Origin of the sequence: Ruegeria sediminis (assembly GCF_005938215.1) — a bacterium.
GTDB lineage: Bacteria > Pseudomonadota > Alphaproteobacteria > Rhodobacterales > Rhodobacteraceae > Ruegeria > Ruegeria sediminis.
On record NZ_VCPD01000001.1, the window covers coordinates 721554 to 776540 of the forward strand.

The 54987-nt window shown below is 63.0% G+C and carries 59 protein-coding genes (2 of these 59 running past the window's edge); 31 read left to right on the forward strand and 28 right to left on the reverse strand.

Annotated features, from left to right (window positions below):
• The 4 genes from FGK63_RS03695 to FGK63_RS03710 form a co-directional block, all read left to right on the forward strand.
• Nucleotides 1-2677, forward strand: the 3' portion of a protein-coding gene (locus FGK63_RS03695) for a [protein-PII] uridylyltransferase (RefSeq protein ID WP_138840233.1). 143 nt of this gene lie to the left of the window's left edge; 2677 of the gene's 2820 nt are visible here — the last part of the coding sequence; its start codon lies off the left edge, out of view; it ends in the stop codon at nt 2675-2677.
• A complete protein-coding gene (murJ, locus tag FGK63_RS03700) occupies nt 2674-4215 on the forward strand; it encodes a murein biosynthesis integral membrane protein MurJ (RefSeq protein ID WP_138840234.1) in 1542 nt (513 codons plus the stop codon). The genes FGK63_RS03695 and murJ overlap by 4 nt, the downstream gene beginning before the upstream one ends.
• Complete coding sequence (locus tag FGK63_RS03705) at nt 4212-4796, forward strand: Crp/Fnr family transcriptional regulator (protein ID WP_138840235.1); 585 nt, start codon at nt 4212-4214, stop codon at nt 4794-4796. The genes murJ and FGK63_RS03705 overlap by 4 nt, the downstream gene beginning before the upstream one ends.
• A gap of 82 nt (nt 4797-4878) precedes the next feature.
• Nucleotides 4879-5070, forward strand: a complete 192-nt coding sequence (locus tag FGK63_RS03710) for a YgaP family membrane protein (RefSeq protein ID WP_138840236.1) — start codon at nt 4879-4881, stop codon at nt 5068-5070.
• 26 nt (nt 5071-5096) lie between these two features.
• Here FGK63_RS03710 and FGK63_RS03715 read toward each other — a convergent pair whose 3' ends face one another.
• Nucleotides 5097-5783 carry a rhomboid family intramembrane serine protease gene (locus FGK63_RS03715; protein WP_138840237.1) on the reverse strand — a complete coding sequence of 229 codons (687 nt, stop codon included), beginning with the start codon at nt 5781-5783 and terminating at the stop codon, nt 5097-5099.
• A gap of 85 nt (nt 5784-5868) precedes the next feature.
• Here FGK63_RS03715 and trpS point away from each other — a divergent pair, with 85 nt between their 5' ends.
• Nucleotides 5869-6897: a tryptophan--tRNA ligase gene (gene trpS, locus FGK63_RS03720; RefSeq protein ID WP_138840238.1), complete on the forward strand. Its 1029-nt coding sequence runs from the start codon at nt 5869-5871 to the stop codon at nt 6895-6897.
• Nucleotides 6898-6962: 65 nt separating this feature from the next.
• On the opposite strand, the gene FGK63_RS03725 is transcribed toward trpS, so the two are convergent.
• Nucleotides 6963-8012 carry a Glu/Leu/Phe/Val family dehydrogenase gene (locus tag FGK63_RS03725; RefSeq protein ID WP_138840239.1) on the reverse strand — a complete coding sequence of 350 codons (1050 nt, stop codon included), beginning with the start codon at nt 8010-8012 and terminating at the stop codon, nt 6963-6965.
• Between the two features lie 129 nt (nt 8013-8141).
• Between FGK63_RS03725 and FGK63_RS03730 the strand changes: the two genes are divergently transcribed.
• The 12 genes from FGK63_RS03730 to FGK63_RS03785 all read left to right on the forward strand — a co-directional run bounded on the left by FGK63_RS03730 (nt 8142) and on the right by FGK63_RS03785 (nt 18461).
• A complete protein-coding gene (locus FGK63_RS03730; RefSeq protein WP_138840240.1) occupies nt 8142-8600 on the forward strand; it encodes an Lrp/AsnC family transcriptional regulator in 459 nt (152 codons plus the stop codon).
• Between the two features lie 62 nt (nt 8601-8662).
• Nucleotides 8663-9526, forward strand: a complete 864-nt coding sequence (locus tag FGK63_RS03735) for a branched-chain amino acid aminotransferase (protein WP_138840241.1) — start codon at nt 8663-8665, stop codon at nt 9524-9526.
• Between the two features lie 73 nt (nt 9527-9599).
• Entirely contained in the window at nt 9600-10055 is a 456-nt protein-coding gene (locus FGK63_RS03740; RefSeq protein WP_138840242.1) for a universal stress protein, read from the forward strand.
• Nucleotides 10056-10139: 84 nt separating this feature from the next.
• Nucleotides 10140-10703, forward strand: a complete 564-nt coding sequence (locus FGK63_RS03745) for a NifU family protein (protein WP_138840243.1) — start codon at nt 10140-10142, stop codon at nt 10701-10703.
• Nucleotides 10693-11280 (forward strand): tRNA (adenosine(37)-N6)-threonylcarbamoyltransferase complex dimerization subunit type 1 TsaB, encoded by a 588-nt coding sequence (gene tsaB / locus FGK63_RS03750; protein ID WP_138840244.1) that lies wholly within the window; start codon nt 10693-10695, stop codon nt 11278-11280. The genes FGK63_RS03745 and tsaB overlap by 11 nt, the downstream gene beginning before the upstream one ends.
• Nucleotides 11280-11693 carry a GNAT family N-acetyltransferase gene (locus FGK63_RS03755; protein ID WP_138840245.1) on the forward strand — a complete coding sequence of 138 codons (414 nt, stop codon included), beginning with the start codon at nt 11280-11282 and terminating at the stop codon, nt 11691-11693. The genes tsaB and FGK63_RS03755 overlap by 1 nt, the downstream gene beginning before the upstream one ends.
• 159 nt (nt 11694-11852) lie before the next feature.
• Nucleotides 11853-12851, forward strand: coding sequence for a BMP family lipoprotein (locus FGK63_RS03760; RefSeq protein ID WP_138840246.1), 999 nt, complete (start codon nt 11853-11855; stop codon nt 12849-12851).
• A 130-nt stretch (nt 12852-12981) separates the two neighbouring features.
• The gene (locus FGK63_RS03765) at nt 12982-14511 is read left to right on the forward strand and encodes an ABC transporter ATP-binding protein (protein WP_138840247.1); all 1530 of its coding nucleotides are present in this window, start codon (nt 12982-12984) and stop codon (nt 14509-14511) included.
• A gap of 1 nt (nt 14512) precedes the next feature.
• The gene (locus FGK63_RS03770) at nt 14513-15661 is read left to right on the forward strand and encodes an ABC transporter permease (protein ID WP_138840248.1); all 1149 of its coding nucleotides are present in this window, start codon (nt 14513-14515) and stop codon (nt 15659-15661) included.
• 10 nt (nt 15662-15671) lie between these two features.
• Entirely contained in the window at nt 15672-16679 is a 1008-nt protein-coding gene (locus tag FGK63_RS03775) for an ABC transporter permease (protein WP_138840249.1), read from the forward strand.
• Between the two features lie 91 nt (nt 16680-16770).
• Nucleotides 16771-17694 carry a sulfite exporter TauE/SafE family protein gene (locus FGK63_RS03780; protein WP_138840250.1) on the forward strand — a complete coding sequence of 308 codons (924 nt, stop codon included), beginning with the start codon at nt 16771-16773 and terminating at the stop codon, nt 17692-17694.
• A 2-nt stretch (nt 17695-17696) separates the two neighbouring features.
• Nucleotides 17697-18461 carry a TIGR02186 family protein gene (locus FGK63_RS03785; protein ID WP_138840251.1) on the forward strand — a complete coding sequence of 255 codons (765 nt, stop codon included), beginning with the start codon at nt 17697-17699 and terminating at the stop codon, nt 18459-18461.
• A gap of 4 nt (nt 18462-18465) precedes the next feature.
• Here FGK63_RS03785 and FGK63_RS03790 read toward each other — a convergent pair whose 3' ends face one another.
• From FGK63_RS03790 to FGK63_RS03820, 7 genes are all read right to left on the reverse strand, one after another.
• Nucleotides 18466-19194: an SDR family oxidoreductase gene (locus tag FGK63_RS03790; protein ID WP_138840252.1), complete on the reverse strand. Its 729-nt coding sequence runs from the start codon at nt 19192-19194 to the stop codon at nt 18466-18468.
• Nucleotides 19191-20723: an ATP-dependent DNA helicase gene (locus tag FGK63_RS03795; RefSeq protein WP_138840253.1), complete on the reverse strand. Its 1533-nt coding sequence runs from the start codon at nt 20721-20723 to the stop codon at nt 19191-19193. Before FGK63_RS03795 ends, FGK63_RS03790 begins: the two co-directional genes overlap by 4 nt.
• A gap of 60 nt (nt 20724-20783) precedes the next feature.
• Nucleotides 20784-21422 carry an acyl-homoserine-lactone synthase gene (locus tag FGK63_RS03800; protein ID WP_138840254.1) on the reverse strand — a complete coding sequence of 213 codons (639 nt, stop codon included), beginning with the start codon at nt 21420-21422 and terminating at the stop codon, nt 20784-20786.
• Nucleotides 21423-21505: 83 nt separating this feature from the next.
• The gene (locus tag FGK63_RS03805; protein WP_138840255.1) at nt 21506-22225 is read right to left on the reverse strand and encodes a helix-turn-helix transcriptional regulator; all 720 of its coding nucleotides are present in this window, start codon (nt 22223-22225) and stop codon (nt 21506-21508) included.
• The gene (locus tag FGK63_RS03810; protein WP_138840256.1) at nt 22164-22382 is read right to left on the reverse strand and encodes a hypothetical protein; all 219 of its coding nucleotides are present in this window, start codon (nt 22380-22382) and stop codon (nt 22164-22166) included. Before FGK63_RS03810 ends, FGK63_RS03805 begins: the two co-directional genes overlap by 62 nt.
• Before the next feature lie 208 nt (nt 22383-22590).
• Nucleotides 22591-23877: a crotonyl-CoA carboxylase/reductase gene (gene ccrA, locus FGK63_RS03815; RefSeq protein WP_138840257.1), complete on the reverse strand. Its 1287-nt coding sequence runs from the start codon at nt 23875-23877 to the stop codon at nt 22591-22593.
• A 114-nt stretch (nt 23878-23991) separates the two neighbouring features.
• Nucleotides 23992-25389: a 1-acyl-sn-glycerol-3-phosphate acyltransferase gene (locus FGK63_RS03820; protein WP_138840258.1), complete on the reverse strand. Its 1398-nt coding sequence runs from the start codon at nt 25387-25389 to the stop codon at nt 23992-23994.
• A 144-nt stretch (nt 25390-25533) separates the two neighbouring features.
• On the opposite strand from FGK63_RS03820, the gene FGK63_RS03825 reads away from it, so the two are divergent.
• The 3 genes from FGK63_RS03825 (at nt 25534) to deoD (ending at nt 28660) form a co-directional block, all read left to right on the forward strand.
• On the forward strand, nt 25534-27501 hold the full coding sequence (locus FGK63_RS03825) for a protein meaA (RefSeq protein ID WP_138840259.1): 1968 nt from the start codon (nt 25534-25536) through the stop codon (nt 27499-27501).
• A 109-nt stretch (nt 27502-27610) separates the two neighbouring features.
• Complete coding sequence (locus FGK63_RS03830; protein WP_138840453.1) at nt 27611-27928, forward strand: H-NS histone family protein; 318 nt, start codon at nt 27611-27613, stop codon at nt 27926-27928.
• 18 nt (nt 27929-27946) lie between these two features.
• Entirely contained in the window at nt 27947-28660 is a 714-nt protein-coding gene (gene deoD / locus FGK63_RS03835) for a purine-nucleoside phosphorylase (protein ID WP_138840260.1), read from the forward strand.
• Nucleotides 28661-28741: 81 nt separating this feature from the next.
• Here the strand turns inward: deoD and FGK63_RS03840 are convergent, their stop codons facing one another.
• The 13 genes from FGK63_RS03840 to FGK63_RS03895 form a co-directional block, all read right to left on the reverse strand.
• Nucleotides 28742-29593, reverse strand: coding sequence for an urea carboxylase-associated family protein (locus tag FGK63_RS03840; RefSeq protein ID WP_171052561.1), 852 nt, complete (start codon nt 29591-29593; stop codon nt 28742-28744).
• Between the two features lie 115 nt (nt 29594-29708).
• Nucleotides 29709-29903, reverse strand: a complete 195-nt coding sequence (locus FGK63_RS03845; protein ID WP_138840261.1) for a hypothetical protein — start codon at nt 29901-29903, stop codon at nt 29709-29711.
• Nucleotides 29904-30009: 106 nt separating this feature from the next.
• On the reverse strand, nt 30010-30156 hold the full coding sequence (locus tag FGK63_RS20665; RefSeq protein ID WP_171052562.1) for a hypothetical protein: 147 nt from the start codon (nt 30154-30156) through the stop codon (nt 30010-30012).
• A gap of 140 nt (nt 30157-30296) precedes the next feature.
• Complete coding sequence (locus FGK63_RS03850; protein WP_138840262.1) at nt 30297-31076, reverse strand: succinate dehydrogenase iron-sulfur subunit; 780 nt, start codon at nt 31074-31076, stop codon at nt 30297-30299.
• A gap of 12 nt (nt 31077-31088) precedes the next feature.
• The gene (gene sdhA, locus FGK63_RS03855) at nt 31089-32894 is read right to left on the reverse strand and encodes a succinate dehydrogenase flavoprotein subunit (protein WP_138840263.1); all 1806 of its coding nucleotides are present in this window, start codon (nt 32892-32894) and stop codon (nt 31089-31091) included.
• Between the two features lie 19 nt (nt 32895-32913).
• The gene (gene sdhD, locus FGK63_RS03860) at nt 32914-33285 is read right to left on the reverse strand and encodes a succinate dehydrogenase, hydrophobic membrane anchor protein (RefSeq protein ID WP_138840264.1); all 372 of its coding nucleotides are present in this window, start codon (nt 33283-33285) and stop codon (nt 32914-32916) included.
• A gap of 12 nt (nt 33286-33297) precedes the next feature.
• Nucleotides 33298-33684, reverse strand: coding sequence for a succinate dehydrogenase, cytochrome b556 subunit (sdhC, locus tag FGK63_RS03865; RefSeq protein ID WP_138840265.1), 387 nt, complete (start codon nt 33682-33684; stop codon nt 33298-33300).
• Between the two features lie 215 nt (nt 33685-33899).
• Nucleotides 33900-34562, reverse strand: coding sequence for a DUF1194 domain-containing protein (locus tag FGK63_RS03870; protein ID WP_138840266.1), 663 nt, complete (start codon nt 34560-34562; stop codon nt 33900-33902).
• 86 nt (nt 34563-34648) lie between these two features.
• Nucleotides 34649-35677, reverse strand: coding sequence for a MaoC family dehydratase (locus FGK63_RS03875; protein WP_138840267.1), 1029 nt, complete (start codon nt 35675-35677; stop codon nt 34649-34651).
• Entirely contained in the window at nt 35677-35883 is a 207-nt protein-coding gene (locus FGK63_RS03880) for a DUF1737 domain-containing protein (RefSeq protein ID WP_138840268.1), read from the reverse strand. Before FGK63_RS03880 ends, FGK63_RS03875 begins: the two co-directional genes overlap by 1 nt.
• A gap of 12 nt (nt 35884-35895) precedes the next feature.
• Nucleotides 35896-36450 (reverse strand): NnrU family protein, encoded by a 555-nt coding sequence (locus FGK63_RS03885; protein WP_138840269.1) that lies wholly within the window; start codon nt 36448-36450, stop codon nt 35896-35898.
• Nucleotides 36451-36457: 7 nt separating this feature from the next.
• Nucleotides 36458-37315: an HpcH/HpaI aldolase/citrate lyase family protein gene (locus FGK63_RS03890; RefSeq protein WP_138840270.1), complete on the reverse strand. Its 858-nt coding sequence runs from the start codon at nt 37313-37315 to the stop codon at nt 36458-36460.
• Nucleotides 37316-37413: 98 nt separating this feature from the next.
• On the reverse strand, nt 37414-38169 hold the full coding sequence (locus FGK63_RS03895) for a sulfite exporter TauE/SafE family protein (RefSeq protein ID WP_138840271.1): 756 nt from the start codon (nt 38167-38169) through the stop codon (nt 37414-37416).
• A gap of 160 nt (nt 38170-38329) precedes the next feature.
• Here FGK63_RS03895 and mdh point away from each other — a divergent pair, with 160 nt between their 5' ends.
• Nucleotides 38330-39292 carry a malate dehydrogenase gene (mdh, locus tag FGK63_RS03900; RefSeq protein ID WP_138840272.1) on the forward strand — a complete coding sequence of 321 codons (963 nt, stop codon included), beginning with the start codon at nt 38330-38332 and terminating at the stop codon, nt 39290-39292.
• A 95-nt stretch (nt 39293-39387) separates the two neighbouring features.
• Here the strand turns inward: mdh and FGK63_RS03905 are convergent, their stop codons facing one another.
• Nucleotides 39388-39768, reverse strand: coding sequence for a YybH family protein (locus FGK63_RS03905; RefSeq protein WP_138840273.1), 381 nt, complete (start codon nt 39766-39768; stop codon nt 39388-39390).
• Nucleotides 39769-40169: 401 nt separating this feature from the next.
• Here FGK63_RS03905 and sucC point away from each other — a divergent pair, with 401 nt between their 5' ends.
• From sucC to lpdA, 9 genes are all read left to right on the forward strand, one after another.
• Entirely contained in the window at nt 40170-41363 is a 1194-nt protein-coding gene (gene sucC, locus FGK63_RS03910; RefSeq protein ID WP_138840274.1) for an ADP-forming succinate--CoA ligase subunit beta, read from the forward strand.
• 82 nt (nt 41364-41445) lie between these two features.
• Nucleotides 41446-42327, forward strand: coding sequence for a succinate--CoA ligase subunit alpha (gene sucD, locus FGK63_RS03915; RefSeq protein WP_138840275.1), 882 nt, complete (start codon nt 41446-41448; stop codon nt 42325-42327).
• Between the two features lie 3 nt (nt 42328-42330).
• A complete protein-coding gene (locus FGK63_RS03920; protein WP_138840276.1) occupies nt 42331-43032 on the forward strand; it encodes a hypothetical protein in 702 nt (233 codons plus the stop codon).
• 34 nt (nt 43033-43066) lie between these two features.
• Nucleotides 43067-43609, forward strand: a complete 543-nt coding sequence (locus FGK63_RS03925) for a DUF805 domain-containing protein (protein WP_138840277.1) — start codon at nt 43067-43069, stop codon at nt 43607-43609.
• On the forward strand, nt 43606-46569 hold the full coding sequence (locus FGK63_RS03930) for a 2-oxoglutarate dehydrogenase E1 component (RefSeq protein WP_138840278.1): 2964 nt from the start codon (nt 43606-43608) through the stop codon (nt 46567-46569). The genes FGK63_RS03925 and FGK63_RS03930 overlap by 4 nt, the downstream gene beginning before the upstream one ends.
• Nucleotides 46566-48086, forward strand: a complete 1521-nt coding sequence (odhB, locus tag FGK63_RS03935) for a 2-oxoglutarate dehydrogenase complex dihydrolipoyllysine-residue succinyltransferase (protein WP_138840279.1) — start codon at nt 46566-46568, stop codon at nt 48084-48086. The genes FGK63_RS03930 and odhB overlap by 4 nt, the downstream gene beginning before the upstream one ends.
• Nucleotide 48087: 1 nt before the next feature.
• The gene (locus tag FGK63_RS03940; RefSeq protein ID WP_138840280.1) at nt 48088-48357 is read left to right on the forward strand and encodes a hypothetical protein; all 270 of its coding nucleotides are present in this window, start codon (nt 48088-48090) and stop codon (nt 48355-48357) included.
• A 60-nt stretch (nt 48358-48417) separates the two neighbouring features.
• Nucleotides 48418-48918: a hypothetical protein gene (locus FGK63_RS03945; protein WP_138840281.1), complete on the forward strand. Its 501-nt coding sequence runs from the start codon at nt 48418-48420 to the stop codon at nt 48916-48918.
• Nucleotides 48919-48971: 53 nt separating this feature from the next.
• Nucleotides 48972-50360 carry a dihydrolipoyl dehydrogenase gene (lpdA, locus tag FGK63_RS03950; RefSeq protein WP_138840282.1) on the forward strand — a complete coding sequence of 463 codons (1389 nt, stop codon included), beginning with the start codon at nt 48972-48974 and terminating at the stop codon, nt 50358-50360.
• A 64-nt stretch (nt 50361-50424) separates the two neighbouring features.
• Here the strand turns inward: lpdA and FGK63_RS03955 are convergent, their stop codons facing one another.
• The 5 genes from FGK63_RS03955 to FGK63_RS03975 all read right to left on the reverse strand — a co-directional run bounded on the left by FGK63_RS03955 (nt 50425) and on the right by FGK63_RS03975 (nt 54484).
• Nucleotides 50425-51474: a sterol desaturase family protein gene (locus FGK63_RS03955; RefSeq protein WP_138840283.1), complete on the reverse strand. Its 1050-nt coding sequence runs from the start codon at nt 51472-51474 to the stop codon at nt 50425-50427.
• A 104-nt stretch (nt 51475-51578) separates the two neighbouring features.
• Nucleotides 51579-52184, reverse strand: coding sequence for a pyridoxamine 5'-phosphate oxidase family protein (locus FGK63_RS03960; protein ID WP_138840284.1), 606 nt, complete (start codon nt 52182-52184; stop codon nt 51579-51581).
• Nucleotides 52171-52911, reverse strand: a complete 741-nt coding sequence (locus FGK63_RS03965; RefSeq protein WP_138840285.1) for a lysophospholipid acyltransferase family protein — start codon at nt 52909-52911, stop codon at nt 52171-52173. The genes FGK63_RS03960 and FGK63_RS03965 overlap by 14 nt, the downstream gene beginning before the upstream one ends.
• On the reverse strand, nt 52911-53810 hold the full coding sequence (locus tag FGK63_RS03970) for a cell division protein FtsX (protein ID WP_138840286.1): 900 nt from the start codon (nt 53808-53810) through the stop codon (nt 52911-52913). Before FGK63_RS03970 ends, FGK63_RS03965 begins: the two co-directional genes overlap by 1 nt.
• Complete coding sequence (locus FGK63_RS03975) at nt 53807-54484, reverse strand: cell division ATP-binding protein FtsE (RefSeq protein ID WP_138840287.1); 678 nt, start codon at nt 54482-54484, stop codon at nt 53807-53809. Before FGK63_RS03975 ends, FGK63_RS03970 begins: the two co-directional genes overlap by 4 nt.
• Nucleotides 54485-54667: 183 nt before the next feature.
• Here FGK63_RS03975 and FGK63_RS03980 point away from each other — a divergent pair, with 183 nt between their 5' ends.
• Nucleotides 54668-54987: the 5' end (the start) of a zinc-ribbon domain-containing protein gene (locus FGK63_RS03980; protein ID WP_138840288.1), read on the forward strand. The gene runs 505 nt beyond the window's last position; the window shows 320 of its 825 coding nt (coding positions 1-320); the start codon lies at nt 54668-54670; its stop codon lies off the right edge, out of view.

Sequence of the window (54987 nt, forward strand, 5' to 3'; positions counted from 1 at the left end):
AGCCAACGACGACAACATGGCATTGCGCGCCGAAGTGGTCCGAATCCTGCGGGATGCCCAGAAGACCGGACGCGCAGCCATCGCTGAAGCCTTCGTTGCAAAGCCGTTCGCGGCCCGTCCCCTCACGCGGGCCTATACCTATCTGACCGACGGGCTGGTTCGGACGGCGCTTCACGTCGCGAGCGAGATCCTGCACCCGCGGCCCAATCCGACCCAGGGCGAACGGATCGCGGTTCTGGCCGTCGGCGGCTATGGCCGCGGCGAGATGGCGCCGTTTTCGGATGTCGATCTGCTGTTTCTTACACCCTACAAGATCACCGCCTGGGCCGAGAGCGTCATCGAGTCGATGCTTTACATCCTGTGGGATCTGCGCCTGAAGGTCGGGCATTCCTCGCGCACCATCAAGGATTGCCTGCGGCTGGGCGCCGACGATTTCACCATCCGGACCGCGATGCTGGAACAGCGTTTCCTGGCCGGTCACCGACCGCTGGCCGACGACCTGAATACGCGCTTGCGAAACGACCTGTTCAAGGGAACGGGCCGGGAGTTCATCGAGGCCAAGCTGCAGGAGCGCGACGAACGCCACGAGAAGCAGGGCCAGCGCTACATGGTCGAGCCCAACGTCAAGGAGGGCAAGGGCGGCCTGCGCGATTTGCAGTCGCTCTACTGGATCGCGAAATACATCTACGGGGTTCGCGACGTCGCCGAACTCGTGCCGCTGGGCCTGTTCACGCGCGAGGAATTCGACAGGTTCGTCCAGGCCGAGGATTTCCTGTGGGCGGTGCGCTCGCATCTGCATCTGTCGACAGGCCGCGCGACCGAGCAGCTGACCTTCGACCAGCAGGTCGAGGTTGCCGATCGCATGGGCTACGAGGATCGCGCGGGACGCCGCGGGGTCGAGATCTTCATGCAGAAATACTTCCGCGAGGCCACGCGCGTGGGCGAGCTGACGCGGATCTTTCTGACCAAGCTCGAGGCCGCGCATGTCAAGAACGCGCCGCTGCTCGAACGTATCTTCACCCGGCGCAGAAAGGTCAAGCCCGGCTACAAGGTCGTGCATGGCCGCCTGGCGGTGGCCGATCCCAAGAAATTCCTCGCCGACAAGATGAACCTTCTGCGGCTCTTCGAAGAGGGGCTGCGGACCGGGATGCTGATCCATCCCGACGCGATGCTGCTGGTGACGGCGAACCTGCACCTGATCGACGAAGACATGCGCAACGACAAGGAGGCGCAGCGCATCTTTCTCGACCTTCTGCTCAAGCACGGCAACCCGGAACGCGCCCTGCGGCGCATGAACGAACTGGGCGTGCTGTCGGCCTTCCTTCCGGAATTCGAGCCGATCGTCGCGATGATGCAGTTCAACATGTATCACAGCTACACGGTGGACGAGCACACCATCCAGTGCATCGTGAACCTGGCGCAGATCGAAAAGGGCGAACTGATCGAGGAACTGCCGCTGGCGTCCTCGATCCTCAAAGGCGGCGTCAACCGCAAGGTTCTGTACGTGGCGCTGCTGCTGCATGACATCGCCAAGGGGCGGCCCGAGGATCATTCGATCCTCGGCGCCAAGATCGCCCGCAAGGTGGCGCCGCGCCTTGGCCTGAACAAGACCGAGTCGGAAACGGTCGAATGGCTTGTCCGCTATCACCTGCTGATGTCCGACATGGCGCAGAAGCGGGACATTTCCGATCTGCGCACCGTGAGGGATTTCGCCAAGGCGGTGCAGACCGTCAAGCGGCTGGATCTGCTGACGGTTCTGACCGTGTGCGACATCCGCGGCGTCGGGCCCAACACCTGGAACAACTGGAAGGCCACGCTGCTGCGCGCGCTGCACGCCGAAACGAAACGGGCGCTCGAAACAGGGATGGAGGCGCTCAATCGCGAGGGCCGCGGCAATGAGGCAAAGAAGGCGCTGCGCGAGGCGTTGGAGGATTGGTCCAAAGCGGATCTCAAGACAGAGACCGCGCGCCATTACGATCCGTACTGGCAGGGCCTGAACCTTGCGACGCATATCGAATTTGCCGGCATGTTGCGCGACCTCGAGGCAAGCGGCGACCCCGGCGCGATGGAAATCCGGCTGGATCCCGACGATGACCGCGACGCCACCCGCGCCTGTTTCGCCATGGCCGATCACCCCGGCATCTTCGCGCGCATCGCCGGCGCGCTGGCGCTGGTCGGTGCGAACGTGGTGGATGCGCGAAGCTATACGACCAAGGATGGCTACGTCACCGACGCCTTCTGGATCCAGGACTCCGAAGGGCATCCGTTCGAAGCCGCCCGCCTGCCCCGCCTGACGCAGATGATCCACAAGACGCTCAAGGGCGAAGTGGTGGCGCGCGACGCCCTGAAATCTCGCGACAAGATCAAGAAGCGCGAAAAGGCCTTCAAGGTGCCGACGCACATCACCTTCGACAACGACGGTTCGGAAATCTACACGATCATCGAGGTGGATACCCGCGACCGGCCGGGCTTGCTCTATGACCTGACGCGGACACTGGCGGCTGCGAATGTCTATATCGCCAACGCCGTCATCGCGACCTATGGCGAACAGGTGGTGGACACGTTCTACGTCAAGGACATGTTCGGACTGAAATACTATTCGAAGGCCAAGCAGCGCGGTCTCGAGGCCAAGTTGCGCGCGGCCATCACCGAAGGCGCGGAGCGCGCTGCCTCATGAAGCCGATCAGGTTGCTTTCGGGCATGTTCACGGTCGGTTTCTGGACCTTGGCCAGCCGAATCCTGGGCTTTGTCCGCGAGATCCTGCTGACCGCCTTCATCGGGCCGGGCCCGGTGATGGACGCTTTCGTCGCCGCCTTCCGCCTGCCCAACATGTTCCGCCGTTTCTTCGCCGAGGGCGCTTTCAACGCCGCTTTCGTGCCGATGTTCTCGAAACGCCTTGAAGGCGGGGACAACGCCGAAGCCTTCGCCCAGGGCGCGTTCAACCTGCTCGCCGCCGCGGTGCTGGCGCTCGTCGGGGTTGCGATGATCTTCATGCCGGCGCTGGTCTGGATCACCGCCGAAGGGTTCTACGGAGACGAAAGGTTCGATTTGGCCGTGGGCTACGGCTATGTGGTGTTTCCCTACATCCTGTTCATGTCCCTGGCAGCGTTGTTCTCGGGCGTCCTGAACGCGACCGGCCGGTTCGCCGCCGCGGCGGCGGCACCCGTATTGCTGAACATTTTCGCCTGCTCCGCCATGATCGCGGGGGCCGTGTCGGGCGGTGCCGTCATCGACTGGCTGATCTGGGTGATCCCGGTCGCAGGCGTGGCGCAACTGGCGCTGGTCTGGGGCGCCACCGAGCGGGCGGGCATCCGCATCCGCCCCGGCCTGCCGCGGTTGACCCCCGAGATGCGCCACATGTTCCGCATCGCCATCCCGGCCGCGCTGGCCATGGGTGTGACGCAGGTGAACCTGGTCGTTGGGCAGCTGGTGGCGTCGAAGACCGAGAAAGCGGTCAGTTGGCTTTTTGCGGCCGACAGGCTGTATCAGTTGCCCTTGGGGGTTGTCGGCATCGCCGTCGGCATCGTCCTGCTGCCCGACCTGTCCCGCCGTCTGCGCGCGGGCGACGACGACGGCGCCCGCAACGCGCTGTCCCGCGCCGGGGAGTTTTCGCTGCTGCTGACCATCCCATCCACCGTCGCCTTCCTGGTGATGCCGCTGCCGCTGGTTTCGGTGCTGTTCGAACGCGGTCATTTCGGGGCTGACGACACCGCGGCGACGGCATTGGCCGTGGCGATTTACGGGGTGGGGTTGCCATCTTTCATGCTGCAGAAACTGCTGCAGCCGCTCTATTTCGCGCGCGAGAACACGAAGTCGCCGTTCCGCTTCGCGCTTGTCGCGATGGTGGTCAATGCCGGGCTGGCCTTTGGCCTCTATCCGCTGGTTGGCTGGCTCGCGCCGGCCATAGCCGCCTCGGCGGCGGGATGGGTGATGGTCGCGCTCCTGGCCATTGGAGCGCGCCGGATGGGGGATGTGGCCCGGTTCGACGCGCGGTTCCACGCCCGCGCCTGGCGCATCGTGGCGGCGTCGGTGGTCATGGGGGTGGCGCTCTATGCCGTCGTGCAGGTATTCGGGTGGCTGTTCGCGGTACCCACCTGGCGCTACCTGGCGCTGCTGGGCTTGGTCGTCTTGGCCGCGGTCGTCTATTTCGCGGCAGGACAGGTCATGGGCGCCTTCCGCATGTCCGAATTCAAACGGGCGCTGCGCCGGTCATGAGCAATCTCAAGTGCCCCGCCGGAACCGTCCTGTTTCGACCGGGCCAGGAATGTCCCGGATTCGTAAGTTTGCAGGAAGGCTCGATCCGGGTCAGCCTGACGGCCGCGAACGGGCGCGAGGTCGTGCTGTATCGTGTGGGTCCGGGCGATGTCTGCCTGCAAACCTTCGCCTGCCTGACCGACGGGCGCAGTTATTCCGCGGAAGGCGTCGCTGAAACCGATATCAAGGGCGAAATCCTGCCCCACGACGTTTTCCGACGCTCCATGGCGACGGACGAGTCCTTTCGGGCCGAAGTACTTGCGGCCGTCGCGCGGCGCTTTGCCGATTTCGAGCAACTGGTCGAGGATGTCGCGCTGACCGGCTTCGACGCGCGGCTTGCGCGGGCATTGCTCAGGCTGGCGCAGGACGGGGTCGTAAGATCGACGCATGACGCGCTGGCGGCGGAAACGGCCTCGGGCCGCGCATTCGTCAGCAGGCGGCTTGCCGAATTCTCGCGCCTGGGGCTGGTTTCGCTGGCGCGAGGCAGGATCAGCCTGCTGGACCGTGCGGGATTGGAACGACTTGCCGCAGACGAACGGTGACACTGTCACCGACCGTGACGGCGTTTCGGGGCAGAACATGGATATCAACCATGTTCGATCCAACCCGGAAAGGAGTTCCGCCATGATACGAAACGAAAGTACAATGGACCGCGCCGCACGGATTCTGCTGGGCCTTGTCCTGTTGTCCCTCACGGTCGTCGGCCCGCAAACCATGTGGGGCCTGCTGGGACTTGTTCCCCTGTTGACGGGGCTTGCCGGCTACTGCCCGGTGTATCAGATTCTGGGCCTCAGCACCTGTCCGCTGAAGAAATAGCGAGACAGCCCCGGCGTTGCGGTGGGTCAATCCCGCCGCAACCGGCTGACGATGCGCGCCCAGCCCCCGGGAGCAAGGAAGAAGGACAGGCCGAAGCCGGTGGCAAAGCCGCCCAGATCGGCGACCCAGTCGGAGGTGCCGCCAAACAGCAGGCCGAACAGCAACTGAATTCCCATCAGCACCAGGATGAGGTTGAAGGCACGGGCCTGGTTTTCGCCCACCAGCGACAATCTGCGCCAGAGCAGCCAGGTAAAGGCGCCGATCAGCCCGTAGACCGGGGGAAAGCCGCCGATCAGCGGATAGCGGGGGTCCAGGAACACGGCGTAGGCCAGCGCCCCGCCAATGCCCGAAATGACAAAGATCAGCAGCATGGCAAGGCCGCCAAAAACCTCGCCGACCATCTTGCCCATCGCCAGAACGAACACGCAGACGAAAAGCGCCTGCGTGAAGCTGCCATGCACGAAGGGATAGGTGACGAAGCGGATCACCTGTTCGACCGGCCAGCGCCCGGTTTCGATCATCCAGTCGAGTATGTCGGCGGAAAAGGCGTAAGACTGGATCGCGGTCAGCCGCCAGCCCACCGCCTCGGGCCCGCCCACAAACCCGCGCGCGCCAAGCGTGAAGGCAAGCTCGACCCCCATGATGAACAGCACCAGGGCCACCACCGCAGGCGGCAAGGGGTTCACGGCGGAGGTGTAATTGTCACTGCTCATGGGTTGGCCTTTCGCGGCGGTTGACGTCCCTTGGCCTCATGGGTAAGCGACGGAGGCTCATTTTTCCAGACGGGAGTTGCCTTCCATGGCCGAAACCAAATTCACGCCGCGCGTGTTCTCCGGCATCCAGCCCTCGGGCGGGCTGACGCTGGGCAACTACCTGGGCGCGATCAAACGCTTCGTGGACATGCAGGGGCCGGAGTTCGAGACCATCTACTGCATGGTCGACCTCCACGCGATCACCGTCTGGCAGGATCCCGCCGCGCTGACCCGCAACACCCGCGAACTCTGCGCCGGGTTCATCGCCGCCGGCATCGACCCCGAGCAGTCGATCCTGTTCAACCAGTCCCAAGTGCCGGAACACGCGCAGCTTGGCTGGATCTTCAACTGCGTCGCACGCATGGGCTGGATGCAGCGGATGACCCAGTGGAAGGACAAGGCGGGCAAGAACCAGCAGAACGCCTCGCTGGGACTTTTCGCCTATCCCTCGCTGATGGCGGCCGACATCCTGATCTACCACGCCACCCATGTGCCTGTCGGTGAAGATCAGAAACAGCACCTCGAACTGACGCGGGACATCGCGATCAAGTTCAACAACGATTTCGGCGTCGACTTCTTCCCCATCACCGAACCGGTGATCGAAGGTGCCGCCACACGCGTCATGAGCCTGCGCGACGGCACCAAGAAGATGTCGAAATCCGATCCGTCGGACATGAGCCGGATCAACATGACCGACGATGCGGATGCGATCGCGCTCAAGATCCGCAAGGCGCGCACCGATCCGGACCCGCTGCCCGATACGCTGGAGGGGCTCGAGGATCGTCCCGAGGCGCGCAACCTGGTGAACATCTACGCAGCCCTCGCCGACATCTCGCCCGAGCAAGTGATCGCGGAACATGCGGGTCAGCAATTCGGCACCTTCAAGCCGTCGCTCGCGGATCTGGCGGTGGCCAAGCTTTCGCCCATCTCGACCGAGATGGCGCGGCTGATGGATGACCCGGCCGAGATCGACCGCATCTTGGCCCGCGGGGCCGCGCGGGCACGGGAAATCGCGGCGCCCATCCTGCGCCAGACCTACGAGATCGCGGGCATGGTCGGGGCCGTCTCGGCCTGATCGCGAAACCGGAATCAGATAGGGCCGCCTTTCGGGGCGGCCCTTTTCCATTCCGGGAAAGCCTCTCAGGCGGCTTCCTGCTGCAGGATTTCGTGCACGATCGCCTCGGCCACGTCGTTCGGGCTGACGGATTGGGTGATCGCGCGGGCCAGGATGCGATCCATGGTCCGGTCCAGCGCCTCGAGCTTGCCCGCGACCCATTCCTCGCGGTTCGAAATGCGCAGGATCTCGGTCGCGACGTTGATGATGCCGCCACCGTTGGCGACGAAGTCGGGCGCGTAGAGAATGCCCCGCTGATGCAGACGCTGGCCATCCGCATCCGTCGCAAGCTGGTTGTTGGCTCCGCCCGCGACCGCACCGACCTTCAGCAGCGGAATACTGGTCTCGTTGAGGATTGCGCCGATGGCGCAAGGCGCGAAGATGTCGGCTTCGGCCCCATAGATCGCGTCGGGGGCGACAGGCATGGCCGAGAATTCCGCGGCGACGCGGGCAACCTGTTCCGCATCGATGTCGGTGACGATCAGCTTGGCGCCCGCCCCGTGCAGGAACCGGCAGAGATGATATCCGACATGCCCCAATCCCTGCACCGAAACGGTCTTGCCGGCCAGGTCCGCCGTGCCGAAGCGGTGCCGCGCGGTGGTGCGGATCGCGTTGAAGATGCCGCGGGCGGTCACCGGCGACGGATCGCCGCTGGCGAATTCGCCGTCGGCAAGTCCGGCCACGAACCGCGTCTCGGTACCGATGGCGGCCATGTCCTCGGGCGTCATCCCCATGTCTTCGGCGGTCCAGTAGCGGCCTGCGAGGCTCTCGACCGCGCGCCCGAATGCGCGAAGCAGCGCGGGCGACTTGTCGGACGACGGATCGCCGATGATCACCGCTTTGCCGCCACCCAGAGGCAGGTTGGCGGCCGCGTTCTTGTAGGTCATGCCACGCGACAGGCGCAGCGCGTCATTCAGGGCTTCAGTTCGGTGCCCGTAGGGCCGCATCCTGACTCCGCCTGCCGCCGGGCCAAGCTGGGTCGAATGGATCGCGATAAACCCGCTGAGTCCACTGGCGGCATCCTCGAACTGGATGACTTGCTCGTGCTCGGGCACATCGACGGTAGTTGTCTTCATCTCTCTCCTCCGGTGAATTAATGGAATCATCTCACAAACCGAAGGGCGATTTTCACCAAGATTGCCTGCCTTTCCGCGTTGGGTTAGAGTATTTCCCTAAACGCTACGCCCGCCTTGGTGAAATCCAACATGGACAAGATCGACCGAAAAATCGTCCGTGCGCTCCAGAAGGATGGGCGCATGACGATCACCGAACTGGCCGGATCCGTCGGCCTGTCGGCAACCCCCTGCGCGCGGCGGTTGGACCGGCTGGAAAAAAGCGGCGTCATTACCGGCTATGCGGCGCAGGTTGATCCCGGCAAACTTGGTTTCGGCGTTTCCATCTTCGTTTCGGTGGAACTCGACAAACAGGACCGCGCCGCCATCGACGCCTTCGAGCGCGCCATCCGCCGCTGCGACGAGGTCATGGAATGCTACCTCATGACCGGGTCTCGGGACATTCTGTTGCGTGTCGTGGCCCCGGACCTTTCGGCGTTCGACGCCTTCCTTGAGACCCGGTTGATGCAGATTCCCGGCATCCGCAATCTCCGCTCGAACTTTGCGCTGCGCACCATGGTCAAGCGCGAGGCGCTGCCCATGCGCGAGTGACAAAAGGTCTGGACCTCTGACCCACCCCGCCATAGGCTCTGCCGAAATCGAGGGAGAGAGCGATGGCAATCGGCACCAACATCCGCACCTATTTCGAAGGAACGTGGCACGACGGCGACGCCCAGATCATGCGGGCCGGTGACCATGGCGCCTGGCTCGGATCCTCGGTGTTCGATGGAGCACGCTATTTCGACGGGCTGGCCCCCGATCTCGAGGCGCATTGCGCGCGCACCAACCGCTCGGCCGAGGCGCTGATGCTGACGCCCACGGTTTCGACCCGCGACATGGTGGACATCATCCGGGAAGGACTGGATGCCTATGGTGCGGACAAGGCCATCTATATCCGGCCGATGTATTGGGGAATCGATGGCGATCCCTCGGCGATCATTCCAAAGGAAGACAGCACCGGTTTCGCCGTCTGTCTCGAGGAAATCCCGTTGGCGCCCCCCACTGCGACCGCCACATTGACCACGACGCGGTTCCGCAGACCGGTTCTGGAAGATGCCGTGGTCAACGCCAAGGCAGGCTGCCTCTATCCCAACAACGCCAGAATGCTGCGCGAGGCGCGGTCCAAGGGTTTCACGAACGCGCTGGTGGCCGACGCAATGGGAAACGTGGCCGAAACCGCAACGGCCAACGTCTTCATGGTCAAGGATGGCGAGGTGTTCACCCCGATCGCCAACGGCACATTCCTGGCCGGCATCACCCGGGCGCGCCACATGCAGAACCTTCGGGACGACGGCGTGTCGGTTCATGAGGCGGTGCTGAGCTTCGACGATTTCCACGATGCCGACGAGGTGTTCATGTCCGGCAACATGAACAAGGTCACCCCTGTCACCGCGCTGGACGACACGCAGTACCAGATCGGTCCCATCGCGCGGCGCGCCCGTGAACTGTACTGGGATTGGGCCGCGTCGAACGGTTAGATCGCCCCGGAGCGCACTCGGTTGCCAGCCGCCCTGCTGTGGGGCATGATCCCGGGAAACAGAAAGGATTTCCATGCGCAAGTTCCTGGTCGTCCTCGATGACAGCCGAGAATGCCTGAATGCCATGCGTTTCGCGGCCATGCGCGCAGCCAAGACCGGCGGCGGCGTGACCGTGCTTTCGGTGATTCCGCCGGACGAGTTCAATCACTGGATCGGTGTCGGCGAGGTCATGCGCGAGGAAGCGCGGGAAAGGATCCACGCGCATTTCGAAGTCTTCGCCAAATGGATGCGGGACAAGCAGGGGGTCGAACCCGAACTTGCGATCCGCGAGGGCGAACCGGTTCCGGAAATCATCGCCCATATCAAGTCCGACCCGGAAATCGGCGTTCTGGTACTTGGCGCCGGGACCGACAAGAAGGGGCCGGGCCCGATCATCACCCAACTGACCCGGACCTCGGGCAGCCTGCCGATCCCGATCACCATCGTTCCGGGCGATCTGAGCAAGGAAAAGCTGGAAGAGATCACCTGATCCCGGGTATCTTAGAATCATTCCAAACTCTTGACTCCGACGGGCCAACGGCGCATATCCGAGTCAACCATCACGGAGTCCCTCATGTTCATCCAGACCGAATCCACCCCGAACCCGGCAACGCTGAAATTCCTGCCCGGCCAGACCGTTCTGGAAGTGGGCACCGCCGATTTCCCGACGGTGGAAGCAGCAGCGAAATCGCCCCTTGCGGCGCGAATCTTTGCCGTGAACGGCGTCACCGGTGTCTTCTTCGGAAACGATTTCGTGACAGTGACCAAGGCAAATGAAGTCGAATGGGATCACATCAAGCCAGCGATCCTCGGCGCCGTGATGGAACATTACCAATCTGGCCAGCCGGTGATGGGCGATGAGGCTCAAACCGCATCGGGCCACGCCGAACACAGCGGCGAGGATGCCGAAATCGTGAACCAGATCAAGGAACTGCTCGACAGCCGGGTGCGCCCTGCCGTGGCGCAGGATGGCGGAGACATCACGTTCCACGGGTTTGACCGCGGAGTTGTCTACCTGCACATGCAAGGGGCCTGCGCCGGGTGCCCGTCGTCCACGCTCACCTTGAAGATGGGGATCGAGAACCTGCTGCGTCACTATATCCCGGAAGTCACCGAGGTGCGTCCCGTTGCAGTCTGACGCGCTGATCCTCGGTTTCGACACGTCGGCCGCGCATTGCGCGGCCGCTTTGTTGCGTGGGGACCGGATCATCGCCTCAATGGCCGAGGCGATGTCGCGCGGTCAGGCCGAACGTCTGATGCCCCTGCTCGAGGAAACCCTGGCGGCCGGCGGCGTCTCGTGGCGCCAGATCGATGCCCTGGGTGTCGGTGTCGGTCCCGGAAACTTCACCGGCATCAGGATCTCGGTTTCGGCCGCCCGCGGCCTGGCCCTGGGTCTGGGGATTCCGGCTGTCGGTGTCACGGGTTTCGAAGCCCGAGCACTCGGCGCGCCTGCCGGCCACCTGCCCATAATCCCCGCGCCACGCGATCAGGTCTATGTGCAAGCTCCGGGATCCGTGCCTGCGCTGCTTCCCTTGGCCGACGCCGAGGCGCTTGGGCCGTTGCATCAGGACGCTTCCCCGGTGGCGCTTGCGGAATCCGTGGCGAAGATTGCCGCGACCCGGTGGCGCGACACCACCGAACCGCCTGCCCCCCTCTATGTCAGACCGGCCGACGCCGCGCCTTCGCGCGAAACGCCGCCGGTCTTGCTGGATTGATGAGCCCCGAGGAAATGGCCGTCGTCCACGCGGCGGCCTTCACGCAGTCGCGGCCGTGGCGCGCGGACGAGTTCCGCGACCTCCTGTCGAACCGGTTCACCCATAGCATCGGAAACGGTCAATGCTTCGCCGTTTTCCAGGTGGTGGCCGACGAAGCCGAATTGCTGACCATCGCAACGCACCCCTATCACCAGCGGCAAGGCCATGCCCGCAGCCTCATGGATGCATGGCATTCGCAAGCCGGTAAACTGGGTGCAGCCCGCGCTTTCCTTGACGTCGCGGCGGACAATGCGCCCGCCATCGCACTGTATGACAGTTGCGGTTATGCGCCAATCGGCCTGCGCCGGGGTTACTACCGGCGCCCGGCGGGCGAGAACGTGGACGCCGTGCTGATGGAACGCGCGTTGCCCTGACGGCAAGCATGCGTTTCCCAGACCATCCGGTCAAAAAGCGGTTGACCGCCGCTGATCCTAACGGCCTTAATTGCCAGCATCACAGCAGTTCTGCTCGCTCTGAGCGGGGCCTTGGCACCTGCCCGCGCCCCGGAACAAAAAAACCAACGGGAGTACAACATGTCCTTGATGAAATCCTTGATGGGGGCCGCAGCGGCCGTCGCTCTGACCGCAGGCGCAGCCTTGGCCGAGCCGGCCCTGATCTTCGACCTGGGCGGCAAATTCGACAAGTCGTTCAACGAAGCCGCCTTCAACGGCGCCCAGCGTTGGGCCGACGAAACCGGCGGCAGCTTCCGCGAAATCGAGCTTCAGTCCGAAGCCCAGCGCGAACAGGCCCTGCGCCGCTTCGCCGACGCCGGCGCCAACCCTGTGATCACCATGGGTTTCGCCATGGCCGATCCGCTGAGCACCGTCGCCCCCGACTATCCCGACACGAAGTTCGTCGTGGTCGACGTAACCTGGCTGGACGCGCCCAACATCCGCCAGATCGGCTTTGCCGAGCATGAGGGGTCCTACCTCGTCGGCATGCTGGCCGCGATGGCCTCGAAATCGGGCACCGTGGGCTTTGTCGGCGGGATGGACGTTCCGCTGATCCGGCACTTTGGCTGTGGCTACGCGCAGGGCGCCAAGGCGGTCAATCCCGACATCAAGATCGTCGCCAACATGACCGGCACCACCCCGGCGGCCTGGAACGACCCGGTGAAGGGGTCGGAACTGACCAAGGCGCAGATCAGCCAAGGCGCTGACGTGATCTATGCCGCGGCGGGCGGCACCGGCGTGGGCGTGCTGCAGACTGCCGCCGACGAGGGCGTGCTGTCGATCGGCGTGGACAGCAACCAGAACCACCTGCACCCCGGCAAGGTGCTGACCTCGATGCTCAAGCGCGTTGATGTGGCGGTGTACGAGGCGATGAAGGCCGGTGCGGACGTTGAAACGGGCGTCTTCGTTCTTGGCCTGGCCGAGGACGGCGTCGGCTATGCGCTGGACGAAAACAACGAAGCGTTGGTTACCGACGACATGAAATCTTCGGTGGACGAAGCCCGCCAGAAGATCATCGACGGTGAACTGGAAGTGGTCAGCTATTACGAGAACGACAGCTGCCCTGCGCTGAAGTTCTGATGTCGCGCGGGACGGGGTCCGCCCCGTTCCGCACCAATTGCGCCGTTCATCCGACCCGCGCGGGTCAATCGCACCGCGAAGACCACGGCAGGACCGGATGAGCGGCCCTTTCGGCCATTGAGGACATGACATGACCGTCCCCGCCATCGAGCTAAAAGGGATTTCCAAATCCTTCGGACCGGTTCAAGCCAACAAGAACATCTCGATCAGCGTCGCCCCCGGCACGATCCACGGGATCATCGGTGAAAACGGAGCGGGCAAGTCCACGCTGATGAGCATTCTCTACGGCTTCTACAAGGCCGATGCCGGCGAGATCCGGATCAACGGGCAAAAGACCGAGATCCCGGACAGCCAGGCCGCCATAGCCGCCGGGATCGGCATGGTGTTCCAGCACTTCAAACTGGTCGAAAACTTCACCGTACTGGAGAACATCGTTCTGGGCGCCGAAGAAGGCGGTCTGCTTGCCCCCTCGCTCGCCCGGGCGCGCAAGGAATTGAAGGAGCTCGAGGAGGAATACGAGCTTTTCGTAGATCCCGACAAGCGCATCGACGAAATCGGCGTCGGAATGCAGCAGCGGGTCGAAATCCTCAAGGCGCTGTACCGCAAGGCGGAAATCCTGATCCTGGACGAGCCGACCGGCGTTCTGACGCCGGCCGAAGCGGATCAGCTGTTCCGCATCCTTCACCGCCTGCGCGAAGAAGGCAAAACGATCATCCTGATCACCCACAAGCTGCGTGAGATCATGGAGGCGACCGACACAGTGTCGGTGATGCGCCGGGGCGAAATGACCGCAACCGTCAAGACTGCGGAAACCAACCCCGAGCAGCTTGCCGAACTGATGGTGGGCCGCAAGGTGCTGCTGCGCGTGGACAAGGTCCCGGCGTCACCGGGAAAGCCGGTCCTTGAGATCGAAAACCTGCGCGTGACCGACGAAGCTGGCGTCGAACGGGTCAAGGGCATCGATCTGACCGTGCGGGCGGGCGAGATCGTGGGCATTGCGGGCGTGGCCGGAAACGGGCAGTCCGAACTGCTCGAAGTGCTGGGCGGGATGCGCCCCGGCACCGGAACGATCCGCCTGAACGGCGATCCGCTGCCCCTCAGCGGCCGCGGCTCCGACGGGCAAGCCCGGCGGGCGCAACACATCGCGCACGTGCCCGAAGACCGGCAACGCGAAGGTCTGATCATGGACTTTCACGCTTGGGAGAACGTCGCATTCGGCTATCATCGCGACCCGGCCTACCGGCGCGGGATATTCATGGACAACGCCGCCCTGCGCGCCGATACCGAGCGCAAGATCGAGAAATTCGACGTTCGCCCCGCCGATGGCTGGCTGGCGGCCAAGAACTTCTCGGGCGGCAACCAGCAGAAGATCGTCGTGGCGCGCGAGATCGAGCGCAATCCGGATCTTCTGCTTGTGGGTCAGCCGACACGCGGCGTCGACATCGGCGCGATCGAATTCATTCACAAGCAGATCGTCGCGCTGCGCGACCAGGGCAAGGCGATCCTGCTTGTCTCGGTGGAACTGGAAGAGATCTTTTCGCTCTCGGACCGGATCGCGGTGATGTTCGACGGGCACATCATGGGCGAGCGTCTGCCGCACGAAACCGACGAAAAGGAACTGGGCCTGCTGATGGCCGGGGTTTCTGGGGAGGCCGCGTAACATGGACAAGATGCCCAAATGGGCCGACGTGGTCCTGATCCCGCTGATCAGCCTGATCCTGGCGGCATTTCTTTCCGCGCTGGTGATCCTCGCCATCGGCGAGGATCCGATCGCGGCGGTCAAGCTGATGGTGTCCGGCGCGCTGGGGTCCACCTATGGCTGGGGTTACACGCTCTACTACGCAACCAATTTCATATTTACCGGCCTTGCGGTCGCGGTCGCATTTCACGCCCGGCTGTTCAACATCGGCGGCGAGGGCCAGGCGATGCTGGGCGGGCTTGGCGTGGCCATGGCCTGCCTCTACATTCCCTGGCCGCACTGGACCATCGCCCTGTTGGCCGCCGCCGCTGCCTCGATGCTGTTCGGCGCGGCCTGGGCGGCCATTCCAGCCTATCTGCAGGCCAAACGCGGCAGCCATATCGTTATCACCACGATCATGTTCAACTTCATCGCCGCCGCATTCCTGAACTACATGCTGGTCAACGTGATGCGCCCCGAAGGTTCGATGGACCCGGCGACCGAGCGCTTCCCCGAGGCGGTGCATTTGCCTACGCTGCACGACCTGCTGGCGCCGATCGGCATAAGCTTTTCCAAGGCCGCACCGGCCAACGTATCGTTCGTGGTGGCAATTCTTGCCTGTTTCGTGGTCTGGGCGCTGATCTGGCGCACCCGGCTGGGCTATGAGATCCGCGCCTACGGCCATTCCGAGACCGGCGCGCTTTATGCCGGGATTTCGCCCGTACGCATCACCATCGTCGCGATGCTGATCTCGGGCGCGTTGGCGGGCCTCATGGCGATCAACAACGTCATGGGCGAGGCAGAACGGCTGGTCCTGAATGCGACCGAGGGCGCGGGCTTCATCGGCATCGCGGTGGCGCTGATGGGCAGATCGCATCCTTTCGGCGTGTTCCTGGCGGCGATCCTGTTCGGGTTTCTCTATCAGGGCGGCGCGGAGCTGGCGCTGTGGACGTCAATCCCCCGCGAGTTGATCGTGGTCATCCAGGCGCTGGTGATCCTGTTCACCGGTGCGCTCGACAACATGGTGAGGATGCCGCTGGAGCGGATATTCCTGTCCCTTGGCCGCAAGCGCCGCAACGTGGGCGAGACCGCCCCGCTGCCGGACGCATCGCACAGCACGACGCAGGACTAGGAGGCGGAGTATGGAGTTCTTGACGGTTATCCAGATCCTCGACTCGACGATCCGCCTGGCGACGCCGCTGCTGCTCGCCTGTCTCGCCGGTCTCTATTCCGAAAGGGCTGGCATTTTCGACATCGGCCTCGAAGGCAAGATGCTGATGTCGGCGTTTTTCTCGGCCGCGGTGGCCGCCCTGACCGGTTCGGTCTGGCTGGGGCTGCTTGCCGGGATCGCCTCGTCGCTGGCGCTGGCGGGCCTGCACGGGCTGGCCTCGATCACCTTCCGGGGCAACCAGCTGATCTCGGGCGTCGCTGTCAATTTCCTTGCGGCAGGTATGACGGTTCTGGTGGCGCAGGACTGGTTTCAGCAGGGCGGGCGCACCCCATCCCTTTTCGGTCAGGGACGGTTCGAAAGCGCCGAATTCCCCTTGGCGATCGGGCCCAAGGACTCCGAGGCCACGGGGCGGCCCGTTTCGGAACTGATGGCGGAAACAAACATTCTGCATCAGGTCTACTCCGAACTGTTCTCTGGGCATTCAATCCTCGTCTATGTCGCCTTCCTGGCGGTCCCGGTGACCTGGTGGGTGCTGTTCCGTACACGCTTCGGGCTGCGCCTGCGGGCGGTCGGCGAGAACCCGGCGGCGGTGGACACCGCAGGCGTCTCGGTCGTCGGCCTGCGCTATGCCGCCGTCGCCATCTGCGGGGTGCTGTGCGGCATCGCGGGCGCCTATCTGGCCACCGCCCTGCAGGCCGGGTTCGTCAAGGACATGACCGCGGGCCGCGGGTTCATCGCGCTGGCCGCGCTGATCTTCGCGAAGTGGCGCCCTTGGCATGCGATGGGGGCTTGCCTGCTGTTCGGGCTGTTGCAGGCGGTGGCGCTGCGATTCCAGAACATCGATCTGGGCGGCGTGGTGATTCCGGTGCAGGTCATGGACGCGCTGCCCTATGTCCTGACGGTGGTGATCCTGGCCGGTTTCGTGGGCAAGGCGATTCCGCCCCGCGCGGGCGGAGAGCCCTACGTGAAGGAGCGCTGATAAGGCCAGATCGCGGCGCGCTATCAGTCCTGATTGCTGCGCGGCAGCATGGACAGTTGATTTTGGGTGCCGCAGCGGTTCTAAAAGATACATGCAGATATACCTCCCGATCGCCGAAGTGTCTGTCAACGCGTTCCTCCTGCTGGGGCTTGGGGGGATGGTCGGCGTTCTGTCCGGCATGTTCGGCGTCGGTGGAGGATTCCTGATGACTCCGCTGCTGTTCTTCATCGGAATTCCGCCGGCGGTGGCGGTCGCCACCGAAGCCAACCAGATCGTCGCGTCGTCCTTTTCGGGTGTTCTGGCGCATTTCCGGCGAAAGACCGTGGATCTGAAGATGGGCGGGGTCCTGCTCATAGGCGGTCTGACCGGCGCCGCGCTGGGGGTAGTGGTGTTCAACTACCTCAAAAGCCTTGGGCAGGTCGATCTGCTGGTCAAGCTCTGCTACGTCGTCTTCCTTGGCGTCATCGGCGGACTGATGTTCATCGAAAGCTTGAATGCGATCCGCAAAGCACGCAAGGCGGGTGGGTCGCCGCCACCGAAACGCCGGCAGCGCGGGTGGGTCCATGCGCTGCCGTTCAAGGCGCGGTTCCGCACCTCGGGTCTTTACATCTCGGTCATACCGCCCTTGGTCGTGGGGCTGTTCGTCGGTGTACTGTCGGCCATCATGGGGGTTGGCGGCGGCTTCATCATGGTTCCCGCGATGATCTACATCCTGGGAATGCCGACCAAGGTGGTCGTGGGAACGTCGCTGTTCCAGATCATTTTCGTGACCGGCTTCACAACGATGCTGCATGCGACGACCAACTATACGGTCGATGTCGTTCTGGCGGTTCTGCTTCTGGTCGGCGGTGTGATCGGCGCGCAGATCGGCACCGTCATCGGCGCGCGCATGAAAGCCGAACAACTGCGGATCCTACTGGCCCTGCTCGTGCTTGTCGTCTGCGGCAAGCTCGCCTCGGATCTGCTGCTGCAACCCGCCGAACTTTTCACGCTCGGCACCAGCGGGGGGCACTGACGATGTTGCGTGTGCTTGCCGCCCTGTGCCTCTTGAGCTTGCCCGCCCATGCGGTCGAAGAGTCCGTTGTCCTGGGCCTCAGCAAGGATCGCGTCGCCATCACCGCGACGTTCGACGGATCCGACATCCTGGTGTTCGGCGCGATCAAACGCGAGGCGCCAATCCCCGAGGGCGATCCGCTGGAGGTCATCGTGACGGTTTCGGGACCCTCCGAACCTGTGATGGTGCGCCGCAAGGAAAGGAAGTTCGGCATCTGGGTGAACACCGACAGCGTTCTTGTCGACTCCGCCCCCAGTTTCTATGCCGTCGCCACCAGCGCGCCGTTCGATAAGGTGATCACCAACACCGAAGACCTGCGCCACCGCATCTCGATCAACCGGGCCATCCGGTCGGTGGGCGCAGACATGCACATTCAGGGCGCGCAGGATTTCGCGGAGGCCGTGGTGCGCATTCGCGAGAAGTCTCGCCTCTACTCGATCCGGGAAAACACGGTTGCCGTCGACGAACAGACCCTGTTCCGGACCTCGATCGCCATGCCGGCGGATCTGACTGAGGGCGACTACAGTACGCGGATTTTCCTGACACGCGGCGGGCAGGTCGTGTCGAGCTTTGAAACAACCATCGGCGTGCACAAGGTCGGGCTGGAGCGAATTCTATTCAACATGTCCCGGCAGCAACCCATCGTTTACGGGCTGATGTCCCTGGCCATCGCAATAGCAGCCGGTTGGGGTGCTTCCACTGCGTTCCGGATGCTTCGCAACAGTTGATCCTTCAGCCGCGGCCGATATAGGGCATGGTCGTCGCCATTACCGTCATGAACTGGACATTCGCCTCGAGCGGCAGGCTGGCCATGTGAAGGACCGAGCGGGCGGCATCCTCGACCGCCATCGTCGGATCGGGTTCCCGCCCTTCGGCCAAGGCTGCATCGACCAGGCCCTGAACCATCGGCGTGCGCGCATTGCCGATGTCGATCTGTCCGCAGGCGATGTTGAACGCGCGCCCGTCCAGCGACAGGCTGCGGGTCAGCCCGGTGATCGCGTGTTTGGTGGCGGTGTAGTGAACCGAATTCGGGCGCGGAACATGCGCCGCGATCGAGCCGTTGTTGATGATGCGGCCGCCCTGAGGATCCTGATGTCGCATTCCTCGGAAGGCCGCCCTGGCGCACAGGAACATGCCGTTCAGATTGACGTTGACCGACTGATACCAATCCTCGAGAGCGATCTCGTCGATGGTGCCTCCGGGGGCGAAGATGCCCGCATTGTTGAACAGGACGTCCAGCCGCCCGGTCCAATCGGTGAAATCCCGAAACGCCGCCACGACTGCATCCGGATCAGTCACATCCGCGGCCAGAGGCAACGCATTCTCTTTGCCCTCTGCCATTTCCTCAAGGACGTCCAGGCGGCGGGCCAACAACCCGACCTTCCACCCTTGCGACAGAAACAGTTCCGCCGCAGCCCGGCCTATGCCCGAGCTTGCGCCCGTCACGATGATCGTTCTCATGTCTCCTCGGCCTCCAGTTCCAATGCCGCCGCCGGAACCTGCCGCAGATCATCGACGCGCAGCGCGTGGGACGGCTTGGCAAGCCGGTTACGCACGACCCAGATCAGGCGTTCCTGCGCGCGGGTGATCGCGACATAGGCCAAGCGTTTCCAAAGCGGTTGCCCCGCCTCGGTCCGGCCCATCCGCGACGCCGCGTAGATGTCCGGTGCGAACACCTGCACCGTCTCCCACTGCGACCCCTGCGCCTTGTGGATCGTGACCGCCGCACCGTGCAGAAACGTCGCCCCCATGCGCGCCGCGAAAGGGATGAACGGCTCGTCCTCGTCCGGTTTCTCGATCTTGACGATGGACGCCGCGCTGACCTGGGGATCCTCGGCTCCGATCACGTGCAATCGGGAAAATCCTGGCTTGCGCCCCGGCCCGAGATAGATCACCTGTGCACCCTTGATGAGGCCCCGCGCCTCGAGATCCAGACGCTTCTTGCGGTGCTTCAGCGGCAATTCGATCCCGTCGCAGATCAGCGGCTCGCCTTCCAGCAACTCGGTCTCGGGCGCTCCGTGCACCTGGCGGAATGCGTTGATCAGACGTATGCGCGTCGCGTTGCGCCAGACCAGAACCGGGCTGCGGGCCATCAAATCGACCTCGACCCGCTGGCCCCATACAACCCGATCATCCTTACGGGCGGTCTGCTCGACCATCCGCTCGAATTCCTCGAATCCAAGCTCGGGATCCGCCAATGCATGCGCGAGATCCAATATGGGATTGTCGGCGTCCTGACGGTGAATGCGGCTGAGCGTCAGCTTGCGCGGCGCGGGCAGCGCGTCGAACACCATAGAGCCGGACTGGTTGACCGGGGCAAGCTGGGCCGGGTCGCCGAACAGCAGCAGAGTCGGAAATATCTCTTTCAGGTCTTCGAACTGCCGGTCGTCCAGCATCGACGCTTCGTCGACAAAGCCGATGTCCAGTGGTTCGTCGCGGCGTTTCCAACCGGTGATGAAATCCGATCCCCGCAAACCAGCCGCGGCGAGCGCGCCGGGGATGGACTTGTTCCTTTCGTAGAAGGCTGCGGCGCGGTCCAGCGCCTCGTCCGTCAGCCCTTCGATCTCGGGCCGCTCGTCATTGCCGGCCAGCCATTCCGCGATGCGCTCGTATTCCGGGTCGTAGACAGGCGTGTAGAGGATCCGGTGGATCGTCGTTGCCGGCACGCCGCGCAGGCGCAGGACGCTGGCGGCCTTGTTCGTGGGCGCAAGGATCGCCAGGGTGCGCTTGTCGCGCGACTTGCGGCTCTCGTAATCGCCGGAGATCACGTTGACACCAGCCCCGGCCAGAGCCTTGTACAGTTCGGCCAGCAACAGTGTCTTTCCGGATCCCGCCTTGCCGATAACCGCCAAGACGCCGGATTTCCCGGCGCCCGGCAGTTTCAGCAGGGCATCGTCATCAAGGTCGATACCCGCGGTTCGCAGCATCTCGGCGATGCTGTCATAGGCGGTTGCCTGATCGTCGGAAAAGGTCACATTCGGCGCGGACATGGCGTGACCCTACAGGGGCGCGACATCCATCGCCAGATGCTGTTTCACCCATTCACCATCTCAGGCGGAACGGGCGAAACGTGGTCTGCCCGACTTGCCGAAAGCCGCGTTGAACCAAAGGCGCGACAGCTCTCTCGGAATGCCCGCCCTTTCTGCCACCCGAGCACAGTCCGCCTGGGAGAACGGCCAGAGACCGACCGAGACCTGATCCCGTCCCACTCCCTGCGACCCGAGGATTTCGGGCGACGACCCGATCAGACGATAGATCCGCACCATGCGCGCGTCGAACACGCCCGCGATATGTGTCAGGCCGAAACCCTCCATGACTTCGCCCCCGCTTAGCATGATCGCACCGGCGGTGCAGGGGCTGGCGGTACGCGACAGGCAGAACCGGGTGACCTCCCAGATCAGCGGGCTGCAGATCGGCGCTCCACCGGTCAGATGTCCGAAGACGTCGTTGACCATGGCCGGCCCGGTGGTCGGCAGGAACCGCATGGAGCCGCCGTGGCCGCCGTCCTCCTCCTCCCAGATCACATAGAGCGGGTTCAGATCGTCGTACCGATCCCGCTCTTCACCCTTTTCGTTCACCTGCACGTCCCAACCGAGCCGGGTCTTGAACTGATCCGCGCGGTCGCGAAACATGTCCTCCGCCAGTCTGGGATGCTTGTGCAATTCGTCTGCGTAAAGATACCGGAGCATGACTAGTTCCCCTTGCCGTCCATATCTGGAACAAAGGGGGTACGAGCCTATGGTTAATTTCCGGTCAGCGGTCCGGCCCGCCGTTAAACCACGATTAAGCCACGGCTCATGGCCGTCGCTATCGCATGAGTTGTATTTAGCGCCCCGAGTTTGAACCGGGCGCTTTCGATATAGACCCGCAGCGTGTGCTCGGAAATCGACAGGGAATGGGCGACCTGCGCGCGGCTGTAACCAAGCGCCAGCAGCGTCATCGCGTCAAGCTCGCGCGGGGATAACATGCGGGATTGCTCCGGCTGCCGACCGCTCTCGAACTCCAGCGCCTTCCGGTTGAAGAAATGGGCAATCAGGATCAGATCGCGACCATATGTCTTGGTGAACTCCTGCCAGGTCTCGTCATCGCAGGAGTGATTGACCGTGAAAAGCGCGAACTGGCCGTTCGGGCCGCGGATCGGGATTGAATAACCCTGGTTGCCGACCCCATGCAGCAGGGCGTCCTGAAGAAACGCCTTCGAAACCTTTCCGGACCAATCCAGCGTCTTCCAGTCAACGGGATGAAATCGTTGGAAGCACCCGATAATAACGGGGTCTATCCGGTGGTAGTTGCGCTCGCGGTAGCGTTCTTCCCAAGCACCGGAATATGTCGTGCAGCCGTACTGATCGCCCGCGCCGTCGACCCAGTGATAGATGATGTGGTCTATTTCCAGTTTGTTTCGGATCGCGATCGCGATCCGTTCAAGATCCTCAAGCGAGCTGGTGCCATCCAGTTCCTCGAGGACCGGGTTCAAATCGACCTTCGTTCCCATTCGCGGGCGCCCGTGCCTTTTCGTTCTTGAACGCAATTTCGGCCGCCGCGATCAGCTTGGTGTCGTCAAGCTGCTCGGCAAGGGCGCTCATCCCGTTCGCGGCTGCGAAGGTTTTGAGATCCGACAGAACGTCCAGTATCCACTCATTATGCGGCATCAGAGTCTCCCCGAAATGGTTAACGATTGGTTAACACAACCATAGCATGTGTCTCGTAATAGTGAATACTCACCGGTTTCCACTCCCCAAAAACAGCGAGGCGGGTTTTGGCAAGCATTTGAAACAACTCAACAGCAAATTGCATGGAAAAAGCCCGCGAACCACAGGTGTGATTCGCGGGCTTCTCATTTGACTGATCCGATCCGGTTCAGCCGCGCGCGTCGAGAACTTCTTCGAGCGTCCGCAAGCCGGTGCGCGGCGATTGCACCAGCACCGACATGTTGCCCGGCTTGTGTTCGTTGCGCATCATCTTCATGTGCGCCTCGGGAAGGTCGCCCCAGGTGAAAACCTCGGACATGCACGGATCCAGACGGCGCTCGACCATCAGTTGGTTGGCTGCCGACGCCTGTTTCAGATGCGCGAAATGCGAGCCTTGCAGACGCTTCTGGTGCATCCACATGTAGCGCACGTCGAAGGTCAGGTTGTAGCCGGTGGTGCCGGCGCAGATCACGACCATACCGCCCTTCTTGACCACGAAAGTCGAGACAGGAAAGGTGCTTTCGCCGGGGTGTTCGAAGACCATGTCGACGTTCACACCCTTGCCCGTAATATCCCAGATCGCCTTGCCGAACTTGCGGGCTTCCTTGAACCATTCCGCATATTCGGGCGAGTTGACCGTGGGCAACTGGCCCCAACAGTTGAAGTCCCGGCGGTTGATCACGCCCTTGGCGCCCAGCCCCATGACGAAGTCGCGCTTGCTTTCGTCCGAGATCACGCCGATCGCGTTGGCGCCGGCCGTGTTGATCAACTGGATCGCATAAGAACCCAGACCGCCCGACGCGCCCCAGACCAAGACGTTCTGGCCGGGCTTCAGATCGTGCGGCTCGTGGCCGAACAGCATCCGGTATGCGGTCGCCAGCGTCAGGGTGTAACAGGCGCTTTCTTCCCAGGTCAGGTGCTTGGGACGCGGCATAAGCTGTTGCGCCTGAACGTTGGTGAACTGGGCGAAGGAACCGTCGGGGGTTTCATAGCCCCAGATGCGCTGACTCGGCGAATACATCGGATCGCCGCCGTTGCATTCCTCGTCGTCGCCGTCGTCCTGGTTGCAGTGGATCACCACCTCGTCGCCGACCTTCCAGCGCTTGACCTTGTCGCCCACGGCCCAGACGATGCCGGACGCGTCGGATCCGGCGATGTGGAAATCCGCGCCATGCACGTCGAACATGCTGATCGGAACGCCCTTAGAGGCCCAGATGCCGTTGTAGTTCACGCCCGCGGCCATCACCAGGACCAGCACCTCGTGGCTGTCCAGTTCCGGCACATCCACCACCTCGAGCTGCATCGCCTTGGCCGGTTCGCCCTGGCGCTCCTTGCGGATCGCCCACGCGTACATCTTCTTGGGCACATACCCCATCGGAGGGATTTCGCCCATTTCATAGAGGTCTTTTTCGGGCGCTTCGTACGATGCGATCCCACCGTCAGTGTCCAAAGCCATGCTGGCCTCCTTCGTTCAAGATCCTTGCCGCAACGCAGAATCGCGGCCTTCCATAGGATGAGATATTTGTCCGAACGCAACAATGCAATAGTTTTTCTGCCGTATTTTGAAATTTTATAACCCTGCGACTGCAGAAACGCCTTTCGCTCCCGCAGAATCAAGCGGGTCGGGGTCACCAAGCAGGTGTGCCACGGATTTGGCATAGTACTCCATCAGGTAGCCACGATCCGTCGCGGGGCCCAGATCACCGCCATTCCGTGACAGGATTCGTCGTTCGACAAGTTGTTCGATCGCGGCTGCGATGGCTACGCCGTCCTGACCGGCCCAAACGCCCTTTTCGCGCATGAGTTCCGCAATCCGCGCCTTCAGATCGGTTTCCGGCATCGCGCCTTGTGATTTGACAAGCCAGCACGCCACCGGGGCCGGCACCAAGGGCACGGCCGCGCCAATCCTCGACATCAGGTCGCGCGCAAGCGGCGTCATCACCTCGCCCGTCCGACCGGTTTGGAATTCGCGCAGCGAAATCGGAGTTCCGTATCGCACGGATGCCAAGCCGAACCTGCGGTAGCGTCCGATCACGCGCCGCCACAGTTGCTTGAGAAACCACCGCGAAATCACCCCGATTCTTGCCCGAAACCGTTTTTCCTTTCGCGTGGCCGCTGCGGTCAGAATCGTGTCTTCCAGCACGCGGTCGTAATTCAGGGCCACCGGCACGAAGACGACATCCCGCTCTGCGGTATCGGCACCTTCGATGATGTACTTCAACAACCCAAGCTTCGGCCTGCCCAATCCCCCCGTCAGGCTCAGTCCGCCTTCGGGGAACATCGCCTGGGTGACGCCGGCCCTTGTCGCGTGACGGACGTAACAGGCCAACACCTGGCGGTAGAGATCGCTGCCCGACTTGCGCCGGATGAAGTAGGCGCCCATGGCACGGATCAGGCGGCTCAGCGGCCAGACGCGCGCCCATTCCCCGACGGCATAGGACAATGCCGATTGCCGGGCCGCCAGGTAAGTCACCAGGACATAGTCCATGTTGCTGCGGTGGTTCATGACGAACACGACCGTCGCGTCCGGATCTATCTCGGCCAACGCCTTTTCATCCTGATAGCTCAGGCGGACATCGTAGAAGGCATTGCTCAGCAGCCGCGCTGCGCGAATGGCGAAACTGAAATAGGTGAAGGCCGAGAAGGACGGAACGATCTCGCGCGCATAGCCGCGCGCCTGCTCGAATGCCACCGCTTCGGGGATGCCGTTCTCGATCGCATGATCCTGGACCGCCTGTCCGACCTGAGGGTCGTAGATCAGCCGCTGGATCATGTCGTGCCTGCGCGCCAGCTTGAAGGGGCGAATCGGCCGCTCCAGCCTCAGGTTCAGCCGCGCGACGGCCTTTTCAAGGCGGCGGCGAAAGAACCAGCGAACCGACGGAAACAGGAAATGCGACGCGAACGTGACTGCGGCGAACAGCACGATCAGCACAAAGAGCCACAGCGGGAGTTCCACGGTCCTGGTCATCCGTGCAGCCTGCCACCATTCACGTGCCGTCACAATCTGCAGAAAGACTTCCATGCCGCAATGCAGCGAATTGACATGTCCCGAAAATTGCGCTTTAGAACATCAATACGAAATATTATTGCCCATCAATCCGAGAGGCCCCAAATGACGCAGATGCAGAAAGATCGTCCCTGGCTGATCCGGACCTATGCCGGTCACTCCACCGCCAAAGCCTCGAACGAGCTTTACCGCAGCAATCTCGCCAAGGGGCAGACCGGGCTTTCGGTCGCCTTCGATCTGCCGACGCAGACCGGCTATGACAGTGACCACACGTTGGCGCGGGGCGAGGTCGGCAAGGTGGGCGTTCCGATCTGCCATCTGGGCGACATGCGCGTTCTGTTCGACCAGATCCCGCTGGAGCAGATGAACACCTCGATGACCATCAACGCCACGGCCCCCTGGTTGCTGGCGCTCTACATCGCGGTGGCCGAGGAACAGGGCGCGGACGTTTCCAAGCTTCAGGGCACCGTTCAGAACGACCTGATCAAGGAATACCTGAGCCGGGGCACCTACGTGTGCCCGCCGAAACCGTCCCTGAAGATGATCGCGGACGTGGCCGAGTACTGCTACACCAATGTTCCGAAATGGAACCCGATGAACGTGTGCTCGTACCACCTGCAAGAGGCAGGTGCGACGCCCGAGCAGGAACTTGCCTTTGCGCTGGCCACGGCACAGGCGGTGTTGGACGAACTGCGTCCGCGCGTCCCGCCCGAGGACTTCCCGGCGGTGGTCGGCCGCATATCGTTCTTCGTGAACGCCGGCATCAGGTTCGTGACCGAGATGTGCAAGATGCGGGCCTTCGTCGATCTTTGGGACGAGATCTGCGAGAAACGCTATGGCGTCACCGACCCGAAATTCCGCCGTTTCCGCTATGGCGTGCAGGTCAATTCGCTGGGACTGACGGAACAGCAGCCCGAAAACAACGTCTATCGCATCCTCATCGAAATGCTGGCGGTGACGCTGTCGAAGAAAGCGCGCGCCCGCGCCGTGCAACTGCCTGCCTGGAACGAGGCGCTGGGTCTGCCCCGCCCCTGGGATCAGCAATGGTCTATGCGCATGCAGCAGATCCTGGCTTATGAAACCGATCTGCTGGAATACAGCGACCTGTTCGACGGCAATTCCGCGGTCGATGCCAAGGTCGAGGAATTGAAACAGGGCGCGCGCGCGGAACTGGCCAACCTCGATTCCATGGGCGGTGCAGTGGCGTCGATCGAATACATGAAATCGCGCCTGGTGGATTCGAATGCCGAGCGCCTGAACCGGATCGAACGCAACGAGACCATCGTGGTCGGCGTCAACAAATGGACCGAAGGCGAAGCATCGCCTCTTCAGACCGAAGACGGCGGCATCATGGTCGTCGACCCGGCAGTGGAACAGGAACAGATCGCCCGCCTTGGCGAATGGCGCGCCGGGCGTGACGACAGAGCCGTCGAAACCGCTCTGGCAGCACTGCGCGACGCCGCCAGAACCGGCGCCAACATCATGGAACCCTCGATCGCCGCGGCCAAGGCGGGCGTGACGACCGGCGAATGGGCCGAAGAGATGCGCAAGGCCTATGGCACCTATCGCGGCCCGACCGGCGTGTCCGGATCCGTGTCGAACAAGACTGAAGGCCTGGAGGATTTGCGCGCTGCGGTAGACGCCGTCAGCGACAAGCTGGGCCGCCGCCTGAAATTCCTGGTCGGCAAACCGGGACTCGACGGCCACTCCAACGGGGCCGAGCAGATTGCGTTCCGGGCACGCGATTGCGGAATGGACATTTCCTACGAAGGCATCCGCCTTACGCCCGAGGAAATCGTTTCCGCGGCCATCGAAGACGGCGCCCATATCGTCGGCCTGTCGATTCTGTCGGGAAGCCATGTTCCGCTGGTCGAAGACGTCATGAACCGCCTCCGCGCGGCCGGTCGGGATGATATCCCCGTCGTTGTGGGCGGCATCATTCCCGAAGACGACGCAGCCAAATTGAAAGCCATGGGCGTTTCGAAAATCTATACGCCCAAGAATTTCGAATTGAATGCGATCATGAGCGATATCGTCACGCTGGTCAGCGCCAAGGATATTGCAGCGGAATAATTCCCCCTGTTTTTCCATTCCAAATTGAGGGATGGAAAAAGATCCTAAATGGATTAACGTGGCCGCGACGCGCCGCGTTAATCTGAATATTTCCGAAATGGAGCGAGTAATGGGGATTGAACTGACCAAAATGTCGCGCAAGGAACTGCTTGAATTGCGTGAAAACATTGATCTGGCATTGAAAAACGCGGAGCAAAGAGAACGGCGCGAAGCATTGGAAGCTGCCGAAAAAGCGGCCGCGCAGTTCGGATTTTCGCTTTCCGAGCTTTCCGGAGAAGCGCGCCGCAGCACCAAGGGGACCAAGGCGAAACCAAAATACCGCAACCCTGGCAATCCCGAACAAACCTGGACCGGACGCGGGCGCAAACCGCAGTGGATTCACGATGCGCTGAAAGCGGGCGCCGATATTTCGGATCTGGAAATCTGACCGGAGCCGGGTCTCGAAATGACAATTCACATTGGCGCCCAGAAAGGCGACATAGCAGAAACCGTTTTGCTGCCCGGCGATCCCTATCGCGCTAAATGGGCTGCGGAAACATATTTGTCCGAAGTGAAACAGGTGAACAGCGTTCGCGGAATGCTGGGATTCACCGGAACCTGGAAAGGGAACCGGGTCAGCATTCAAGGAAGCGGGATGGGGATGCCCTCGCTCTCGATCTACGTGAATGAACTGATCCGCGATTTCGGGGCGAAAACGCTGATCCGCATCGGGTCTTGCGGCGCCATGCAGGACAGCGTGAAATTGCGCGACGTCATTCTTGCAATGACTTCGACAACGCTCAGCACACCGTCGCGCGGAATTCTGAAGGAACTGAATTTCGCGCCCTGCGCGGATTGGAGCCTGCTGCAGGCGGCGGCGCAGGCGGCGCAGGCCAAGGGGACACCCACGCATATCGGCGGCATCTATTCCTCGGACGTGTTCTATGACGAACGCCCCGACCTGAACGAACAGATGGTGCGGCACGGCATTCTGGGGGTCGAGATGGAGGCCGCAGAACTCTATATCCTTGCCGCGCGGCACAAATGCCGGGCGCTGGCGGTGCTGACCGTTTCAGATCACCTGCTGACGGGCGAGGCGCTGCCATCGGCCGACCGGGAACAGAGCTTTGGCGACATGGTCGAGATCGCGTTGCAGGCCGCATTCCCGAATGCGGCCTAAGCTGCACACGCGCTGATCCAAGTAACAAAAAACGGCTGCGACGGGCGGAGGCGTCTCTGCCCGTTTCCCCTTCGTCTTGCCCTAGCGCCCGTGCGTCCGGTCGTAGCCGCTCGGTGCGGGACTCTCCCACCCGGACAGCGATCCCTCCTCGGGCGCGAAGGTCTCGACCAGCAACGGATGACACGAAGCCACGTCCGAGGAATGCTCGGACGAGCAATCACCGCCCGGACAGGCGCTGAGATTGCCCAACAGATCGATCTCGGCAAAGAACTCGAGATAGTCACCGGGCCGAACGGGCGAAGCTTTCATGAAATATTGCCCGGTATCGCGAGTGAAGCCCGTGCACATGAAGACGTTGAGAACATCGTGGACATGGGGTTCCGCCTCGGTCAACGGGATCCTCAGGTGATCGGCCAGCGCCCGGGTCAGGTTCGAATGGCAGCAATGGTGATATTGCGTTCCCGCCAGCAAGTTGCCCGTGTAGGGGTCGCAGCGCGTGCCGATCACATCATGCACCGAACCTCCGAACGGATCGACCCCGTACCAGTCCAACGTGTCGGCCACGATGGTCGCCATCGGACGCATGTGGGGAAAACTGGACCACATGCGGTCGCCTGTGGTGATGTGGGTGCCGTGCAAGGCCCGCGTCTTGCCGGAATAGAACCGTTCTGAAAGGTCGCTCCGGTTCCAAAGGTTCAGATCACCTACCTGCGGCCCTCCGACCGACGTGATCCGAAAGAAATGCCCGGCCGGCACTTCGAAGCAGAGGGCGTCACGGGCCCGGACCAGCACTTCGCCGGTCTTGGTCGCACCTTCCCGGGCCGCGCGATAGAGCGCGAGATCCGGTTGTGGCAGCGTTTCGGTCGGGTAGCAGATCACCGGAGCCACGGCACGGCGCGCAACGGCATCGGAGGGAGCGGAGAATTTGGTCATGGCCAACCTTGCTGGTTCGGGTTTGTCGCAGGCTGACATTGTTCCCGCCACGTGAGAAGCCCTGATTTCAATCACGCGTGACGATCGAGCGGTATTCGGTCCGGTAAGGGTCGGCTCACTGGTCCCTGCCCCGCAGGCACCGGCGTGGCTCGGCTTCGCCCGGCTGTTCGGCGCCGCAAAAGGCGCACCGCCAAACGCCCGCGGACCGGTGCAGCCGCCAGCGGCAGTTTCGCGTCAGGTTGGAGGTGCGAGAGCGCCAGACGAAATAGGCGAGAACGCCGAGAGCGAGGGCGACTAGAAGCACAGGCATGTCCCTGCTCTGCCCCATCAACCTTTCGAAAGCAACCTGCTGCGTCGCGGCGACAAGCCGCCTTCGGGCAGCTTGTCGACAGGAACACGGGGCTCCGTTACGAATTTCAGGCGGCGTTGGCGTATTCGAACAGTTCGGGCTCGCGGTCCGAGACAGGTTGTACGGGTTCGGGCGTGTAATAGGCCCAGGCCTGCTCAAGCAGCTTCAGGGCTTCGGCGGCCGAGACTTTCGGTGCGGTACGTGCGGTTTTCATGGGTGTGATCCTGTTTTGAGTTCATCACCCCTCCCTGCCGGCAATCTAGGTACCTGACAGGGTGGTTGCACCGCATATTTCTGCAACCTGGTCATGCACTTGCCGCAACGCGGCAAGTGCTGCTTATCTTGCGCGATCCGTCAGACCGTACGCTCGACCATCATCTTCTTGATCTCGGCGATTGCCTTGGCCGGGTTCAGCCCCTTGGGGCAGGTCTTGGCGCAGTTCATGATCGTGTGACAGCGATAGAGCTTGAACGGATCCTCAAGCTGATCCAGACGCTCACCCGTCGCCTCGTCCCGGCTGTCGATGATCCAGCGATAGGCGTGCAGCAGAGCGGCGGGGCCCAGATAGCGGTCGCCGTTCCACCAGTAGCTCGGACACGAGGTCGAACAGCTGGCGCACATCACGCATTCATAGAGACCGTCGAGTTTCTTGCGGTCCTCGATCGATTGCTTCCACTCCTTTGCCGGCCGGTTGGTCTTGGTTTCCAGCCAAGGCATGATCGACGCGTGCTGCGCATAGAAATGCGTCAGGTCGGGAATCAGGTCCTTGACCACCGGCATGTGCGGGAGCGGATAGATCTTCACGTCGCCCTTGATCTCGTCCATGCCGTAGATGCAGGCCAGCGTGTTGATCCCGTCGATATTCATCGCGCACGAGCCGCAGATTCCCTCGCGGCACGAGCGGCGGAACGTCAGGGTCGGGTCGATCTCGTTCTTGATCTTGATCAGGGCGTCCAGAACCATCGGTCCGCATTCGTCCATATCGACGAAATAGGTGTCGACCCGCGGGTTCTGCCCGTCATCCGGGTTCCAGCGGTAGATCTGAAACTTGCGGACATTGGTCGCGCCTTCGGGCCGGGGCCATGTCTTGCCCGTGGTGATGCGCGAATTCTTCGGGAGGGTCAGTTGTACCATGGGTTCCTCTCCTTAGAAGGTCCGCGCCTTGGGCGCGATCTTGTCGATGTTGATGCCGCCCTGCGCCTCGGTGGTCAGAGGATCGACGATGACGGGCCGGTAGCTGAGGTCGACCTGGTTGCCGTCGATGCGGCTGACGGTATGGACGCGCCAGTTCTGATCGTCGCGTTCGGTGAAATCCTCGTGCGCGTGCGCGCCGCGCGATTCCTTGCGCGCCTCGGCACCGACGATGGTGGCCAGCGCGTTCGGCATCAGGTTGGTCAGTTCCAGCGTTTCCATCAGGTCGCTATTCCAGACCAGCGAACGGTCGGTGACCTTCAGGTCATCGAGCTTGGCGGCGATCGCCGTCATCTTCTCGACCCCTTCCGCCATCGTTTTTGCCGTGCGGAATACGGCGGCGTCCGCCTGCATGGTTTTCTGCATCTCAAGCCGCAGTTCGGCCGTCGCGACGTTGCCGTTCGCGTTGCGCAGCGCGTCGAAGCGGTCGAAAGCCTTGTCGACCGACGCCTGGTTCAGCACCGGGTTCGGCGCATCCGCATCGACGACCTTGCCGGCGCGGATCGCGGCGGCGCGGCCGAACACCACCAAGTCGATGAGCGAGTTCGACCCCAGGCGGTTGGCCCCGTGAACCGAGGCGCAGCCGGCTTCGCCCACCGCCATCAGGCCGGGAACAACAGCGGTCGGGTCTTCGGCAGTCGGGTTCAGAACTTCGCCCCAATAGTTGGTCGGGATGCCGCCCATGTTGTAGTGAACGGTCGGCAGAACCGGGATCGGCTCCTTGGTGACATCCACACCGGCGAAGATCTTGGCCGATTCCGAGATGCCGGGCAGGCGCTCGTGCAGCGCCTCGGCGGGCAGGTGGCTCAGGTTCAGGTGGATGTGGTCGCCGTCCTTGCCCACGCCGCGGCCTTCGCGGATCTCCATGGTCATCGAACGCGAGACGTAGTCGCGCGGCGCCAGGTCCTTGTAGTGGGGCGCGTAACGCTCCATGAACCGTTCGCCTTCGGAGTTGGTGAGGTATCCGCCCTCGCCGCGTGCGCCTTCGGTGATCAGACAGCCCGAGCCGTAGATGCCGGTCGGGTGGAACTGCACGAATTCCATGTCCTGCAACGCCAGACCCGCGCGGGCCACCATGCCGCCGCCGTCACCGGTGCAGGTATGGGCCGAGGTGGCGCTGAAATAGGCGCGCCCGTAGCCGCCCGTCGCCAGAACAACCATCTTGGAGTTGAAGACATGCATGGTGCCGTCGTCCAGTTTCCAGCACACCACGCCCTGGCACTGACCGTCCTCGGACATGATCAGGTCGATGGCGAAATACTCGATGTAGAACTCGGCATTGTTCTTCAGCGACTGGCCATAGAGCGTGTGCAGGATCGCGTGACCGGTCCGGTCGGCCGCCGCGCAGGTGCGCTGCACCGGCGGGCCTTCACCGAATTCGGTGGTGTGGCCGCCGAACGGGCGCTGGTAGATCTTGCCTTCCTCTGTCCGGCTGAACGGTACGCCGTAGTGTTCCAACTCGTACACCGCCTTGGGCGCCTCGCGCGCGAGGTACTCCATCGCGTCGGTGTCGCCCAGCCAGTCCGAACCCTTGACGGTGTCGTACATGTGCCATTGCCAATGGTCGGGGCCCATGTTCGACAGCGATGCCGCGATGCCGCCTTGCGCGGCAACGGTGTGCGAGCGGGTCGGGAAAACCTTGGTCACGCAGGCGGTGCGCAGTCCCTGTTCGGCCATGCCGAGCGTGGCGCGCAGACCGGCCCCACCGGCGCCGACCACGACCACGTCATATTCGTGCGTTTCGTATTCGTAAGCAGCCATGTTCATTCAGCTCCGGTCTTTAGAGGGCGATGCGCGCGATGGCGAAGATGCCGGTCGCGGCCGCGGCGTAGGAAAGGCAGATCACCAGGATGATCAGGATCTTCTGCATGAGACCATGCACATAGTCCTCGATTAGAACCTGCGCGCCATCTGCGAAATGCTTGAAGCCGACCGCAAGGGTCAGCGCGGCGACGACCGCCGGGAAGGGGCGCGAGAAATAGCTCATGACCGCGTCATGCGACTGTCCCAGCATCGGGCCGAAGGTGAAGACGAAGAGCGGAACGAGGATCAGCAGAGCCACCGAGCTGACCTTCATGGCCCAGAAATGAGCGGTCCCGGACTTGGCCGAGCCCATGCCAACGGCACGCTTGCGGTCGGTAAGATAACGCATCTTGGGCCTCCGTTATGCGATGATCAGAAGGGTCAGGACGGTCAGGACGAACGAGCCGATCACGACTGCCCAGCCCAGCTTGTAGGCTGTGGGAAGGTCAAGTCCGATCGCATTGTCCCAGATCAGGTGCCGCACGCCGGCCAGCGTGTGGTACCAAAGCCCCCAGAGCGACAGCGCCATGATCAGGTCGCCGAACATCGACGTGATGATGCCATCGACAGTCTCGAAATACTCGGGCGAGGTCGCGGCGGCGAGGAACCACCAGACGATCAGCAGGGCAGCGACGATCATTGCGTTGCCGGTGATCCGGGTCAGGATCGACGTGACGGACGTCAACTGCGGGCGATAGATAGTCAGGTGCGGTGAAAGCGGGCGATTGCCCCGATTGACATCGGCCATGGTGGCTCCTTTCCGGTTGGCTGGAGAAGTTTTTACCCCATTTTCTGAATCTGTCACGCGCTGCAGGTGCAAAAAACGCGAAATCCGATGCAAAACACCAGATTAACCGGCTTTGTGATCACGCAAATTGTCAGTGTGATCACATTGCCGGGCGTTCGGCAGGAATGCTAGCGTTATCAATGCGGCAAAGTTGTGATCACGAATCTTTCTAGGCGTCATTGCAGCTTCGCGGTCTGTTGCGTCACCTCGCGCAGCAGCTTCTTTCGAATGCGTTCAGGATAGTCGCGAAACCTCGCGGCCGAGACGACAAAGGCTCCTTCGCCCACGATCACGTTCTCGAAGAAATAGGCGGTGAGGTCGGGTTCGCTCTCTTCGATCGCGATGGCGTTCACCGTGATGCCGCGGGCGCGCAGGGCGCGGTGAAGCCGCGACGGCTCGATGCCCTCGTTGGACACACCATCGCCCGACAGGTCGATCAGGTGGCGCTTGCAATCGGGAACCTCGTCGAAGGAGGCCATCGTGGTTTCCAGCGCCTCGCCGATGGCGGTGGAGAAGTTGCGCCACACCCGCTGGTCGGTTGCGACGGTTTCGGCAAAGGTTTCGAGCACGTCGAAGCTGCTGATCCGGGTCCAGGGGATCGTCACCTGCTGGCGCGACGCGCCGGTCCATTGCACGAGCATCAGCTTGGCCTGCGCGCGCACCAGCGCCTCGGAAACGATCGGGTCCCGCAACCCGGCGGCAAGCCCGTCCATCTGGATCCGGAACTCGCCGGAATCGACCGAGCCCGACACGTCCACGGCCAGGGCCAGCGCCAGGTCGCAGGCGGCCGCGGGAGGCGCCAGAACAACACTGAAGGCGAGGCAACGCACAAGGTTCATGGCGCCAGAGTAGCACGGAACGCGCCTCCGGCGATCCTTGAAAATCACCGGAACCCTCGACCCCACAAAGCCGAAAATTCCTTAGTTTACATTGGCATAAGCGCCCAATAGTCGAGATCCAGAAGAACCTCGGGGCGGTATTTTCCGTCTTCGGTTTTCAGCGCAAAGGGCTCGCCGCCCTTGGTTGCGACAAGCCGCAGGCGAATGGCGCCGACGCCGGGGGCATCGGTCTCGGCCTTGTCCAGAACCTCGGTCCAGGCCTTGACGGTATCGCCCGCGAAACACGGGTTTGCATGCGCGCCGCCGTTCAGGCCGACGATCATCTGCGCGTTTGCAAGGCCGTTGAAGGACAATGCGCGGGCCATCGAGATTACGTGGCCGCCGTAGATCAAGCGTCCTTCGGGGCGGAAGGTCAGGTCGAAATGCACCTTGGCTGTGTTCTGCCAGAGGCGGGTGGCGAGCATGTGCTCGGCCTCCTCGATGGTCACGCCGTCCACGTGATCGATCATTTCTCCCGTTTTGTACTCGTCCCAGCGATGGGACTCTCCGGATTGTACAAAGTCGTAACGCGAGAAATCGAGGCCCTTGGGCACCACCAGATCCGCCGCATCCACGGCGCCCTTCAACTCGGGCACGACGGTTTCGGGCGCCGGGGCGTTGGGGTCCGACTTGCGGACCATGACCCAGCGGACATATTCGATCACCACCTCGTCGCGCTGATTCAGGCCGCGGGTGCGGACCCAGACGACGCCGGTCTTGCCGTTCGAGTTCTGCTTGAGCCCGATCACCTCGGACTCGGACCGCAGCGTGTCGCCGGGATAGACCGGCAGCAGCCAGCGGCCCTCGGCATAGCCGAGGTTGGCCACCGCGTTCAGCGACACGTCGGGCACGGTCTTGCCGAACACCACGTGGAAGGCGGCCAGATCGTCGATCGGGCTTTGCGGCAGGCCGCAGTTGCGCGCGAATTCATCCGAGGAATAGAGCGCGTGGCGGGCGGGATAAAGCGCGTGATAGAGCGCGCGCTCGCCGCCCGAGATCGTGCGCGGCACCGCATGGGTGAGGATCTGTCCAACGGAATAGTCCTCGAAGAACCTGCCGGGATTCGTCTTTGCCATCATTGCTGCCCCAGTTTCATGTCCGGTGAATAATCGGCCTCGACCGTCTTGGTGACCGCCTGCGCGCAGCGCATGACGCCCTTGGCGGCGTCGAAGGCGTAAGAGGGAGAGCCGTATAGCTCCCACCCCTTGGCCAGCGCGTCCGTGACCTTGTGGCAGAAGGCCGACGTGTCCTCTTCGGTCAGAAGGCGGTAGAGAGTTGCCATGGTTTCAAATCCTCATGTCGGGAAGGGCGACGGGCCGACGAGGCCGTGGATGTAGCCGATCACCGCGAACAGCACGATAGAGCCCGCGAAGAACATCGCGTCCTTGCCATAGGTGCCGGGTTCGCCGGGGGTCCAGTCGGGTTCGGTCCGGTTGATGACGATCACCTCGACCACCGCCCATGCCAGCAGGCCGCCGAACAGGACGATCGAGGCCAGGTCGCCGTTCACCAGCAGGTGTGCGAAGGCCCACAGCTTGAACCCGCCCAGCATCGGGTGGCGCACCTTGTTGAGGATCAAGCCCTTGGTGCCTGCGGGGCTCATCATCCAGATGGCGATCAGCACCAGCAGGTTGTTGAGATGGATCATGAACGAGGGCGGCGACCACACATGAATGAAATCGGTCATGCGATAGCCGAAGATCATCAGCAGGACCGACACCGCGACGCCCAGCGCCACCGCGCCCTTGCCCGCGTCGCCCATCGCCGCGCGGCGTTCGGGCATCAGCCGTTTGAACAGATGCGCGAGCCACCACAGCGCCACGCCAAGGATCAGAAGAACGAAGCCCATTGCCGGCCTACCCCGCTTGCAAAGCTGTTATCGCATCCGCTTTTGCCAGAATTTCACGGGCGGTGACAACGTGAAGGTTCTCGACGATCTTGCCGTCGACCACGGCCACGCCCTGGCCCTGCGCCTCGACCTCTTCGAAGGCGGCGATCTGGCGGCGGGCCAGGTCGATCTCGGCCTCGGACGGGGCGTAGGCGGCATTGGCGACCGGGACCTGCGCCGGGTGGATCAGCGTCTTGCCGTCAAAGCCCATGTCGCGGCCCTGCGCGCATTCCGCCGCCAGCCCCTCGTCATCCTTGAAGGCGTTGTAGACGCCATCGACGATGATCAGCCCCTCGGCCTTGGCCGCCAGCAGGCAGAGGCCCAGCGAGGTCACCAGCGGCAGGCGGTCGGGGCGGAAGCGCGTCTGCAATTCCTTGGCGAGGTCGTTTGTGCCCATGACGAACCCCGCCATCAGCGGATGCGCCGCGATCTGGGCGGCGTTCAGCATCCCGCGCGGCGTTTCCATCATCGCCCAGATCGGCAGGTCGCCGGTGATCGCCGCCAGCGCATCGACATCGGCGGCGCCGTTCACCTTGGGCAGCAGCACGACGTCGGCATCCATTTCGCGCACGGCTTCGGCATCGGCCCTGCCCCACGGCGTGTCCAGCCCGTTGATTCGGACGATCCTGACGCGCGGGCCGTAGCCGCCGGCTCCCAACGCGGCTTTCAGCGTCTCGCGCGCGTTCTCTTTTTCGTCCGCCGCCACGGCGTCTTCCAGATCGAAGATGATGGCGTCCACGGGCAGGGTCCGGGCCTTTTCAAGGGCCCGCTCGCGCGAGCCGGGAATATAGAGAACGGAACGGTAGGGGCGCTGGCGCGGGTCCATGGGTCTCTCCGTGAGAAATAAAGTTGCGTGGAATGGGCCATCTTTTTCCGGAAAGTTCAAGGATAAAATCGCCGCAATGCAGCATAGGCGAAGCCGGGTCAGGTCAGGGCGTCCCAGATCAGCTTGCTGCCGGTTACGGTGAGCAGCACGTAGGCGATGCCGAAGAACAGCCGTTCCGACAGCATCCAATGCGCGCGCACGCCCAGCCATGCGCCGAGCACCGCGAAGGGGGCTAGCAGCAGGTTCGCCCAGGCGGTCTGCGCGGTGAACATGCCGAGCCAGGCGTAGGGCACGAACTTGGCGATGTTGATGGCCCAGAAGGTCAGTACGGTCGTCGCCTGGAACTCGGTCTTGGACAGTTTCTGCGACAACAGGTAAACGGCGGCGGGCGGCCCGCCGGCATGGCTGACGAAGCTGGTGAACCCCGCGACGGTGCCCGCAAAGAGACCGGCCCCGGCCGGCAGGCGGTTGCGGAACCCCTTCACCCATCCGCGGGTCTGCGCCAGGTGCCAGACCACGAAGCCCACCGAAATGCCGCCGATGAGCAGCCGCAGCAGATCCGCGTCGGTCGCCCGGTAGAGCCACGCCCCCAGCGCCACGCCGGGCACGCCGCCCAGCACCAAGAGCTTGGCGTCCGGCCAGCTCCAGCGCCGCCAATAGGGCGGCAGCGTCGCCAGGTCGATGATCATCAGGATCGGGAGCATCAGGGCAAGTGCCTGCCCGGGCTCCAAAATCAGGGCCAGAATCGAGGAGGAGGCGAAGGCCACGCCCGAGCCGAACCCGCCCTTGGAAATGCCCGCGAAAATCACGGCCGGGATCGCCAAGGCAAAAAACGTGGCGTTGAATTCGATCATGCGCGCACCGCGAAGCCCCTGTTTCTCAAGCCGTTTAGCGCAACCACGCCGGAAGCGACAGAGCCAATGCGCTGCCTTGCCGCGTCGCAGAACTCTTGCGTGATGCCGCTTTTGCGAATAGCAAACCCGCGATTTCAAACCGGATCGGAGTAGAATTCCCATGGCCAGACCCAAGATCGCGCTGATCGGCGCAGGTCAGATCGGCGGCACGCTCGCCCACCTCGTCGCACTGAAGGAACTTGGCGACGTCGTTCTTTTCGACATTGCCGAGGGCATTCCCGAGGGCAAGGCGCTCGACATCGCCGAATCCGGCCCGTCGGAAGGGTTTGACGCCAAGCTGAAGGGCACCCAGTCCTATGCCGACATCGCCGGCGCCGACGTCTGCATCGTGACCGCCGGCGTGCCGCGCAAGCCGGGCATGAGCCGCGACGACCTCCTGGGCATCAACCTCAAGGTCATGAAGTCGGTCGGCGAAGGCATCCGCGACAACGCTCCCGACGCCTTCGTCATCTGCATCACCAACCCGCTCGATGCGATGGTCTGGGCGCTGCGCGAATTCTCGGGCCTGCCGCACAACAAGGTCTGCGGCATGGCCGGCGTGCTGGATTCCGCCCGGTTCCGCCACTTCCTGGCCGAAGAGTTCAACGTGTCGATGAAGGACGTCACCGCCTTCGTTCTGGGCGGTCACGGCGACACCATGGTTCCCTCGGTGCGCTACTCGACCGTCGCCGGCATCCCGCTGCCCGACCTGGTGCAGATGGGCTGGACCACGCAGGAGAAGCTGGACGCCATCGTCCAGCGCACCCGCGACGGCGGCGCCGAGATCGTCGGCCTGCTGAAGACCGGCTCGGCCTATTACGCGCCGGCCACCTCGGCGATCGAAATGGCCGAAGCCTATCTGAAGGACCAGAAGCGCGTCCTGCCCTGCGCCGCCTATTGCGACGGCGAACTGGGGGTCAAGGGCATGTATGTGGGCGTGCCCACCGTGATCGGCGCGGGCGGCATCGAAAAGATCGTCGACATCAAGCTGAACGAGGTCGAGCAGGAAGGGTTCGACAATTCGGTCAACGCCGTGAAGGGCCTGATCGAAGCCTGCAAGGGCATCGACGGCTCGCTGAGCTGAGAACCGAACCGCATCGCATGACGGAAACCCGGCCGGATACATGGCCGGGTTTTCGCTTTTCGGGCCTGCGGATTTCAGGTCCGGTCCGCGGCCGGTCACGCATCCTGCGGCCGGTCGTGGTTGAAGATCGACACCGCCACTTTCCATGTCCCGTCCGGCTGGCGCTTGAGGACGTTGACGAAGCTGCCCCGCTCGGACGGGGTCGCGCCGGTGACGGCGAAGGTTCCGACCTGGTAGGCCATGTCCCCCTCGACGCCGAATTCCACAAGTTCGTTGCTGTGCGTGCCGCCGCCACTGTCGCGCATCCGCGACCGGTAGGTGTCGAGGAACGCCTGCTTTCCGCGGGTCATCGGCTGGCCGGGCGCAAGCAGGATGACGTCGTCGGTGAAGAAGGCGGCGCAGCCTTCGGCATCGCCCCTGTTGAAGGCCTGGTTGTAGGCGTCGTCGAAATCCTCGAGAATTTTCTTCATGTCCATGGTTGTCTCCCTCGGGCCGGGGTTGATGGCTTGGCGGTCGCAAATGTGGGACCATCGTAGCGGCCAGCCTGTGCCGGAGCCACGAAAGAGCCTTGGCGCGTCCTGCCGGTTCGCCCGCCGGACGCCCGGTTTGCCGCCATCGCAGGCAAGGCCGGGATTCGGCGTTTGGAATGTTGGCGCAAACGTCGCAAATCATTATCGCCCGGACGTTTTTCCCTGACACCTCGTCGGGAAGTCGAATCATCGGCGGAGAACCCCGGATATGTGATCACACCCCAAAAATGTGTGATCACAAAACGCAGAAATCTTGCCGAAAATGGGGTCTGCGGCAAAAAACCCTTTAAAGTCGCGATCAGGAAACGCCTATATCCGTCCAATCGCAGTCAGACGGGACAGTTTCGATGAACATTCACGAATATCAGGCCAAGGCCCTTCTTCGCAGCTATGGCGCGCCGGTTTCCGACGGCCGCGTCGTGTTGCGCGCCGAAGAGGCGAAAACCGCAGCCGGCGAAATGGATGGCCCCCTTTGGGTCGTCAAGGCGCAGATCCATGCCGGCGGGCGCGGCAAGGGCCACTTCAAGGAGGCCGATGCCGGTGAGAAGGGCGGCGTCCGTCTGGCGAAGTCGGTCGAGGAAGCCGCCGAGGAGGCCAAGAAGATGCTGGGCCGTACCCTGGTGACGCATCAGACCGGACCCGCGGGCAAGCAGGTCAACCGCATCTACATCGAAGCGGGCTCGGGCATCGAGCGCGAGCTTTACCTGGCGCTGCTGGTTGACCGTCAGACCAGCCGCATCTCTTTCGTCTGCTCGACCGAGGGCGGCATGGACATCGAGGAAGTCGCGGCCGAGACGCCCGAGAAGATCCTTTCCTTCTCGGTGGACCCCGCCACCGGCTATCAGCCCTATCACGGCCGCCGCATCGCGTTTTCGCTGGGGCTGACCGGTGGCCAGGTCAAGCAATGCGTCAAGCTGATGGGGCAGCTCTACAAGGCCTTCGTCGAGAAGGACATGGAGATGCTGGAGATCAACCCGCTGATCGTGACCGACGGCGGCGACCTGAAGGTGCTGGACGCCAAGCTGGGCTTCGACGGCAACGCGGTCTACCGCCACCCGGACATCGCCGAGCTGCGCGACACCACCGAGGAAGACCCCAAGGAACTGGAAGCCAGCAAATACGACCTGAACTACATCGCGCTGGACGGCGAGATCGGCTGCATGGTGAACGGCGCCGGCCTGGCGATGGCGACGATGGACATCATCAAGCTTTATGGCGCCGAGCCGGCCAACTTCCTCGACGTGGGCGGCGGCGCGACCAAGGAAAAGGTGACCGAGGCGTTCAAGATCATCACCTCGGACCCGAATGTCAAAGGCATCCTGGTCAACATCTTCGGCGGCATCATGCGCTGCGACGTTATCGCCGAGGGCGTGGTGGCCGCGGTGAAGGAAGTCGGCCTGAAAGTGCCGCTGGTCGTGCGCCTGGAAGGCACCAATGTCGAGAAGGGCAAGGAGATCATCAACACCTCCGGCCTGGACGTGATCGCGGCGGACAACCTGAAGGACGGCGCCCAGAAGATCGTGAAGGCCGTCAAAGGCTGATCCCAATTCCGTAGGGCGGGCTTCAGCCCGCCTCCCGAAGATTTGGCGGGCTGAAGCCCGCCCTACACAGGAGAATGCCAAGATGGCAGTCCTCATCGACGAAAATACCAAAGTGATCTGTCAGGGCTTTACCGGCTCGCAGGGCACCTTCCACAGCGAACAGGCCATCGCCTATGGCACCAAGATGGTCGGCGGCGTGACCCCCGGCAAGGGCGGGATGACCCATCTTGACCTGCCGGTGTTCAACTCGGTCCACGAGGCCAAGGCGGTGACCGAGGCCAATGCCAGCGTGATCTACGTGCCGCCGCCGTTTGCCGCGGATTCGATCCTCGAGGCGATCGACGCCGAGATGGAAGTAATCGTCTGCATCACCGAGGGCATCCCGGTGCTGGACATGATGAAGGTGAAGCGGGCGCTGGAAGGGTCGAAATCGCGGCTGATCGGGCCGAACTGCCCCGGTGTCATAACGCCCGACGCCTGCAAGATCGGCATCATGCCCGGCCACATCCACAAGCGCGGCTCGGTCGGCGTGGTCAGCCGCTCGGGCACGCTGACCTACGAGGCCGTCAAGCAGACCACCGACGTGGGGCTGGGACAGTCCACCTGCGTCGGCATCGGCGGCGATCCGATCAAGGGCACCGAGCATATCGACGTGCTGGAATGGTTCCTGGGCGATGACGAGACCCAGTCGATCATCATGATCGGCGAGATCGGCGGCAGCGCCGAGGAAGAGGCCGCGCAGTTCCTGGCGGACGAGGCCAAGAAGGGCCGCAAGAAGCCGGTCGCGGGCTTCATCGCGGGCCGCACCGCCCCTCCGGGCCGCCGCATGGGCCACGCGGGCGCGATTGTCGCCGGCGGCAAGGGCGGCGCCGAGGACAAGATCGAAGCCATGCGCAGCGCCGGCATCGTCGTGGCGGAAAGCCCGGCGCAGCTGGGCGAGGCGGTGCTGGAAGCGATTGGTTAACGCATGACCTTTGGCTGGCTCAGCATCCATACGGGTTTGGCCGCTTGTATAGGCGTTGCGGTGAGTTCCGCATCGCCAGCATTTGCGCAATCCCACAGTGAGCGTGCTGCATTTGCGTGTATGCAATTGGATGAAGAGTCAGCTTATGCTGATCTGCAAAATCTCGGCTGGCACAGTGTGATGCCAGTCGAACTCTCGCCAGTTGAAAAAGAGACACTTGCGACCGAGCATTACCTGTTCAAAGCCCAGCGGCCAAATAACCCCCATAAGCAGCAATCTTTCGAAGAGACCGCCAAGATTGCGATTAGGCGCGTCGAGCAGCAGATGGCTCGCAATGCTTCCGCTTCAAGCTTTTCGGGTGGCGCTGTATTTAGAAACAGTTCCACGCGAGACTTGGTGAGTATTCAAACTGAAAATCTTCAAAAATTTGAAAGAACCACCTGTACCTTTTTCTATACCCAAGAAACTGCGCCCAGCCTTTATTCGCATGCCCGGCGAACTCTGAATGCGAATGAACTTGAAAACACATATGTGACGCTGGTTGGGACGTGGAACAAATACCATGATGGTATCCAACGAGAGGTACAAACCTACCTCTGGAACAACACAAGCATGAGCGAGGCCCTCCAAAGGGAGTTTCCTGTAGAACTCATGGTTGTCGCCTCCGTTTGGCAGCACGCCGAAAACAAGAAGGGAGACGAATAATGCTTCCTGACCTTGAGATTGGTTCGAGGCTACCATGACCTTCTCCGACGCCATCCGCACCTGTTTCTCCAAGTTCTTCACCTTCTCGGGGCGGGCTTCCCGGCCCGAGTACTGGTATTTCTTCCTGTTCGTGGTGATCTGCAACATCGTCGCCGGGATCGTGGACTCGGCGGTTTTCACGCAGGTCACCACGACCGAGGCGGATGGCGCCAAGACGATCACCGCGACGTCGAGCCAGCCGGTGCAGAGCATCGTCGGGCTGGTCCTGTTCCTGCCGAATCTCGCCGTCGCCTGGCGGCGGATGCACGATACCGGGCGCAGCGGGCTTTATGCGCTGTTCCCGCTTCTGCTGGCCCTGGGCGCGGGCGCGGTGCTGGTCTTTGGCATCGGCCTCGCCTCGAGCTTCGAGCATGGCGGGACGCTTGACCTGCTGTTCACGCGGGCCACGCTGCTCGTCGTCATTCCGGCACTGCTTGTCCTGCTGGTGTCGCCCCTCCTGATGCTGTGGTGGCTGACCCGCCCCAGCCAGCCAGGCACCAATCAATACGGTCCCAACCCTCATGAGGTAACTCAATGACCGAACATACGCCCAACACCGCCTTCCATGCCTCGAGCTTCATGCAGGGGCACAATGCCGAATACCTTGAGCAGCTCTATGCCCAATACGCCAACGACCCGGGCGCCGTGGACGCCGCCTGGGGCGAGTTCTTCAAGGCGATGGGCGATGCCGAGCTGGACGTGAAGAAAGAGGCCCAGGGCCCGTCCTGGGCGCGGAACGACTGGCCGCCGATGCCCGCCGACGACCTGACCAACGCGCTGACCGGCGAATGGGCCGAGATCGACGCAGCGGCCGCCGGCAAGAAGATCAAGAAAAAGGCCGCCGCGGCCGGCGTCGAGGTCAGCGAGGACCAGATCAAGCGGGCGGTGCTGGATTCGATCCGGGCGCTCATGCTGATCCGCGCCTACCGCATCCGGGGGCACCTGGTGGCCGACCTCGATCCGCTGGGCATGCGCGCCAACGACCCGCACCCGGAACTGGACCCCAAGACCTACGGCTTCACCGACGCCGACATGGACCGGCCGATCTTCATCGACAACGTGCTGGGCCTGCAGATGGCCTCGATGCGGCAGATCGTCGAGATCGTGAAGCGGACCTATTGCGGTACCTTCGCGATGCAGTACATGCACATCTCCGATCCCGAGCAGGCCGCCTGGCTGAAGGAGCGGATCGAAGGCTACGGCAAGGAGATCTCGTTCACCCGCGAAGGCCGCAAGGCGATCCTGAACAAGATGGTCGAGGCCGAGGGCTTCGAGAAGTTCCTGCACGTGAAATACATGGGCACCAAGCGCTTCGGCCTTGACGGCAGCGAGGCGCTGATCCCGGCGATGGAGCAGATCATCAAGCGCGGCGGCGCGCTGGGGCTGACGGAAATCGTGATCGGGATGCCGCACCGCGGCCGCCTGAACATCCTGGCCAACGTGATGCACAAGCCCTATCGCGCCATCTTCAACGAATTCCAGGGCGGCAGCTTCAAGCCCGAGGACGTCGATGGTTCGGGCGACGTGAAATACCACCTCGGCGCCTCGAGCGACCGCGAGTTCGACGGCAACACCGTCCACCTGTCGCTGACCGCGAACCCCTCGCACCTCGAGGCGGTGAACCCGGTGGTTCTGGGCAAGGTCCGCGCCAAGCAGGACCAGCTGAACGATACGGACCGCACCAAGGTGATGGGCGTTCTGCTGCACGGCGACGCGGCCTTTGCCGGCCAGGGCATCGTGGCCGAGGGCTTTGGCCTGTCCGGCCTGCGCGGCCACCGCACCGGCGGCACCATGCACATCATCGTCAACAACCAGATCGGCTTCACCACCGCGCCGCACTTCTCGCGGTCCAGCCCCTATCCCACCGACATCGCGCTGATGGTCGAGGCGCCGATCTTTCACGTCAACGGCGACGACCCCGAGGCGGTGGTGCACGCGGCCAAGGTGGCGACCGAATTCCGGCAGAAGTTCCACAAGGACGTGGTCATCGACATCTTCTGCTACCGCCGGTTCGGTCACAACGAGGGCGACGAGCCCATGTTCACCAACCCGATCATGTACAAGCGGATCAAGACCCACAAGACCACGCTGTCGCTCTATACCGAGCGCCTGGTCCGGGACGGGCTGATCCCGGAAGGCGAGATCGAGGACATGAAGGCCGCCTTCCAGGCGCATCTGAACGAAGAGTTCGAAGCCGGCAAGGACTACAAGCCCAACAAGGCCGACTGGCTGGACGGGCGCTGGTCGCACGTGGACAAGAGCAAGGAAGAATACGTCCGCGGCGAGACCGCGATCACGCCCGAGACGCTGGCCGAGGTGGGCAAGGCGCTGACCCGCGCGCCCGACGGCTTTGCGCTGCACAAGACCGTCGGCCGCCTGCTGGAAGCCAAGAGCGCCATGTTCGAGACCGGCCAGGGATTCGACTGGGCCACCGGCGAGGCGCTGGCCTTCGGGTCGCTGCTGACCGAGGGCTATCCGGTCCGGCTGGCGGGGCAGGACGCGACGCGCGGCACCTTCTCGCAGCGGCATTCGGGGTTCATCCACCAGGAGACCGAGGAACGCTATTACCCGCTGAACCACATCCGGGCGGGCCAGGCGAATTACGAGGTCATCGACTCGATGCTCAGCGAATACGCGGTGCTGGGCTTTGAATACGGCTATTCGCTGGCCGAACCCAACGCCCTGGTTCTGTGGGAGGCGCAGTTCGGCGATTTCGCCAACGGCGCGCAGATCATGTTCGACCAGTTCATCAGCTCGGGCGAGTCGAAATGGCTGCGCATGTCCGGCCTGGTGACGCTGCTGCCGCACGGCTACGAGGGCCAGGGCCCCGAGCACAGCTCGGCAAGGCTGGAACGGTTCCTGCAGATGTGCGGCCAGGACAACTGGATCGTCGCCAACTGCACAACGCCGGCCAACTATTTCCACATCCTGCGCCGGCAGCTGCACCGCACCTTCCGCAAGCCGCTGATCCTGGTGACCCCGAAATCGCTGCTGCGCCACAAGCACGCGATCAGCGCCGCCGAGGATTTCACCACCGGCTCCAGCTTCCACCGGGTGCTGTGGGATGACGCGCAGAAGGGCTATTCGGACACCAAGCTGGTGGCCGACAAGAAGATCAAGCGCGTGGTCCTGTGTTCGGGCAAGGTCTATTACGACCTGCTGGAAGAGCGCGACGCCCGCGGGATCGACGACATCTACCTGCTGCGGATCGAGCAGTTCTACCCGTTCCCGGCGCATTCGCTGATCAACGAGCTGGAGCGGTTCAAGAACGCCGAAATGGTCTGGTGCCAGGAAGAGCCCAAGAACCAGGGCGCCTGGAGCTTCATCGAACCCAACATCGAATGGGTGCTGACGCGGATCGGCGCAAAGCACTCGCGGCCAACTTATGTCGGCCGGCCGACTTCGGCCTCGCCCGCGACGGGTCTGGCCAGCCAACACAAAGCCCAACAAGAGGCGCTCGTGAACGACGCGCTGACCATCGAAGGAAAACAAGCATGACAACCGAAGTTCGTGTGCCCACGCTGGGCGAATCCGTGACCGAAGCGACGGTTGCAACCTGGTTCAAGAAACCGGGCGACGCCGTCGCCGTCGACGAGATGCTCTGCGAGTTGGAAACCGACAAGGTTACGGTCGAGGTGCCCTCTCCCACCGCCGGCGTGATGGGCGAGATCGTGGCGGCCGAGGGCGAGACGGTCGGCGTCGACGCTTTGCTGGCGACCATCGCCGACGCCGCGGATGCCGGTCCGGAAGAGGTGCAGCTGCGCCACGCGCCGGCCAAGGAGGCTCCCTCGGCGCCGGAGGGCGATTCCATCGACGTGATGGTGCCGACGCTGGGTGAATCGGTGACCGAGGCCACCGTTTCGACCTGGTTCAAGCAGGTCGGCGACAGCGTCGCGCAGGACGAGATGCTGTGCGAGCTGGAAACCGACAAGGTGTCGGTCGAGGTGCCCGCCCCCGCATCGGGCATCCTGATGGAAATCACCGCGCCTGAAGGCACGACGGTCGATGCTTCGGCGAAGCTGGCCGTGATCTCGGGCAAGACGTCCGGTTCTTCGGCCGCCCCGGCTGCGCCGGCCGCCGCCGTCACCCCGTCGGTCGCGACCGGCGGCGCCAAGGACGTGGCCAACGCGCCCTCGGCCGAAAAGGCCATGGCCGAGGCCGGGCTGACCGCCGACAAGGTCACCGGCACCGGCCGCGACGGGCGCATCATGAAAGAGGACGTGGCCCGCGCGGTTGCGACCGCGGCCGCAGCGCCCAAGGCGGGCACGCCCGCGCCCAGCGCCGCGCCGCGCGCGCCGGTCGCCGCCGAGGATGCCGTGCGCGAAGAGCGCGTGCGCATGACCCGTCTGCGCCAGACCATCGCCAAGCGTCTCAAGGACGCGCAGAACACCGCCGCGATCCTGACCACCTACAACGAGGTGGACATGACCGAGGTGATGGCGCTGCGCAACCAGTACAAGGACCAGTTCGAGAAGAAGCACGACGTGCGCCTGGGCTTCATGTCCTTCTTCACCAAGGCCTGCTGCCACGCGCTGAAGGAGGTTCCCGAGGTCAATGCCGAGATCGACGGCAACGACATCGTCTACAAGAACTACGTCCACATGGGCGTGGCCGCGGGCACCCCGCAGGGCCTGGTGGTGCCGGTGATCCGCGACGCCGACAGCATGTCCTTTGCCGCGATCGAAAAGGCGATCGCCGAAAAGGGCAAGCGCGCGCGGGAAGGCAAGCTGAGCATGGCCGAGATGCAGGGCGGCACCTTCACCATCTCGAACGGCGGCGTCTACGGCTCGCTGATGTCCTCGCCGATCCTGAACCCGCCGCAGTCGGGCATCCTGGGGATGCACAAGATCCAGGACCGCCCCATGGTCATCAACGGCGAGATCAAGATCCGCCCGATGATGTACCTGGCGCTCAGCTACGACCACCGGATCGTGGACGGCAAGGGCGCGGTGACCTTCCTGGTGCGGGTGAAAGAGGCGCTGGAAGATCCGCGCCGCCTGCTGATGGATCTGTAACATGGCGACCCATGTTCTATGGCAGGCCGACGTGGCGGATTTCGACGCCTGGCTCAAGGTGTTCCGCGAGGACCAGGCGATGCGCAAGTCCGCCGGCATCCGCGACCTGCATGTCTGGCGCGATCCCGACCAGCGTGACCATGCGGTCGCGCTGTTCGAGATCACCAATCTCGACAAGGCGAGGGCGTTCTTCGACTCGGAAGAGCTGGCCATGCATCATGAGCGCGGCGGCATCGCCCATATCACGGTCAAGCTGCTGACGCCTGTTTGATTGAACCAACGTGCGACCTGTCGCTGGTGGGGCGTACATTGGAAGTCGGGATACTGCGCCATGCAGGAGAAAGCATTGTACAGGCAGCAGAAAATGAACAGTTCATTTGCCACCTACTACGGCATTTTTGCTATCTTCTTTATCGGAATGCTTGTTACCTACCTGTTTTCTGACATGACTTTTCACAGAAAAGGTGCGATGGCTCACCTGCTTGTGCCCTTTTTTGTCATGGCCTTACCGCTCATCTTGGCGGTTCGGTGGGGGTCAAAGGACCCCAATGGCAAAGTCGCGCTCTTGGTCAGCTTGTCATTGACCTTGATTGTCCTGACGGCAATTTGGTTTTGGTGCCTGAGTTGGTTCATTGAACGCAGAATAAGCACTCCGGGTTCCCCTGTTCCTGACGGTCCTGAAACCACCCGCTTCATCAACACGATGTTCGGTTGGACTATCATATTCGCCACAGCGACAGTGCCGAAGTGGTCGAAATTGCTGCCAAGGCATGCCGAGAAAACGCAAGAAACATCAACCGAGGAAGCTGGAAGAACGTCGGCTAAGAACTAACCTGACGCAGCGACTATTTGGGGTTCGGCGTCACAAGAAGAGGAAAACAATCCATGGCAAATTATGACGTCATCGTAATCGGCGCCGGACCCGGCGGCTATGTCTGCGCGATCCGCTGCGCTCAGCTGGGACTGAAGACCGCCGTGGTCGAGGGACGCGAGACGCTGGGCGGCACCTGCCTGAACGTGGGCTGCATCCCGTCCAAGGCGCTGCTGCACGCCAGCCACCAGCTGCACGAGGCCGAACACAACTTCGCCAAGATGGGGCTGAAGGGCAAAAGCCCCTCGGTCGACTGGAAGCAGATGCTGGCCTACAAGGACGAGGTGATCGAGGGCAACACCAAGGGCATCGAGTTCCTGTTCAAGAAGAACAAGATCGACTGGCTCAAGGGCTGGGGCTCGATCCCCGAGGCGGGCAAGGTCAAGGTCGGCGACGACACCCACGAGGCCAAGAACATCATCATCGCCTCGGGATCCGAACCCGCGTCGCTGCCGGGCGTCGAAGTGGATGAAAAGGTCGTCGTGACCTCGACCGGCGCGCTGGAGCTGGGCAAGATCCCCAAGAAGATGGTGGTGATCGGGGCCGGCGTGATCGGGCTGGAACTGGGCTCGGTCTATCAGCGGCTGGGCGCCGAGGTGACGGTGATCGAATATCTCGACGTGATCACGCCGGGCATGGATGGCGAGGTGCAAAAGACGCTGCAGCGCATCCTCAAGAAACAGGGCCTGAACTTTGTCATGGGCGCAGCGGTGCAGAAGACCGAGGCGACCAAGACCAAGGCCAAGGTCACCTACAAGCTGCGCAAGGATGACAGCGAGCACGTGATCGACGCCGACACCGTGCTGGTCGCCACCGGCCGCCGCCCCTATACCAAGGGTCTGGGCCTGGACGAGCTTGGGATCGAGACCACCAAGGGCGGCCAGATCAAGGTCGGCAAGGACTGGCAGACCAGCGTCAAGGGCATCTACGCCATCGGTGACGCCATCGAAGGTCCGATGCTGGCCCACAAGGCCGAGGACGAGGGCATGGCCGCCGCCGAACAGGTCGCGGGCAAGCATGGCCATGTCAACTACGGCGTCATTCCGGGGGTGATCTACACCTGGCCGGAAGTGGCGAACGTGGGCGAGACCGAGGAAAGCCTCAAGGACCAGGGCCGCGCCTACAAGACCGGCAAGTTCATGTTCATGGGCAACGGCCGCGCCAAGGCGAATTTCGCCGCGGACGGGTTCGTCAAGATCCTGGCCGACAAGGAAACCGACCGCATCCTGGGCGCGCATATCATCGGCCCGGCGGCGGGCGAGCTGATCCACGAACTCTGTGTCGCGATGGAATTCGGGGCGTCGGCCGAGGACCTGGCGCTGACCTGCCACGCGCATCCGACCTATTCCGAAGCGGTGCGCGAAGCCGCGCTGGCCTGCGGCGACGGACCGATCCACAGCTGAGGCAGTTTGATTTCAGGAATGACCCGCCATCAAGCGGGTCATTTTTTCGTGTTTGCTTTGGGCTTCATTCGGCTGGATGGCGCCTGTCCGGTTTCGGTTGACGCTCCTTCGAATCCGCACGTTTTCTATTCGTGAGGACGCGCATAGCGTCCTTCACTGGAACGAAATAGAGCTTCAAGCAGCTGTTCAACTCGTGTCCACGGTCCTTTTCGGTCACTCCGAATTTGACGTCGCGATTGTCTTCGGGCATCGCATAGGTTCCAAACAGGACGTCCCAAACGGGGAACATGAAGGCGAAGTTCTTGTCCAGATGATCCGGATGGCAACTATGATGCACGTGGTGATGCGCCGGCGATGGAAAAACCTTGGACCAAACCCCCGGCCAGCGCAGCCAGATGTGAGAGTGCCGCAGGTTGTAGCCGACGAAGTTGAACAGGAACATCAGCAATGGAACACCCAGAAGAGTGGGCATGTTGGGAACGAATCCAAAGACGTTGAACCAAACACCGGCAGTAACGCCATATATGACGCCATTCGCGGCCATGTAGAACAAGTTGTCCACTGGATGCTCACGAAAATTGGACAATGGATGCATGACTTCCGCGCTATGGTGAACTTTGTGAAATTGCCACAAAACCGGGATCTTGTGCTGCAGATAATGCACATAGAAACTGATGAAATCGCTGCATGTCATGGCGACCACCATGAACCCGAAGGCCGCTGCGATTGCTCCCCAACCGGTGAATGGGTTTACTTGCGCGGTTTCGATGAGCCCCGCTCCGCCGGTAACAAACCGGAATGCCTCGAGGGTTGAAAACCCAGCCAACCCGAGCAGCAGGAAATGGCCGATGAGCATGTGGAAAAAGAAATAGCGGACGTCGAGCCAGGCGGAAGGGTGTTTCCATACCTTCTTGGGAAAAAGAAAACCGACGAAGGATTTCTCACCCTCACCTGACCCTGTTTTCTTACGCGCCTTCAGGTAGATGGGAAACGCGATCAGAACTGAAGAGGCCAGGTACAAAAAGTAAATGCGATTCTTCGGATCTAGAGGCGACGACAGGACATTCTGTGCGAAGGATATGAAGGACTCGTAGTAAGACTGAAGAAATTGCATGATGTGCCCGATTGGTTGCCTGCATCATGTTTGTACTTGAAAATGTCGAAAAAATGGAATTTCTGGCGAGCAACCATCAGAAATCTGCGGTTTTTTCGCAACGACTACCACATGGTCCGCGCCGCGCGGGCGGGCCAGGCGGTGTCGTAGGCTGCGCCGCCCTCTTCCCCGCCGGTCAGTTCGGCCAGGAGGTCACCGATCGACGGCAGGCCGCCGCTTTCGTCGCCGCTGGCCCAGGTGCCGGCCCGCATGAGGGCGCGGGCGCATTGGATGTAGATCTCGGCGATTTCGATCACGATCACCGTCGCGGGGCGTTTGCCCTGTTTCTCGAACCGGGCGCATAGATCGACGTCCGCGGTCAGCCGCGCCGCGCCGTTCACCCGGACCACGTTGTCAGAGCCCGGCACCAGGAACATCAGCGACACGCGCGGGTCCCGGATGATGTTGCGCAAGCTGTCCAGCCGGTTGTTGCCGCGCCAGTCGGGCATCGCCAGCGTCCCCGGATCAAGCTCGAGCACGACCGGGCCGTCGTCGCCCCGCGGGCTGCCGTCGGTGCCCTCGGGCCCGACGGTGCTGAGCACGCAGAGCCGCGAGGCCATGATCCACTTGCGGTAAAGCGGCGTCAGGCGGCGCGCCACCTTGCGCAGGGACGGCGCGGCCGGTGCGCCATAGAGCGTGTCCAGTTCGGAGATGTCGTCAATGTACCGCATCCGGATCAAACCCCACTTCGCGCATCAACTCGTTGGAATGGCTTTCGATTTCCTCTTCGAGCCGGGCCATGAAACTGTGACGGTCCACCCCCGGCGCGATCGGCTTCAGGAATTCGACGATCGCATGGCCCGGCTTGCGCAGGATGCCGCTGCGGGGCCAGAACACGCCGACATTGGTGGCGACCGGAACGCAGGGGTTCTTCAGGCCCTCGTAGAGGATCGCCGTGCCTACCTTGTAGGCCTTTTTGACGCCCGGCGCGACGCGCGTTCCCTGCGGGTAGATCACCAGCTGGCCGGGCTCCTCGAATTCCCTGGCCACGTCCTTGACCATCTTGGCGATCGCCGCGCCCTTCTTGCCCCGGTTGACCGGGATGCAGCCCAGGCGTTTGGCGTAGAGGCCGATCACCGGCGTCCACATCAGCTCGCGCTTCATGATGAACTTGGCGTGCGGCACCGCATCGAAGATCAGCAGGATGTCGAAGAAGGACTGGTGCTTGGCGGCCAGCATGACTTCGCCGGTCGGGACCGTGCCCCTGACCTCGCCGCGGATGCCGACCATCCAGCGCGCCAGCCAGATGGTCGAGCGCGCATAGAGCTTGCAGGCGCGCAGCGCGCCCCGCTTGGAGAACAGGGCGTAGGGCGCGAAAAGCAATCCCAGCACGCCCATCCACAGGTAGATCACGATCGTGAAGATCAGCGAGCGCACCCACTGGAATGCCATGGCCATCAGGACAGTTCCTTCAACTTGCGCCGGGCGGCGGCCAGGGTCGCGGCGAAGGCGACGGTCGCGCCCAGGGGCGGGATCAACAGCGGCAGGACCCATCCGATGCCCTGAAAACCGAGCCCGGTCAAGAATCCGCCGGCTTCGGAGGCATCCGGCAAAAGCAGCACCCCCGCCATACCCAGGATCGTGCCGACCGCCGCGCCGACAAGGGCCCGGAAGGTGAAGCGCCGCACGAAGGCGCCCGCGATGAACCGGTCACGCGCGCCGACAAGGCGCAAGACCTCGATCACCTGCGCATTGGCGGCCAGCGCCGCGTTGGCCGCCAGCGTGATCATCGCCGCCGTGGCGCCGCCGATCAGAAGGATCGAGACGAGCGCGAGGCGGCGCAGCGAATTGGCGGCATCGACCAGCGGTTCGCGCCAGCGCGTGTGATCGTCCAGCACGGCGCCCGGCACCTCGGCCCCGAGCCGCAGCCGCAGCCCGGTGGAGTCGTAGCCCGGCACACCCGCAACGATCTCGATCAGCTGCGGCACCGGCAGCGCGTCGATGGGCAGATCCGGCCCGAACCACGGCGACAGCAGCGCCGCCTGTTCCTCGCTTGTCAGGGCGCGGGCCGAGGCGACGCCGGGCGTCTGTTGCAGAACCTTGAGCGCGACGGCAGTCTGGGAGGCGCGCTGATCGGCGGGCGCATTGATGCGCAACGTGGCCGCACGCGCCAGTTCCGAGGCCCAGCGGTCCGCAAGCCGGCCGGAGGCCAGCGACAGCGCCAGGGCGAATACCGCCAGAAACGCCATCGCACCCGACACGAACAGGGTCAGATGCGCGGTGAACCCCGAGGGCGGGACGACGCGGTCGGCCCTTTGGTCGCCCTTGAGCAAAAGACGGATGGATCCCTTCTTCACAGATCGGCCCCCGCAAGCTGCAGTTTCCGCTGCGAGATCCGCAGCACGCGCGCCTGGACCTGGCTTTTGGCGGCGCGGATGAGGCTGAGGTCATGCGTGGCGATCAGCACCGTCTTTCCCATGCGGTTGAGTTCGATCAGCAGGCGCAGCAGCCGCTGCGACATCTCCCAGTCCACGTTGCCGGTGGGTTCGTCCGCCAGCACCATGTCCGGCGACAGGATGACCGCGCGGGCCAGCGCCGCGCGCTGGCGTTCGCCGCCCGACAATTCCGGCGGCAGCGCATCCGCGCGCCGGCCCAGCCCGACCCAGTGCATGAGTTCGTGCAGGTTGGCGTCCTCGGACTTGGGATCCCGCCCCGAGACCAGCAACGGCAGGGCGACATTCTCGGCCAGCGTCATGTGGTCCAGAAACCGGCAATCCTGGTGCACGACGCCGATGCGGCGGCGCATCATCGCGGTGTGGTCGCGGTCCAGCCGAGCCATGTCCTGGCCGAACACGCTGAGCCGCCCTGCCGTCGGCAGCAGCGCGCCGTAGCAGAGCTTGAGCAGCGTGGTCTTTCCCGACCCGGAGGGCCCGGTCAGAAAGTGGAAGGAGCCCGGCGCGAGTTGCATCGAGACATCGCTCAGCAACTCCCCGCCGCCATAGCTGTAGCCGACGTTTTCCAGCTCGATCAAACCTGCCCCCTGTCGCTTTGGCGCTCTTCTTGCCCCAGCCCGTGACCGGTTTCAATGCCCACACCGGGGCCAAAGGGCGACACTTGCCCGCCGAGAGTGAAAACATTGTTTGCGCACAGGGAGTAACCGAATATCATCGCGGAAAAAACCGGCACCAGGAAAGAAGCGAGGCCAGGAGGCAGTATGCGTCTGACATGTCCGAATTGCGGCGCCCAGTACGAGGTTCCCGATGAAGTGATCCCGAAAGGCGGCCGGGATGTGCAATGCTCGAATTGCGACAAGACCTGGTTCCAGAACGCGGCGGGCGAAACGCCTGCCGAACCGGCACCGCCCAAACCCGAAGAACCGCGGCAGGAGGCGCCGCCGCCCGAGCCGCCCGCGGCCGAGCCGGAAAAGGCGGAGCAGGGGGCCGAAGCCGCGCCCGAGCCGGAAAAGGCGGAACCCGAGGCCGAAGCTGAGCCCGAAAAGGTGGAACCCGAGGCCGAACCGGCGGCCGCCGCGGA

Excerpts from the sequence above, each read along its gene's own strand:
- murJ (WP_138840234.1), top strand. The coding sequence starts at position 2,674 with ATGAAGCCGATCAGGTTGCTTTCGGGCATGTTCACGGTCGGTTTCTGG.
- FGK63_RS03705 (WP_138840235.1), top strand. The coding sequence starts at position 4,212 with ATGAGCAATCTCAAGTGCCCCGCCGGAACCGTCCTGTTTCGACCGGGC.
- FGK63_RS03710 (WP_138840236.1), top strand. The coding sequence starts at position 4,879 with ATGATACGAAACGAAAGTACAATGGACCGCGCCGCACGGATTCTGCTG.
- FGK63_RS03715 (WP_138840237.1), bottom strand. The coding sequence starts at position 5,783 with ATGAGCAGTGACAATTACACCTCCGCCGTGAACCCCTTGCCGCCTGCG.
- trpS (WP_138840238.1), top strand. The coding sequence starts at position 5,869 with ATGGCCGAAACCAAATTCACGCCGCGCGTGTTCTCCGGCATCCAGCCC.
- FGK63_RS03725 (WP_138840239.1), bottom strand. The coding sequence starts at position 8,012 with ATGAAGACAACTACCGTCGATGTGCCCGAGCACGAGCAAGTCATCCAG.
- FGK63_RS03730 (WP_138840240.1), top strand. The coding sequence starts at position 8,142 with ATGGACAAGATCGACCGAAAAATCGTCCGTGCGCTCCAGAAGGATGGG.
- FGK63_RS03735 (WP_138840241.1), top strand. The coding sequence starts at position 8,663 with ATGGCAATCGGCACCAACATCCGCACCTATTTCGAAGGAACGTGGCAC.
- FGK63_RS03740 (WP_138840242.1), top strand. The coding sequence starts at position 9,600 with ATGCGCAAGTTCCTGGTCGTCCTCGATGACAGCCGAGAATGCCTGAAT.
- FGK63_RS03745 (WP_138840243.1), top strand. The coding sequence starts at position 10,140 with ATGTTCATCCAGACCGAATCCACCCCGAACCCGGCAACGCTGAAATTC.
- FGK63_RS03755 (WP_138840245.1), top strand. The coding sequence starts at position 11,280 with ATGAGCCCCGAGGAAATGGCCGTCGTCCACGCGGCGGCCTTCACGCAG.
- FGK63_RS03760 (WP_138840246.1), top strand. The coding sequence starts at position 11,853 with ATGTCCTTGATGAAATCCTTGATGGGGGCCGCAGCGGCCGTCGCTCTG.
- FGK63_RS03765 (WP_138840247.1), top strand. The coding sequence starts at position 12,982 with ATGACCGTCCCCGCCATCGAGCTAAAAGGGATTTCCAAATCCTTCGGA.
- FGK63_RS03770 (WP_138840248.1), top strand. The coding sequence starts at position 14,513 with ATGGACAAGATGCCCAAATGGGCCGACGTGGTCCTGATCCCGCTGATC.
- FGK63_RS03775 (WP_138840249.1), top strand. The coding sequence starts at position 15,672 with ATGGAGTTCTTGACGGTTATCCAGATCCTCGACTCGACGATCCGCCTG.
- FGK63_RS03780 (WP_138840250.1), top strand. The coding sequence starts at position 16,771 with ATGCAGATATACCTCCCGATCGCCGAAGTGTCTGTCAACGCGTTCCTC.
- FGK63_RS03785 (WP_138840251.1), top strand. The coding sequence starts at position 17,697 with ATGTTGCGTGTGCTTGCCGCCCTGTGCCTCTTGAGCTTGCCCGCCCAT.
- FGK63_RS03790 (WP_138840252.1), bottom strand. The coding sequence starts at position 19,194 with ATGAGAACGATCATCGTGACGGGCGCAAGCTCGGGCATAGGCCGGGCT.
- FGK63_RS03795 (WP_138840253.1), bottom strand. The coding sequence starts at position 20,723 with ATGTCCGCGCCGAATGTGACCTTTTCCGACGATCAGGCAACCGCCTAT.
- FGK63_RS03800 (WP_138840254.1), bottom strand. The coding sequence starts at position 21,422 with ATGCTCCGGTATCTTTACGCAGACGAATTGCACAAGCATCCCAGACTG.
- FGK63_RS03805 (WP_138840255.1), bottom strand. The coding sequence starts at position 22,225 with ATGGGAACGAAGGTCGATTTGAACCCGGTCCTCGAGGAACTGGATGGC.
- FGK63_RS03810 (WP_138840256.1), bottom strand. The coding sequence starts at position 22,382 with ATGCCGCATAATGAGTGGATACTGGACGTTCTGTCGGATCTCAAAACC.
- ccrA (WP_138840257.1), bottom strand. The coding sequence starts at position 23,877 with ATGGCTTTGGACACTGACGGTGGGATCGCATCGTACGAAGCGCCCGAA.
- FGK63_RS03820 (WP_138840258.1), bottom strand. The coding sequence starts at position 25,389 with ATGACCAGGACCGTGGAACTCCCGCTGTGGCTCTTTGTGCTGATCGTG.
- FGK63_RS03825 (WP_138840259.1), top strand. The coding sequence starts at position 25,534 with ATGACGCAGATGCAGAAAGATCGTCCCTGGCTGATCCGGACCTATGCC.
- FGK63_RS03830 (WP_138840453.1), top strand. The coding sequence starts at position 27,611 with ATGGGGATTGAACTGACCAAAATGTCGCGCAAGGAACTGCTTGAATTG.
- deoD (WP_138840260.1), top strand. The coding sequence starts at position 27,947 with ATGACAATTCACATTGGCGCCCAGAAAGGCGACATAGCAGAAACCGTT.
- FGK63_RS03840 (WP_171052561.1), bottom strand. The coding sequence starts at position 29,593 with ATGACCAAATTCTCCGCTCCCTCCGATGCCGTTGCGCGCCGTGCCGTG.
- FGK63_RS03845 (WP_138840261.1), bottom strand. The coding sequence starts at position 29,903 with ATGCCTGTGCTTCTAGTCGCCCTCGCTCTCGGCGTTCTCGCCTATTTC.
- FGK63_RS20665 (WP_171052562.1), bottom strand. The coding sequence starts at position 30,156 with ATGAAAACCGCACGTACCGCACCGAAAGTCTCGGCCGCCGAAGCCCTG.
- FGK63_RS03850 (WP_138840262.1), bottom strand. The coding sequence starts at position 31,076 with ATGGTACAACTGACCCTCCCGAAGAATTCGCGCATCACCACGGGCAAG.
- sdhA (WP_138840263.1), bottom strand. The coding sequence starts at position 32,894 with ATGGCTGCTTACGAATACGAAACGCACGAATATGACGTGGTCGTGGTC.
- sdhD (WP_138840264.1), bottom strand. The coding sequence starts at position 33,285 with ATGCGTTATCTTACCGACCGCAAGCGTGCCGTTGGCATGGGCTCGGCC.
- sdhC (WP_138840265.1), bottom strand. The coding sequence starts at position 33,684 with ATGGCCGATGTCAATCGGGGCAATCGCCCGCTTTCACCGCACCTGACT.
- FGK63_RS03870 (WP_138840266.1), bottom strand. The coding sequence starts at position 34,562 with ATGAACCTTGTGCGTTGCCTCGCCTTCAGTGTTGTTCTGGCGCCTCCC.
- FGK63_RS03875 (WP_138840267.1), bottom strand. The coding sequence starts at position 35,677 with ATGGCAAAGACGAATCCCGGCAGGTTCTTCGAGGACTATTCCGTTGGA.
- FGK63_RS03880 (WP_138840268.1), bottom strand. The coding sequence starts at position 35,883 with ATGGCAACTCTCTACCGCCTTCTGACCGAAGAGGACACGTCGGCCTTC.
- FGK63_RS03885 (WP_138840269.1), bottom strand. The coding sequence starts at position 36,450 with ATGGGCTTCGTTCTTCTGATCCTTGGCGTGGCGCTGTGGTGGCTCGCG.
- FGK63_RS03890 (WP_138840270.1), bottom strand. The coding sequence starts at position 37,315 with ATGGACCCGCGCCAGCGCCCCTACCGTTCCGTTCTCTATATTCCCGGC.
- FGK63_RS03895 (WP_138840271.1), bottom strand. The coding sequence starts at position 38,169 with ATGATCGAATTCAACGCCACGTTTTTTGCCTTGGCGATCCCGGCCGTG.
- mdh (WP_138840272.1), top strand. The coding sequence starts at position 38,330 with ATGGCCAGACCCAAGATCGCGCTGATCGGCGCAGGTCAGATCGGCGGC.
- FGK63_RS03905 (WP_138840273.1), bottom strand. The coding sequence starts at position 39,768 with ATGGACATGAAGAAAATTCTCGAGGATTTCGACGACGCCTACAACCAG.
- sucC (WP_138840274.1), top strand. The coding sequence starts at position 40,170 with ATGAACATTCACGAATATCAGGCCAAGGCCCTTCTTCGCAGCTATGGC.
- sucD (WP_138840275.1), top strand. The coding sequence starts at position 41,446 with ATGGCAGTCCTCATCGACGAAAATACCAAAGTGATCTGTCAGGGCTTT.
- FGK63_RS03920 (WP_138840276.1), top strand. The coding sequence starts at position 42,331 with ATGACCTTTGGCTGGCTCAGCATCCATACGGGTTTGGCCGCTTGTATA.
- FGK63_RS03925 (WP_138840277.1), top strand. The coding sequence starts at position 43,067 with ATGACCTTCTCCGACGCCATCCGCACCTGTTTCTCCAAGTTCTTCACC.
- FGK63_RS03930 (WP_138840278.1), top strand. The coding sequence starts at position 43,606 with ATGACCGAACATACGCCCAACACCGCCTTCCATGCCTCGAGCTTCATG.
- odhB (WP_138840279.1), top strand. The coding sequence starts at position 46,566 with ATGACAACCGAAGTTCGTGTGCCCACGCTGGGCGAATCCGTGACCGAA.
- FGK63_RS03940 (WP_138840280.1), top strand. The coding sequence starts at position 48,088 with ATGGCGACCCATGTTCTATGGCAGGCCGACGTGGCGGATTTCGACGCC.
- FGK63_RS03945 (WP_138840281.1), top strand. The coding sequence starts at position 48,418 with ATGCAGGAGAAAGCATTGTACAGGCAGCAGAAAATGAACAGTTCATTT.
- lpdA (WP_138840282.1), top strand. The coding sequence starts at position 48,972 with ATGGCAAATTATGACGTCATCGTAATCGGCGCCGGACCCGGCGGCTAT.
- FGK63_RS03955 (WP_138840283.1), bottom strand. The coding sequence starts at position 51,474 with ATGCAATTTCTTCAGTCTTACTACGAGTCCTTCATATCCTTCGCACAG.
- FGK63_RS03960 (WP_138840284.1), bottom strand. The coding sequence starts at position 52,184 with ATGCGGTACATTGACGACATCTCCGAACTGGACACGCTCTATGGCGCA.
- FGK63_RS03965 (WP_138840285.1), bottom strand. The coding sequence starts at position 52,911 with ATGGCCATGGCATTCCAGTGGGTGCGCTCGCTGATCTTCACGATCGTG.